The organism is Phormidesmis priestleyi ULC007, assembly GCF_003003695.1.
Classification (GTDB): domain Bacteria; phylum Cyanobacteriota; class Cyanobacteriia; order Leptolyngbyales; family Leptolyngbyaceae; genus Phormidesmis_A; species Phormidesmis_A priestleyi_A.
On record NZ_PVWG01000012.1, the window covers coordinates 1 to 57671 of the forward strand.

At 49.2% G+C, this 57671-nt stretch carries 49 protein-coding genes, 1 other RNA gene and 1 pseudogene (1 of these 51 running past the window's edge); 24 read left to right on the plus strand and 27 right to left on the minus strand.

Going from position 1 to position 57671, the window contains the following annotated elements; genetic code table 11:
- Positions 1-474: pseudogene (locus tag C7B65_RS12355) on the plus strand (transposase); the annotation flags it as partial.
- A gap of 246 nt (positions 475-720) precedes the next feature.
- Here the strand turns inward: C7B65_RS12355 and C7B65_RS12360 are convergent.
- Both C7B65_RS12360 and C7B65_RS12365 read right to left on the minus strand, forming a co-directional pair.
- Positions 721-1017 carry a hypothetical protein gene (locus tag C7B65_RS12360; RefSeq protein ID WP_073070511.1) on the minus strand — a complete coding sequence of 99 codons (297 nt, stop codon included), beginning with the start codon at positions 1015-1017 and terminating at the stop codon, positions 721-723.
- A gap of 235 nt (positions 1018-1252) precedes the next feature.
- On the minus strand, positions 1253-1423 hold the full coding sequence (locus C7B65_RS12365; protein ID WP_073070510.1) for a chlorophyll a/b-binding protein: 171 nt from the start codon (positions 1421-1423) through the stop codon (positions 1253-1255).
- Between the two features lie 217 nt (positions 1424-1640).
- On the opposite strand from C7B65_RS12365, the gene ald reads away from it, so the two are divergent.
- On the plus strand, positions 1641-2729 hold the full coding sequence (ald, locus tag C7B65_RS12370) for an alanine dehydrogenase (protein WP_073070509.1): 1089 nt from the start codon (positions 1641-1643) through the stop codon (positions 2727-2729).
- A gap of 286 nt (positions 2730-3015) precedes the next feature.
- On the opposite strand, the gene C7B65_RS12375 is transcribed toward ald, so the two are convergent.
- The 4 genes from C7B65_RS12375 to topA form a co-directional block, all read right to left on the minus strand.
- Positions 3016-3231 (minus strand): hypothetical protein, encoded by a 216-nt coding sequence (locus C7B65_RS12375; RefSeq protein WP_073070508.1) that lies wholly within the window; start codon positions 3229-3231, stop codon positions 3016-3018.
- Positions 3232-3400: 169 nt separating this feature from the next.
- Positions 3401-3607, minus strand: a complete 207-nt coding sequence (locus tag C7B65_RS12380; protein ID WP_083582779.1) for a DUF559 domain-containing protein — start codon at positions 3605-3607, stop codon at positions 3401-3403.
- 15 nt (positions 3608-3622) lie between these two features.
- A complete protein-coding gene (locus tag C7B65_RS12385) occupies positions 3623-5605 on the minus strand; it encodes a nuclease-related domain-containing protein (protein WP_146135827.1) in 1983 nt (660 codons plus the stop codon).
- Between the two features lie 451 nt (positions 5606-6056).
- On the minus strand, positions 6057-8834 hold the full coding sequence (topA, locus tag C7B65_RS12390; protein WP_073070506.1) for a type I DNA topoisomerase: 2778 nt from the start codon (positions 8832-8834) through the stop codon (positions 6057-6059).
- A 553-nt stretch (positions 8835-9387) separates the two neighbouring features.
- Here topA and C7B65_RS12395 point away from each other — a divergent pair.
- Positions 9388-10956: an NAD(P)H-quinone oxidoreductase subunit N gene (locus C7B65_RS12395; protein WP_073070505.1), complete on the plus strand. Its 1569-nt coding sequence runs from the start codon at positions 9388-9390 to the stop codon at positions 10954-10956.
- Positions 10957-11091: 135 nt separating this feature from the next.
- On the opposite strand, the gene C7B65_RS12400 is transcribed toward C7B65_RS12395, so the two are convergent.
- A complete protein-coding gene (locus C7B65_RS12400) occupies positions 11092-12111 on the minus strand; it encodes a tetratricopeptide repeat protein (RefSeq protein WP_181314386.1) in 1020 nt (339 codons plus the stop codon).
- A 319-nt stretch (positions 12112-12430) separates the two neighbouring features.
- Between C7B65_RS12400 and C7B65_RS12405 the strand changes: the two genes are divergently transcribed.
- From C7B65_RS12405 to C7B65_RS12435, 7 genes are all read left to right on the plus strand, one after another.
- A complete protein-coding gene (locus tag C7B65_RS12405; protein ID WP_073070503.1) occupies positions 12431-13204 on the plus strand; it encodes a cobalamin biosynthesis protein in 774 nt (257 codons plus the stop codon).
- The gene (locus C7B65_RS12410) at positions 13194-13733 is read left to right on the plus strand and encodes a pentapeptide repeat-containing protein (RefSeq protein ID WP_073070502.1); all 540 of its coding nucleotides are present in this window, start codon (positions 13194-13196) and stop codon (positions 13731-13733) included. The genes C7B65_RS12405 and C7B65_RS12410 overlap by 11 nt, the downstream gene beginning before the upstream one ends.
- A gap of 65 nt (positions 13734-13798) precedes the next feature.
- Complete coding sequence (locus tag C7B65_RS12415; protein WP_073070501.1) at positions 13799-14371, plus strand: pentapeptide repeat-containing protein; 573 nt, start codon at positions 13799-13801, stop codon at positions 14369-14371.
- Entirely contained in the window at positions 14368-15498 is a 1131-nt protein-coding gene (locus C7B65_RS12420; RefSeq protein WP_073070500.1) for a 5-(carboxyamino)imidazole ribonucleotide synthase, read from the plus strand. The genes C7B65_RS12415 and C7B65_RS12420 overlap by 4 nt, the downstream gene beginning before the upstream one ends.
- 48 nt (positions 15499-15546) lie before the next feature.
- A non-coding RNA gene (ssrS, locus tag C7B65_RS12425) (6S RNA) lies at positions 15547-15730 on the plus strand.
- 288 nt (positions 15731-16018) lie between these two features.
- On the plus strand, positions 16019-17302 hold the full coding sequence (locus tag C7B65_RS12430) for a M16 family metallopeptidase (protein ID WP_073070499.1): 1284 nt from the start codon (positions 16019-16021) through the stop codon (positions 17300-17302).
- A 33-nt stretch (positions 17303-17335) separates the two neighbouring features.
- Positions 17336-18634, plus strand: a complete 1299-nt coding sequence (locus C7B65_RS12435) for a M16 family metallopeptidase (protein WP_073070498.1) — start codon at positions 17336-17338, stop codon at positions 18632-18634.
- 128 nt (positions 18635-18762) lie between these two features.
- Here C7B65_RS12435 and C7B65_RS12440 read toward each other — a convergent pair whose 3' ends face one another.
- The 4 genes from C7B65_RS12440 to C7B65_RS12460 form a co-directional block, all read right to left on the minus strand.
- On the minus strand, positions 18763-19452 hold the full coding sequence (locus C7B65_RS12440) for a pentapeptide repeat-containing protein (RefSeq protein ID WP_073070497.1): 690 nt from the start codon (positions 19450-19452) through the stop codon (positions 18763-18765).
- Positions 19453-20215: 763 nt separating this feature from the next.
- Positions 20216-22927 (minus strand): adenylate/guanylate cyclase domain-containing protein, encoded by a 2712-nt coding sequence (locus C7B65_RS12450; protein ID WP_073070496.1) that lies wholly within the window; start codon positions 22925-22927, stop codon positions 20216-20218.
- Positions 22928-23424: 497 nt separating this feature from the next.
- Positions 23425-25314, minus strand: coding sequence for a DNA repair protein RecN (recN, locus tag C7B65_RS12455; protein ID WP_073070495.1), 1890 nt, complete (start codon positions 25312-25314; stop codon positions 23425-23427).
- A 22-nt stretch (positions 25315-25336) separates the two neighbouring features.
- Positions 25337-25525 carry a hypothetical protein gene (locus C7B65_RS12460; protein WP_073070494.1) on the minus strand — a complete coding sequence of 63 codons (189 nt, stop codon included), beginning with the start codon at positions 25523-25525 and terminating at the stop codon, positions 25337-25339.
- A 409-nt stretch (positions 25526-25934) separates the two neighbouring features.
- Here C7B65_RS12460 and C7B65_RS12465 point away from each other — a divergent pair, with 409 nt between their 5' ends.
- Positions 25935-27992, plus strand: coding sequence for an ABC1 kinase family protein (locus C7B65_RS12465; protein ID WP_317615806.1), 2058 nt, complete (start codon positions 25935-25937; stop codon positions 27990-27992).
- Between the two features lie 36 nt (positions 27993-28028).
- On the opposite strand, the gene C7B65_RS12470 is transcribed toward C7B65_RS12465, so the two are convergent.
- From C7B65_RS12470 to C7B65_RS12480, 3 genes are all read right to left on the minus strand, one after another.
- Positions 28029-28547: a hypothetical protein gene (locus C7B65_RS12470; protein WP_073070493.1), complete on the minus strand. Its 519-nt coding sequence runs from the start codon at positions 28545-28547 to the stop codon at positions 28029-28031.
- Between the two features lie 111 nt (positions 28548-28658).
- On the minus strand, positions 28659-31748 hold the full coding sequence (locus C7B65_RS12475) for a valine--tRNA ligase (RefSeq protein WP_073070492.1): 3090 nt from the start codon (positions 31746-31748) through the stop codon (positions 28659-28661).
- A 158-nt stretch (positions 31749-31906) separates the two neighbouring features.
- Positions 31907-32323 carry a hypothetical protein gene (locus C7B65_RS12480; protein ID WP_143162029.1) on the minus strand — a complete coding sequence of 139 codons (417 nt, stop codon included), beginning with the start codon at positions 32321-32323 and terminating at the stop codon, positions 31907-31909.
- On the opposite strand from C7B65_RS12480, the gene C7B65_RS27795 reads away from it, so the two are divergent.
- Positions 32322-32489: a hypothetical protein gene (locus C7B65_RS27795; RefSeq protein WP_181314387.1), complete on the plus strand. Its 168-nt coding sequence runs from the start codon at positions 32322-32324 to the stop codon at positions 32487-32489. The genes C7B65_RS12480 and C7B65_RS27795 overlap by 2 nt on opposite strands.
- 213 nt (positions 32490-32702) lie before the next feature.
- On the opposite strand, the gene C7B65_RS12485 is transcribed toward C7B65_RS27795, so the two are convergent.
- Entirely contained in the window at positions 32703-33704 is a 1002-nt protein-coding gene (locus C7B65_RS12485; protein ID WP_073070490.1) for a phosphoribulokinase, read from the minus strand.
- A 245-nt stretch (positions 33705-33949) separates the two neighbouring features.
- Positions 33950-34135 (minus strand): hypothetical protein, encoded by a 186-nt coding sequence (locus C7B65_RS12490; RefSeq protein ID WP_143162028.1) that lies wholly within the window; start codon positions 34133-34135, stop codon positions 33950-33952.
- 4 nt (positions 34136-34139) lie between these two features.
- On the opposite strand from C7B65_RS12490, the gene petH reads away from it, so the two are divergent.
- The gene (gene petH, locus C7B65_RS12495; RefSeq protein WP_073070488.1) at positions 34140-35387 is read left to right on the plus strand and encodes a bifunctional rod-capping linker CpcD/ferredoxin--NADP reductase PetH; all 1248 of its coding nucleotides are present in this window, start codon (positions 34140-34142) and stop codon (positions 35385-35387) included.
- 209 nt (positions 35388-35596) lie between these two features.
- On the opposite strand, the gene era is transcribed toward petH, so the two are convergent.
- The gene (era, locus tag C7B65_RS12500; RefSeq protein ID WP_073070487.1) at positions 35597-36553 is read right to left on the minus strand and encodes a GTPase Era; all 957 of its coding nucleotides are present in this window, start codon (positions 36551-36553) and stop codon (positions 35597-35599) included.
- 138 nt (positions 36554-36691) lie between these two features.
- On the opposite strand from era, the gene C7B65_RS12505 reads away from it, so the two are divergent.
- Both C7B65_RS12505 and surE read left to right on the plus strand, forming a co-directional pair.
- Entirely contained in the window at positions 36692-37774 is a 1083-nt protein-coding gene (locus C7B65_RS12505) for an ATP-dependent 6-phosphofructokinase (RefSeq protein ID WP_073070486.1), read from the plus strand.
- A gap of 58 nt (positions 37775-37832) precedes the next feature.
- Complete coding sequence (gene surE, locus C7B65_RS12510; protein ID WP_073070485.1) at positions 37833-38507, plus strand: 5'/3'-nucleotidase SurE; 675 nt, start codon at positions 37833-37835, stop codon at positions 38505-38507.
- 97 nt (positions 38508-38604) lie between these two features.
- On the opposite strand, the gene C7B65_RS12515 is transcribed toward surE, so the two are convergent.
- From C7B65_RS12515 to C7B65_RS12530, 4 genes are all read right to left on the minus strand, one after another.
- Entirely contained in the window at positions 38605-39585 is a 981-nt protein-coding gene (locus tag C7B65_RS12515; RefSeq protein ID WP_073070484.1) for a PRC-barrel domain-containing protein, read from the minus strand.
- 42 nt (positions 39586-39627) lie between these two features.
- Positions 39628-43278: a chromosome segregation protein SMC gene (smc, locus tag C7B65_RS12520; RefSeq protein WP_106254002.1), complete on the minus strand. Its 3651-nt coding sequence runs from the start codon at positions 43276-43278 to the stop codon at positions 39628-39630.
- Positions 43279-43517: 239 nt separating this feature from the next.
- Positions 43518-43742, minus strand: coding sequence for a hypothetical protein (locus C7B65_RS12525; RefSeq protein WP_073070482.1), 225 nt, complete (start codon positions 43740-43742; stop codon positions 43518-43520).
- Positions 43743-43822: 80 nt separating this feature from the next.
- Positions 43823-44095 (minus strand): Calvin cycle protein CP12, encoded by a 273-nt coding sequence (locus C7B65_RS12530; RefSeq protein ID WP_244913201.1) that lies wholly within the window; start codon positions 44093-44095, stop codon positions 43823-43825.
- A gap of 242 nt (positions 44096-44337) precedes the next feature.
- Here C7B65_RS12530 and glpX point away from each other — a divergent pair, with 242 nt between their 5' ends.
- The 5 genes from glpX to C7B65_RS12555 all read left to right on the plus strand — a co-directional run bounded on the left by glpX (position 44338) and on the right by C7B65_RS12555 (position 50399).
- Positions 44338-45375 carry a class II fructose-bisphosphatase gene (glpX, locus tag C7B65_RS12535; protein ID WP_073070481.1) on the plus strand — a complete coding sequence of 346 codons (1038 nt, stop codon included), beginning with the start codon at positions 44338-44340 and terminating at the stop codon, positions 45373-45375.
- 129 nt (positions 45376-45504) lie between these two features.
- The gene (locus C7B65_RS12540; RefSeq protein WP_073070480.1) at positions 45505-46800 is read left to right on the plus strand and encodes a glutamyl-tRNA reductase; all 1296 of its coding nucleotides are present in this window, start codon (positions 45505-45507) and stop codon (positions 46798-46800) included.
- 208 nt (positions 46801-47008) lie between these two features.
- The gene (locus C7B65_RS12545) at positions 47009-47218 is read left to right on the plus strand and encodes a 2-oxoisovalerate dehydrogenase (protein WP_073070479.1); all 210 of its coding nucleotides are present in this window, start codon (positions 47009-47011) and stop codon (positions 47216-47218) included.
- The gene (locus C7B65_RS12550) at positions 47215-47460 is read left to right on the plus strand and encodes a type II toxin-antitoxin system HicA family toxin (protein WP_073070478.1); all 246 of its coding nucleotides are present in this window, start codon (positions 47215-47217) and stop codon (positions 47458-47460) included. The genes C7B65_RS12545 and C7B65_RS12550 overlap by 4 nt, the downstream gene beginning before the upstream one ends.
- Positions 47461-47519: 59 nt before the next feature.
- Positions 47520-50399, plus strand: coding sequence for a UPF0182 family protein (locus tag C7B65_RS12555; protein WP_073070477.1), 2880 nt, complete (start codon positions 47520-47522; stop codon positions 50397-50399).
- Positions 50400-50470: 71 nt separating this feature from the next.
- Here the strand turns inward: C7B65_RS12555 and mazE are convergent, their stop codons facing one another.
- From mazE to C7B65_RS12575, 4 genes are all read right to left on the minus strand, one after another.
- Positions 50471-50695: a type II toxin-antitoxin system MazE family antitoxin gene (gene mazE, locus C7B65_RS12560; protein ID WP_073070476.1), complete on the minus strand. Its 225-nt coding sequence runs from the start codon at positions 50693-50695 to the stop codon at positions 50471-50473.
- Positions 50696-50718: 23 nt separating this feature from the next.
- Positions 50719-50961, minus strand: a complete 243-nt coding sequence (locus C7B65_RS12565) for a hypothetical protein (protein WP_073070475.1) — start codon at positions 50959-50961, stop codon at positions 50719-50721.
- A gap of 129 nt (positions 50962-51090) precedes the next feature.
- Positions 51091-52368, minus strand: coding sequence for an O-antigen ligase family protein (locus C7B65_RS12570; RefSeq protein WP_223257329.1), 1278 nt, complete (start codon positions 52366-52368; stop codon positions 51091-51093).
- 14 nt (positions 52369-52382) lie between these two features.
- Positions 52383-53225 carry a YaaW family protein gene (locus tag C7B65_RS12575; RefSeq protein ID WP_073070473.1) on the minus strand — a complete coding sequence of 281 codons (843 nt, stop codon included), beginning with the start codon at positions 53223-53225 and terminating at the stop codon, positions 52383-52385.
- A 66-nt stretch (positions 53226-53291) separates the two neighbouring features.
- On the opposite strand from C7B65_RS12575, the gene C7B65_RS12580 reads away from it, so the two are divergent.
- The gene (locus C7B65_RS12580; RefSeq protein WP_219898515.1) at positions 53292-54422 is read left to right on the plus strand and encodes an NAD(P)/FAD-dependent oxidoreductase; all 1131 of its coding nucleotides are present in this window, start codon (positions 53292-53294) and stop codon (positions 54420-54422) included.
- Positions 54423-54532: 110 nt separating this feature from the next.
- On the opposite strand, the gene C7B65_RS12585 is transcribed toward C7B65_RS12580, so the two are convergent.
- Positions 54533-54724 (minus strand): hypothetical protein, encoded by a 192-nt coding sequence (locus tag C7B65_RS12585; RefSeq protein WP_068818557.1) that lies wholly within the window; start codon positions 54722-54724, stop codon positions 54533-54535.
- Between the two features lie 174 nt (positions 54725-54898).
- Complete coding sequence (locus C7B65_RS12590) at positions 54899-56233, minus strand: tRNA nucleotidyltransferase/poly(A) polymerase-related protein (RefSeq protein ID WP_073070472.1); 1335 nt, start codon at positions 56231-56233, stop codon at positions 54899-54901.
- Positions 56234-56276: 43 nt separating this feature from the next.
- Between C7B65_RS12590 and C7B65_RS29255 the strand changes: the two genes are divergently transcribed.
- The 3 genes from C7B65_RS29255 to C7B65_RS12600 all read left to right on the plus strand — a co-directional run.
- Positions 56277-56402, plus strand: coding sequence for a hypothetical protein (locus C7B65_RS29255; RefSeq protein ID WP_262983529.1), 126 nt, complete (start codon positions 56277-56279; stop codon positions 56400-56402).
- A gap of 166 nt (positions 56403-56568) precedes the next feature.
- Positions 56569-56817, plus strand: a complete 249-nt coding sequence (locus C7B65_RS12595) for a Ycf34 family protein (protein ID WP_073070471.1) — start codon at positions 56569-56571, stop codon at positions 56815-56817.
- Between the two features lie 113 nt (positions 56818-56930).
- Positions 56931-57671, plus strand: the 5' portion of a protein-coding gene (locus C7B65_RS12600; protein ID WP_073070470.1) for a tetratricopeptide repeat protein. Its footprint extends 723 nt past the window's final position; the window shows 741 of its 1464 coding nt (coding positions 1-741); the start codon lies at positions 56931-56933; its stop codon lies beyond the right edge, outside the window.

The window sequence follows — 57671 nt, forward strand, 5'->3', positions numbered from 1 at the left end:
TTTGGCTTCAAACTGCATCTGATCATCAACGATCAAGGAGAACGCTTGGCGTTCAAACTCACTCACGCCCATACCGAACACCGCCAACCTGTGCCTGAGATGACCCAAGACTTAATTGCACAACTCTTGGGAGATCGCGGCTACATTAGCCAAAAATTGTTTGAAGAACTCTACGCAAGCTTCGCTACCCGCAGGGTTCGCGGTTTCCAACTAGTCACCCAATCCAAAAAGACTATGAAGCAGCGCTTGGTCAAATTGATGGATAAGATCTTGCTTCGCCAGCGGGCGCTGATGGAATCGGTCAACGCTCCACTGAAGAACGTTGGTCAGATCGAGCATTCCCGGCATCGCAGTTGCTGAAATTTTCTAGTCAACTTAGCAGCAGGACTGATCGCTTCCACTTATCAGCCCAAGTTGCCATCCTTAGATCTCAAACCCAAAGGGTTGCCTCCTCTGCCGCCTGCCATCTTTTAGGCCATCGAACTCACGTTGATTTATCTGAATTTTCGTCAGCGCAGCTAGCAGAAATCAAAGCAGACTTTGAAGCAGAACTGGAAGCACTTCAAACCCAAGAAGAAATCGGGGATGATCTTACCACTTTGTATGTGCTAGGTCGCAAATCTGAAAGTGAGATAGTGTAGACCCGTTGATTGCCGCACAATGATGCCCACCCGCGACCGTCAGAGTCAAAACGTTCATAGCATCAAGACACTAAAGCGGCTAATTCTGAGGCGGATTTTTTTTGGCCATTGAGAGCATCGGCAGGGAAGGGCGAGAAGACGAGGGCGGAAGCGCATAAATTGCCCTCCGTTCTTGCACGTCGGGTGAGCGTTTTTGAGATTGCCATAGTCTGAGCGCGATCGCCACTCCGACTGCGCTCAGACCAAAAATCACCAGTGAGGTGCTGCCATCGATGCCTCCGATCGCGACATCTACGGCACCTGCAATCAGCACAAATCCGGTGATTGGTTCCTTCCGATAGACGGTTCTGAACATTCGTGACCAGACAATACTCATAAAATTTGGCTCTATTGCAGTTACTTTTTATTTTAAAGCTACTTACTTGTCAACGGTATGGCTTCTCAACTTCTGTAGCTTTTTAACTTAGGAGCGTGGATTAAATAACTTAAGTTGCGACGATTATAAGCAAAATTACAGACATCAGTACACTGACTCAGGCAGATCGTTCAACTATAACAAAGGACAGACTTTCATCTGCCCTGTTAACTAAATCTTATACTCAGAACTGAAGCTACATCAAACCCAACCAAGACAGCACGCCTTGACCCGTTACATATTCAACAATCAACGCTGCGACAAAGCCAATCATAGCTGCTCGACCGTTGAGGCGCTCTGCATAATCATTAAAGCCGAACTTAGGTTCGCTTAATTTAGGAGCCGTTGTCGGTTGACTAGAAGTCATTGCTTGTTAACCTCGCGCCTTTAATAAATCAACAACTGAATCTTTTTGAAGAGTAGAGAACGCTAGAACCCCGATCGGCTACTTCACATTTCTTTACCTTCGCATCCTATTGTAGACAGATTTAAGACATTTTGCACAGAGATTCCGCCTCACGGATAACAACTACAAACGCTCAGCAGGTTTAAGCTAGAGCAGAGGTGAGCATAACGAGGTGAAGATGGAAATCGGAGTTCCCAAAGAAACAAAAGATCAGGAATTTCGGGTGGGGTTAAGTCCTAGCAGTGTACGGGTTTTGTCAGAGAGCAGTCACGCGGTATTTGTAGAAACCCAGGCTGGCGCGGGATCAGGCTTTACGGATGCTGATTATATCCAAGCGGGTGCTGATATTGTCAGTAGTCCTTCACAAGTCTGGAACCGGGAGTTAGTGCTTAAGGTCAAAGAGCCGCTAGTTAGTGAATATCAATATTTACAGAAGGGACAGATTCTCTTCACCTATTTTCACTTGGCGGCAAATCGTCTGCTGACTGAGCATCTGATCGATTCTGGTGTGAGCGCGATCGCCTACGAAACCGTAGAACTTCTCGATCGTCGCCTGCCTTTACTTACGCCGATGAGCATCATCGCCGGACGGTTATCGGTGCAGTTTGGGTCACGATTTCTAGAACGGCCGCAGGGAGGACGTGGCGTTCTTTTGGGCGGAGTGCCCGGAGTCAAACCTGGGAAAGTCGTGATTCTCGGCGGCGGTGTGGTCGGAACTGAAGCGGCGCGAATGGCGATCGGCATGGGTGCCCAAGTGACGATGTTGGATGTCAACGTCGATCGTCTGTCTTATCTAGAAACCTTATTCGGCTCTAGAGTTGAGCTGCTCTACAGCAGTTTTAGCCAAGTCGAGGCAGCGGTTCCTGACGCTGACCTTTTGATTGGAGCGGTGCTAGTGCCCGGAAGGAAAGCACCTACGATCGTCTCTCGTCAACTAGTCGGTCAAATGCGACCCGGCTCAGTGATTGTCGATGTGGCAGTCGATCAGGGCGGCTGCATCGAAACGGTTAGACCGACTTCTCACACTCAACCGACTTACGTTGAAGCGGGGGTTGTGCATTACGGCGTGCCCAATATGCCCGGAGCGGTTCCTTGGACGGCAACTCAGGCACTTAACAACAGCACCCTTCCCTATGTGTTGAAATTAGCAAATCATGGTTTAGAAGCGTTGGATAAAGATGCTGCGTTAGCAAACGGCTTAAATGTGCAGAATCATCAGTTGGTTCACCCAGCCGTACAAGAGGTGTTTGCTGATCTCGTTAGTTAGTAAAGATGGCGACGATCGAAGCTTCTCGATCTGCCTACTGGTCAGGGACGTTACAGGTAACGTCCCTACAGATGGGTGCGACCTCTATCTGATGTCCCAAGGAAACTCTCGGTTCTTTGTTCCATGAGGTTTTTGATAATTTATTGTGGAAGTCAATGAGTAAATTTAATATCTGCTTTGAAGAAACTCAAAAACCTTCTCAAATATAGATTATAGGCATTTTGTATCAAGTAGAGGTCGCACCCTTTTCAACCCTTTCTTGCACTAAATTTAGGCGTATATCGGCTCAACTCTGGCGCTGTTCAAAATCGGCGATGTCTCTCCCCGCTTTGATATGAGCATCTAGAGCATCCATCACTTTAAGTTCGTTAGCGTCAATGAAGGCTTTCCCGTTCAGATCTTCAGGAACCATGCCTAGAAATTTTATCCTGGCATGGACATCAGAGAGATCGATTTGGTAGCGATCGCCAAGGTCAGAGACGGGTCGAAAAAAATCAGTCATACGTCTTGTCCTGTACCCGGTCTTCCGGTCGAGATTAAGCTTGTCTGAGTTGTTGCGTTATTGGTTGCCATCATAGCCCTGAGTTCACAGATCGAGATCGCGCTTCTAACGTCCTTGATGATGTACTTTGTTGTGCTAAAGAGGTGGTCGCCGCGTTGCAGGACACTACTCACGATCGCCCCTGCAAAATCGACAAACACTCTGCCACGACTGCACTAGGACGCTCCAAGCAATCTCGCCCCGTAAACCTCACCGTTGGCAACCCTGCCCGTAGCAACATCCGATCGCGCACATAGTCCCTCGTCGCCTGTCCTCCCTCAAGGTGATGCTGTCCATTCACTTCGAGAATGAGGCACTTCCCCTGATGGAAGATCATGAAGTCGGCTTCCGTTTAAGACTTGATAGGTTTGACAGGTTTTTTGCAGACCAAATCGTTAAGCTGCTCTACAGATAAAAGACTGAATTGGTGTTGCGTCTGGTTAAACAAATTAATTTCAATATCTTGAATGACCTGCACCAGCCTGTCTAACGTGGTTACTCTGTAATAGCCACCAATCTCGGATTGAAGGCGACTAACATCTGCATCCTCTGGGAAAACAACAACTCCATAGACCCCGATCCTGCCACCTGCTCTATCTGATCCAACTCGACTTCTCATATTATCGGTGTAGCCAAGAACCTGCTTATAGGGATTCTCACCCCCTGAGCTTTTTATCGGCTTGCGTCTGCTTGTTTCCTGGCAAATCCAAGGCATATTCCTCACATCTCCCTCAGCCCAGATTTCGCCCACGTAATATTTAGCTTCAATGATAAAAACACAGGATTGACTAACGACGATGAAATCGGTGACTTGACGGATTTCTCTACGCTGACTGACATCGAATTGAGTATGAACTCGCCAACGCTCCGTTTGAAACTTCAGGCTACCCTGCAAGCAGTTTAGAACAGAACGCTCGAAGTCATTGAGCAAACCATCTAATGCCTCTTTCTGACGCAGTTCGTCTTTCTGACGCAGTTCGTCTTTCTGACGCAGTTCTTCAATCCGCTTCTCCAAGACTTGGAGATCTTGCTTGCCACCTTCCTTTTCCTGGTTTAAAACGTCAATAGTCTTCTCCATCTCTTCCCGTTTGCGATCAGCGTCCTGTTCTCGTCGTTCCACTATCTCAAGTTGAGTGCGTAGGAATCCTACCAGTTGTTCTGTTTCTCGCTGCTTGCGTTCACTTTCAGCGATTTCTCCGTGTAGCCTCCCAATCATAATTTTGTATTCGCGACCTTGAGCGTGAACTGCCTGGTTTCGCTGCTGGACGGCTTTTAACTGTTGTTGCAGCGCTTCCACGTTTTTCGTATTCCCGTCTTGCACCTGCGTTCGTGCCTGAGCAATCTGTTCCTGGAGGTTTGAGATCGTTCCCTTATTTTGCTCGTTCTCCTCTCGAAGTGTAGAGAAGGCTTTCTCTAACATTTCACTTTGCCGCTGTTGAGCAAGCTGTTTCTGTTGAGCAAGCTGATCCTCAAGTTGGGTAGTCATCTGTCCCAGTTGTTGAGTGGTCTGCTTTTCCTGTTGTTGGTAGGCTGTCAACTCACTCAGAAACTCTTCTCTCTGCGCGATCAGGGCTGACACTTGGCGTAACCGCTCCCGTAATTGCTGGCGCACCTGTTCCAACTGTTTGAGAAGCTGTTTCCTTTCTTTCTGTGCCTGCCGTTTCTCAGTTCGTTTTCGATAAAGCAGCCACTCAATGAAGCCAAACGCTGCCAGTCCACTAGCCCCAAACAGCGATACCGTCAATGCGTAGTACTTTTGCGCTCCACTCCCTAAAAATAGGCTATTCGGAAGCTTTGAGAACCATTGTTGATATTCCGCCCAGAACGATGGAGGAATGCCCCGCATGTAATAAACTCGTCCGATGATTTGACCTGAATTGGTTTTACCTGTTGCCTCCCAAGTCCGATCACGAGCGTCGGAAAACTCTGACTCTGTAGCGATAGGAGGTGGATTTCTTAAAATGCTGTACGGCGAACCTGCTAACTTTTCCAGGCTCAGTTGTTTCTTCCACTCCCGTTGAGAGTCGGAGGAGTAGAGGATTTTTTGATTGGGGCAATCTGGCTCCGGGGTCTTACAGTCTGTCACCACCATGCCAAATAAGCCATAGTTACTATCCAAGGTGCGTTGTAGCTCCTCCAAGTCACGATTAATGAGAGTCAAGGATAACTTTGTCGGCAACGTATGAGACAGCATATTGAAGTCTGCCGTCTGAACATTAGTAATTGTGCGATACCAATACTCTTTGTGGTTTGCCTGATTTGCAAATGTTGCAGCTCCAAGGCTGGCGAGGCTGATGATCAAGAAACGCCCTAGTAGGGGTAAAACTTGTTTCAAAATATACCTGCATAAGCTAGTTAAGCTAACTCTACCGAATCAATCGAGATCGAGCCATTCTGAATAGCAGAGCGGAAAGTGAATTTAAGACTAAAACCCTGACTGGTTAAAGATTACATCGTCTTACTCTAAGTTTTCGGGGTCGAATTCAAATTCTGAACTTGTGGCGTTTGTAACTGGCATAGATGACTGATGGCAACTGATAAAAATAGAGTCTGGATGTTTCAGGAGCCAGATCGTCTACAGGCTTCCAACCGCTTCAAAATTCGTGTCCGTGCTTTCGGACCACTCCCAACAGCACGAATAGCGGCTGAAGGGAGATGCCCTTTAGGAGCCTGTAAGTCATGAAGACGATCACCCTTTGGCTACCAAACTTGATTCACTCGCCAGCCAACCCGATCGCCAAAGCTGTCCTAACCCTACAGATCATCAATTTAGCTTTGAAAGCTTACTAATCTTCAGCCGTTTGCACTTTCTTACGGGTACTCGTGGTTTTCTTAGCGGCGGCTGTTTTAGCTGTCGTTTTCTTGGTCGTCGATTTAGAAGTTGTCGCCTTTTTAGTCGTACTGGCTTTCTGAGTCGTTTTCTGGGCGGTGGTTTCGGTCTCGCTGTCGGCTACTGCCTTCTTCGATCGTCCTGTCGTCTTGCCAGTCGTTTTACGACCTTTGGTTCCGGCTTTGGTTCCGGCTTTGGCAGCGATCGCGCCGAGCGCCGTTTCCATCGTGATAGATTCGACCGTCTCACCTTCGGGCAGCGAAGCGTTCACCTTGCCATACTTGATGTATGCCCCATAAGGGCCATCGTAGATGTTGACAGGATCTCCCTCTTCAGGGTGGGCACCTAATTCACGCAAGGGCTTGGCAGTGCCTCGTTTGCCTCTTACGGCTTTAGGTTCTGCTAACAGTTGCAGGGCGCGATCGAAGTCCACGGTGAGAACGTTGTCAGCAGCTTTGAGCGATCGATAGTCTTTGTGAACTTTGCCGTCTTCGCCTTTCCCTAAATCGTGGACAATATAAGGACCATAAGGACCTAAACTCGCCTGCACTTTTCTGCCAGTGTCAGGGTGCATTCCTAAAGTCCGAGGGAGCGCCAGCAAGCCAACGGCTTGTTCGATCGTCACGCTTTCAGGAGTCACCCCTTTAGGAAGGGACACGTTTTTGGGCTTCGGATTAGCATCAGACTTATCGCCCAGTTGCACATAGTGCCCATAGGGACCCAGCTTGACGTAAATCGGCTCACCATTCTCAGGATGAACCCCCAATTTCTTAGGACCTTGAAGCAGAATTTCGACTTGTTCTGCATTCAGATCAGCAGGCGGCATATCTTTGGGTAGGTTGATATTGCCGCTTTCTGACTCAATATAAGCCCCAGTCTTGCTAATGCGAATTTTTGCATCCAAATCGCCAAAGTGAATTGTCCGGGCTTCTTTGGGATCAATTTGGCTCTCGCGATCTTTGACCTGTTTTTCTAAGCCTTCTTCACCAGAGTAGAACTCACGAAGATAAGGAAGCCACTGCACTTCGCCCGTAGCGATGTCATCCAGAGTTTGCTCCATTTTTGAGGTGAAGCTAGGGTCAACAATCTCAGGGAAATGCTTCTCTAAAAGATCGGTGACCGCAAATGCAGTGAAGGTTGGGATCAGTGCATTGCCGACTAACTGAGCGTAGCCCTTCGCAAGGATGGTGCTGATGATGCTGGCGTAGGTGCTGGGGCGACCAATGCCTTCACTCTCTAGGGTTTTGACCAGAGAGGCTTCGGTGTAACGGGCAGGCGGTTGGGTTTCATGCCCGATCGCTTCCAAATTCCGGCAGTTGGGGTGATCGCCGACGCGCATGGTAGGAAGAATGACTTCTTGGCTCTCGATCGCTGCACTAGGATCATCAGAACCCTCGACATAAGCGCGGAAGAAACCTGCAAAGTCAATCCGTTTGCCACTAGCCCGAAACCCCGCGTCTTCAACTTGAATTTGGACGGTGATTTGAGTTTGCCGGGCATCTGCCATCTGAGTGGCAACGGTGCGCTTCCAGATCAAATCGTAGAGCTTCAAATCACGTCCGCTCAGATTGGTTTGCTGCGGCGTGCGAAAACTGCTTCCCGCAGGGCGAATCGCTTCGTGGGCTTCTTGAGCACCTTTGCTTTTGGTGGTGTATTGGCGAGGCTGAGGGCTGAGATACTCGGTTCCATACATTTGCTGGACGCATTCGCGAGAAGCGGCGATCGCTTGCCCAGACAGATGCACAGAATCTGTTCTCATGTAGGTGATGTAGCCTTGCTCATAAAGGCTCTGAGCCGTCCGCATTGTGTCACGGGCAGATAGTCCTAATTTACGATTCGATTCTTGTTGCAGGGTAGATGTGGTGAAAGGAGGCGATGGCTTCCGCGTCACCGGGCGCTCTTCTTGATCCGAAACTGTCCAAGTTTTGTCAGCGAGGCGCTCTTGCAAAACTCTAGTTTCTGCTTCGTTGAGCAAGAGAACGTTGCGACCTGCCACAATTTGACCCGTCGATTCGTCGAAGTCGGCACCTGTCGCTAGTTTGCGACCCCCCAGGGTCATGAGTCGGGCTTCAAACTCGTTTGTTTTCTTACTATTTTCGCCAACTGCCAGTAGCGCTTTCAGATCCCAGTAAGATCCTTTACGAAAAGCTCGGCGCTCTCGTTCTCGCTTGACTAGCACTCGAACCGCGACCGATTGAACGCGCCCTGCTGAAAGACCCATTGCGATCTTTTTCCAAAGCAGTGGGGAAAGCGTGTAGCCGACTAAGCGATCAAGAATGCGTCGCGTCTCTTGGGCACGAACTAGCTTTTCGTCTACATCTCGGCAGTTGCGAATCGCGTCTTGAATCGCCTCTTCGGTGATCTCATGGAACACCATGCGTTTGATCGGCACTTTGGGTTGCAGCAGTTGCAATAAGTGCCAGCTAATGCTTTCCCCCTCGCGGTCTTCGTCAGTTGCTAACAGCAGTTCATCGACACCTTTAAGGGCTTCTTTAAGTTCCTTGACAATCTTCTTTTTGTCTTGCGGAACAATGTATAGAGGTTCAAAATTAGAATCGACGTTGACTCCTAACTGTGCCCACTTTTCACCCTTGACGGATGCCGGGATGTCAGCGGCAGATTGAGGCAAATCGCGCACGTGCCCCATCGATGCCTCTACCCGATAAGTCGAGGGCAGATAGTTGCGAATGGTGCGGGCTTTAGTAGGGGATTCAACGATGACAAGAGTTGACATGAGTCTCGTTAACTTTTAGAAGAGAGCAGGGGGAGCGGATGAGTGAGGCAGCGTGTGTATTTAATCAATAACACCAAATCTGAACGATCGCCTGATTTCAATAAAGTAACTTTTCAAATCCTGATGTGCCAACGAGCAGTTTTCTAAAGTCACCTTCAATATATAGTGACAATTTCAAATTGTTTTCAGTCAAGGGCGTTCCCCATAACTTATAACCATACTCATGGGCAAGATCGATTTAACACAAAGTTTTGGGAAGATTTCCTGACTAATTCCGGTCGGATATCTCTACCGCAGCAAAATTACAAACCACCCATTTTTCAACTTTCGTCTTCAGAAAATCATCGGTTCAGGCAAATTAACATAGACTCAACTCAATGGCTATGAAGGGGTGAAACAATCCAATTCCAGCCTGAATCGGTAGAATTTAACGGGAAGGTGACAGTCTAGCGCGATAGAATCCCTAAAAGAATCACACTTTCTAACTTCACCCGGTCGATCGGGTTGCCCAGTTTAAATTTTTTGTTAACCCTGCTCAATCGGACTAATCTCTATGGATTTTGCTACGCTTGTAGCCCAGTTAAACACTGGAGCAATCTTGCCAGAAATCATTGTGATCACAACGCTCTTGATTGTGATGATCGGTGATCTCATTGTTGGACGTGCTGCTTCGTCAAAGTGGACTCCTTATTTTGCGATCGGCGGTTTGCTCACAGCGTTCGGTGCCCTCTACTTTTTGTGGAATACGACGGCTCCGATCGCGTTTCTGGGTGAATATAACAGTGATAATCTCAGCATTGTGTTTCGGGGAATCGTCGCGCTCTCAGCCGCCGTGACGATTTTGATGTCGATCCGCTATGTCGAGCAGTCAGGCACGGCTCTGGCAGAGTTTTTGATTATTCTACTCACCGCAACGGTAGGAGGCATGTTCCTCTCTGGTGCAGATGAGCTAGTCACCGTCTATGTCGCGCTAGAAACGCTGAGTATCTCTTCATATTTGCTGACGGGCTATACCAAGCGTGATCCCCGCTCTAACGAAGCGGCATTGAAATATCTGCTGATTGGGGCTTCGAGTTCTGCCATTTTCTTGTATGGAACTTCGCTGCTCTATGGGTTATCAGGCGGCGAGACGAATTTGAGCAAAATTTCCACTCAGATTGGGGCAGCGGGATTGGCGGACTCGATCGGTCTGGTCATCGCCCTCGTCTTTGTGATTGCGGGGATCGCCTTTAAGATTGCGGCGGTTCCATTCCACCAATGGACACCCGATGTTTATGAAGGCTCTCCCACTCCGGTAGTGGCTTTTCTGTCGGTTGGCTCTAAAGCGGCGGGATTTGCGCTGGCAATTCGGCTTTTGGTGACGGCATTCCCACTCGTCACCGAACAGTGGCACTTTGTCATGACTACACTAGCAATTCTCAGTATGGTGCTGGGAAACGTGGTGGCGCTGGCACAGACGAGTATGAAGCGGCTGTTGGCGTATTCGTCGATCGGGCAAGCAGGCTTCGTGATGATTGGGTTAGTCATCGGCAGTGACGCGGGTTACGCCAGCATGGTGTTTTACCTGATGATCTATCTATTCATGAACCTGGGCGCGTTTACCTGTGTGATTCTTTTCACGCTGAGAACGGGCACCGACCAGATTAGCGAATATGGTGGCTTGTATCAAAAAGACCCGCTTTTGACCCTGGCGTTGAGTATCTGCCTCTTGTCACTAGGCGGAATTCCTCCACTCGCTGGCTTCTTTGGCAAACTATATATCTTTTGGGCAGGTTGGCAGGCGGGAGCTTATCCGCTTGTGCTGTTGGGTCTGTTGACGAGCGTAATTTCCATCTATTACTACATTCGTGTGGTGAAGATGATGGTGGTCAAAGAGCCGCAAGAAATGTCTGAGGCGGTGAAAAACTATCCTGAAATTAGCTGGAATCTACCGGGAATGCGCCCGTTGCAGGTGGGTTTGGTGCTGACATTGGTCGCAACCACGATCGCGGGTATTCTTTCTAATCCTCTGTTTACGCTGGCAAATGACTCGGTAACCCAAACGCCGATGCTGCAACAAGCCATGCAGAAGCCTGCGATTCAGGTGAGTCACAAGGTCGATCGGACTCCTGTGAATCTGTAATCGCTGGTTTCAGAAACTCAAATCGCTCTCAGATGACTGGGGGCGATTCTTTATTTAGAAGAGTGGATTAAATAATATTGGTTACTTGCAAAGATAATGGGCACGGTTGTGCCCTGCCCTGACGCAGATTTCGTTCTAATCCACGGTAGTTCTGGCGGTGCCGACCGTTTTGAGCGATCGTAGCAACAACACCCACGAGACATTGCTAACATCCTCTAACGTTTGTTTCGATTTTTGCTTCGGTTGAGGCTTGAGTTTTGGAGGCTGTTTCGCCAACAATCGTTTCGCCCGTCTGAGGTTTTCGCCTGCCACTTCACAGCTAAGGTCTAATTTCAGCGCTTGCTGATATTCGCCGATCGCGAGGTGGGTTTTGCCTTGACGCTGAAGCACTAACCCTAAACCATTGTGTGCTAAAGCATGACTGCTGATCAGCTTCGGTTTTTTGAGGTTGGGTAAATTTAATGCTTTTCGGTAAGTGCGTGACGCTTCTTCTAAACGCTTCTGATTGAAGAGCGTGTCGCCCAGATAGAGATAGGTCACGGCATAGCGCGAGTCGAGGCTGATTGCTTTGCGGTAGAGCGCGATCGCCTCCTCAGATTTTCCTTGCTTGTGTAGCGATCGACCCAATCCTACATAGGCGATCGTATGGGCGCTAGCCGTCGTTCCTTTGACTTCTGGCAGCGAGAGAGCCTTCTGATAAGCGTTAATTGCCGCCGAAAATTTCTTGAGTTCACGCAACGCATTCCCTAGCCCACTATAAGCATGGGTCAGGGTTGGGTTAATCTGAATTGCTCTGTGATAAGCCGCGATCGCTTCTTCGGGGCGTTTTTGCTCAAGCAGGGCGTTGCCTAAACCACAATAGGCTTCAGCGTTATCTACACTGATTTGAACGGCTCTTCCATAAGTGGCGATCGCTTCTTCGAGTCTTCCTTGGTCATAAAGCGTGCTACCTAGCCCCTGATAAGCTTGGACATTTCTGAAATCGATTTGAATGGCTTTTCGGTAGGCGGCGATCGCGGCTTCTAGTTTCTGGCTGGCTCTCAGTTCGGTGCCTAAATTAACATAGTAAGTGGGGTCATTGAGTTCTAAATCAAGGCTTTTTGTAGACGACGAAGCAACAATTTCGGAGGCATCATCGCAGCCAGTTATCAGCACTGTGCTAGCTAAAGCGAGTGCAACTGGGATTGTGAGTCGTGAAAAAGCTCGAACCATCGTCTTTTAGCTATAGGGAGTAATGATCTGATGATACCTAAATTGAAGAATCGCTCGGCACTTGAAGACACGCTAACCCTTTATTCCAGGATTCTTAATTGTTTCAGGAACTTCGGTAGGTGGTTGCAATAATTACCCAGGTTACGGTTATTAAACCGCTTTAAAGAAGTCTGCATTCTCACACTTTTGGACTAGATCGTAGACTTTATCAGAATCACCCACCGTCAAAACTATTTTGCACTGTGAAAGTAGGATCAGGCAAATGGAATTACTTGAAGTCGATGCCCTGGATACTTTATATGGGTGGCAGCGTGGAACGGGAGATTGGGCAGGAGTGCGGGCGGCGATCGCTCGTCAAGATCCCATACAAATCATTCAGGAAGCTGGATCAACGAGATGGCAGTTTCTTCTGCCGCCTGATCATTGCTTCTATTTTGGCTTTCCTGACTACACGGCAACCACGCGAGAAAAGCCTCCCGAACCCAAGGCGCGGATTTGGATTAGCCCTCTCCAAAGACGGTTTGCGCCCGAATCGGTTTTGCCAAAAGTGCAGTGGCATCCTAGAGTGCTTTGGGTGGGAATCGGTTGTCAACGCGGAACGCCAGAGCCACTAATCGAATACGCCATTCAGAAAACTTTGCGATCGCATCACCTCGCAGAAGCCGCGATCGCCGGAATTGCCACGATCGACCGCAAAGCCAACGAAGCGGGACTCGTGAAATTTTGTAGCGATCGTAATTTTCCTTTACGACTCTTTTCTGCTGAAGCCTTGAGCGCTGTCACCGTCCCAAATCCGTCAGATGCCTTTGAGATTGGGACGTTTAGCGTTGCCGAAGCTGCCGCGATTTTGGCGACTCTGCCTTATAAGACGGCTGATTCTGCAATTCAAAGTTCTCTGCGGGTTGAAAAAAAAATCATCCGAGTCGAAGAACAGCCTGGATCTGTGACGGTGGCGATCGCGCAAGCTGATCGAGAATATACCGACGACCCTACACTAATAGAGGACGTTCTCTCAATCCTCAACCATGACCCATAAACCTTTGGTATTTTCTAAAACGTTGCTCTCCAGAGTCATCTCTCTGCTGCTAGTGGTTTTGGTCTGGTGTGTTAGTGCCCTTCCTGCACAGGCAGCGGCATCTGCGGCAGCCAGTGGCAAATCGCTCGACTACTCAAATGAAGGATTAGCAAACAAAGACTTTTCGGGTGCAGACCTACGCTCAGAAGAATTTCCGGGTGCTGATCTCGATCAAGCCAATTTCATCAACGCCAATTTAGAAGGAGCAGTTTTTAGCACTTCTACCCTAAAAGAAACCAATTTTCAGGGCGCAAACATGAACCAGGTGATGATGGATCAAGTCCGGTTGTCTAAGGTGAACTTAAATGATGCAGTGCTCACCGATGCTATGTTGCTGAGAACTATATTTAAGGATGTGACCGTCACAGGTGCCGATTTTAGTGGTGCAATTTTGAGCGGTCTTCAGGTGAAAGAACTCTGCAAAGCGGCAAGCGGTGTCAACCCAAAAACGGGTGCAGATACGCGAGAATCGTTGGGATGCAAATCATAGCTTAAAAGCCTCATCTCTAAATGCGATAAGCTGACAACGACTGATCACTGGGAGAATTCTGTCTTATGTTTTTTTGGCGATTGGCTGCATTTTTACTGGCTTTAATTCTGTGCAGTCATCCCCTACCCGCTCAGGCGTTAGACTATCCGCCCCCGCTTTCGTTTAGCAACGCTGAGTTGTCTCGAAAAGATTTTTCGGGGCAAAACTTACGATCGGCAGAATTCTCAAACACCAATCTCGAAAGCACAAATTTTGCTAATGCCGAAATGCAGGGCATTGTTTTGAGCGCTTCGGTGCTGACTAAGACAAACCTGCACGGGGCAAACCTGACGAATGCGTTGATGGATCAGATTAAATTCACTGAGGCAAATTTGAGCGATGCGATTTTGACAGAAGTGATTTTGTTGCGATCGACCTTCGATCGGGTAAACATCACGGGCGCAGATTTTAGTGATGCGATTCTAGACGGTGCCCAAGTTAAGGAACTTTGTCAAACCGCCCAAGGCGTGAACTCTAAAACGGGTGTTGATACTAAAGAGTCTTTAGGCTGTGATCAACAATCCCAATCTGCGGATAATATTTTCTCAATGATTCCAAGACTATTTGCTCCGTTTGCCTCACGCGAGGCGTTGCAATGAAGCGAGTTGGTGTAATCGGCGGCGGGCAACTTGCTTGGATGATGGCAGACGCGGTTAAAAAGTTGGATGTTGAACTAATTATTCAAACGCCGTCTCCAACCGATCCAGCGGTCTCGATCGCCACTCAAACCATTTTTGCAGCGATCGACGATGCTGACTCGACAGCTCACCTCGCGGCGCGTTGTGATGTCATTACCTTTGAAAACGAGTTTGTCGATTTAGATGCCCTCTTCAAACTAGAAAAGCAAGGCGTTTGCTTTCGTCCCAGTTTAGATGCGCTTAAACCATTGTTGGATAAATATGACCAGCGTTGCTATTTGCGCGATCGTCAGCTTCCTACCCCAAACTTTTTTGCTTTAGAAACAGGTTCTTTGCTGCAAACGACTGAATTTCCGATCGTGCTTAAAACCCGTCGTCACGGCTATGACGGACAAGGAACCTTTATTCTCAAAACGGCTGAAGAACTTGAAGCCATTCTCAAAACTCTCAACGATCAGCCTTTGTTGGTTGAAGAATTCGTTCCGTTTGACCGAGAACTCGCGGTGATGGCAGCCCGATCGCTCACGGGCGAAATCGTCGTCTATCCCGTCGTCGAAACCCAGCAAGAAGATCAGGTGTGTCGTCGCGTCGTTGCCCCTGCCGATCTGCCGCTCTCCATCGTGAGGGAAGTGGAGACGATCGCGCATACCCTTTTAGATAATCTGCAATTCGTCGGCATTTTTGGCATTGAGCTATTTCTCACCCCTGAAGGAAAGATTTTGGTAAATGAGATTGCGCCTCGAACTCACAACTCAGGACACTATACGATCGATGCCTGCGTGACTTCCCAATTCGAGCAGCAACTTCGGGCAGTGTGTGGTCTATCTCTGGGCAGTCCGGCTCTGACCTGTGAGGGGGCAGTGATGATCAATCTGCTTGGATACGAACAATCTGAGAGCGATTATTTAGACAAGCGGCAACAACTCGCCGAGATTCCAGGAGCGGTGGTGCATTGGTATGGCAAGACCGAATCGCGTCTGGGGCGTAAGCTGGGGCACGTCACGGTTTTGCTAGAAAGCGCCTCTGATTTACGTCAACGAGCGATCGAGATTGGTCACACGATCGAGTCCATTTGGTACAGAACTTAAAGTGGCTGTTTGATACCCATTCATTCCCTCAACCATTAGAATGAGAGAAGTTCACTGCGGCGTTGGTGACTGCCAATAATGTTTTATGATCTTGCTTTTCAATAAGGGAATCTAATTACGTCTGGCAGCAGTAGACCGGGCTTGTACCCGGAAACTTTAAGTCTGACGATCGACTCCCACCTGGTTTCGCACCAGGTCAAAAACTGAGGTAAAACGGCGTTGCGGTGAACTTCTATCGAATGGCTTCCCTTACTAGACTAGTGGGGGAATTTTTATTAGAAACTTTAAGCAAAGTCATAAAAATATTAATGTGAGAATTTTATGACATTTGGTAATTTATCTTCATTTAGCTTGAGACTTTAGTCGTCTATCTCTTGAGCAAAGTAGTCTAGAATACAGAGGATTGAAGGGTTAGCGAATCGATATTTTGTGTCCTTTTTTCTACTAAGAATTAGCACAATAAAGTCAACACTTCTTTAATTTTGTTTACTCAAACAATTAATCGGGTCGAAACTGAATTTTGAATTTAAATCAGTTATCACGGTCTACCGTTGTTCCATTTCCAGCCAAGATCCTCAAGCTAGAGAGTGGGCTGACGTTGATTCATCAACAGGTTCCCGCAACCGGAGTCGCAGCAGTCGATGTGTGGGTCAAAGCAGGCGCGATCGTCGAGCCTGATCAGTGGTCAGGTATGGCGCACTTCTTAGAACACATGATTTTTAAGGGCACCGATCGACTTCCTCCTGGCAGTTTTGACGAAGTGATCGAAAACCGGGGTGGCATGACCAATGCTGCAACGAGTCATGACTATGCCCACTTTTTTATGACGACAGCCTCTCAATATCTCGGCGACACCCTACCCTATTTGGGCGAATTGCTCTTAAATGCAGCGATTCCCGATGATGAGTTCGATCGAGAGCGCGATGTCGTCCTCGAAGAGATTCGGCAAACCTATGACAGTCCAGATTGCATCGCATTTGAGGCGCTGGCTGAGAGCGTTTATCAACGTCACCCTTACGGGCGGCCGATTTTAGGCACCGAAGAGATTTTGATGCAGCGATCGCCCGACGAGATGCGGCGCTTCCACCGCGCTCACTATCAGCCCCACAATATGGCAGTGGTGATTGTTGGAGATGTCGCTCAAGATGATGCCATTAAGTGGGTAGAGCGATCGTTCCCCGCGTTCCCGTCTCCGCTCACCTGTCCGCATTCAGAGCCAGAAGCCGAACCTCCGATCGTGGGCATTCGTCGGCAAGAGTTGCGGTTGCCTCGCCTCGAACAGGCGCGATTAATGATGGCGTGGATGGCTCCGGGTGTGGATGACGATCCGCTTCAAAATGCTTATGGGCTAGACCTGATCTCGGTGCTACTGGCAGAAAGTCAATCGGCTCGACTTGTGCAAGAACTGCGAGAAGATCGGCAACTCGTGCAAGCAGTCGGCAGCAGCTTTTCAATGCAGCGAGAATCGAGTCTGTTTACGATCACCGCATGGCTAGAGCCAGAAAATCTAGAGCGAGTAGAAGCACTGATCTGCGATCGCCTCTCAGCTTTGATGACGACTCCCGTGAGTGCAATCGAACTGGCGCGCAGCAAACGCCTTTTGAGAAACGATTATGCCTTCTCGACCGAAACGCCGGGTCAACTGGCAGGGCTTTATGGCTACTATCACACAGTCGCCGGGGCAGAACTATCTGTCACCTATCCCCAGCGCATTCAAGCCTTTAGCCCTGAAGACCTGCAAAACTTAGCGAGTCAATATCTTTCGCCCTATCACTACGCGGCGATCGTGATCAAGCCTCTCTGAACGCCAATTTTTACTCACCAAGGAAACCGTCTCGTGACCTCTAGCGTAATTCCTCAAAGTCGCCAGACCCACCGCACCGTTTTAAAGAATGGCATCGTGGTTCTGGTCGTCGAAAATCCCTCGGCTGATATCATTGCGGCGCGTCTCTTCATTCGGGCAGGAAGTCGATGGGAACTCTCTCATCAAGCGGGTTTATCCCATCTAGTTTCTGCCGTCATGCCCAAAGGAACTGAACGCCTCTCATCTTTAGACATTGCTGAACGGGTTGAGTCAGTCGGCGCAAGTCTCGGTACAGATTCGGCTTCTGACTACTTCTTGTTGAGTTTAAAAACCGTTTCGGCTGACTTCCCAGAAATTTTGGCGCTGGCGGTCGAAGTGCTGCGATCGCCCACATTTCCCGAAGAAGAAGTTGAGTTAGAGCGTCGTTTGACGTTGCAAGCAATTCGTTCTCAGCAAGAACAGCCGTTTACGATCGCGCTCGATCAGCTTCGCTCTGCCATGTATGGGCAGCATCCTTACGCTTTTTCGGGGCTAGGCACGGCCGAAACCGTCGCCCAACTGTCGCGGCAAGATTTACAGCATTATCATCAGACCTACTTCCGTCCAGATAATCTGGTGATTAGCGTGGCAGGTCGAGTTGCTCCAGAGGAAGCGGTGGCTCAGATTGAAGCAGTCTTAGGTGATTGGCAAGTGCCGTCAGATCCTCTGCCGATTTTAGATTTGTCCCCGATTCAGTCAGACCCGCACACGGTGATCAAAACGCAGGACACGCAGCAGTCGATCGTGATGTTGGGCTATCTGGCTCCATCCGTAAACGCCAACGCGCTTGATCTATCCGACTACACGGCGCTTAAGCTGCTCAATACCTATTTAGGCAACGGACTCTCTAGTCGCCTCTTCGTCGAATTGCGAGAAAAACGAGGACTCGCTTATGAAGTGTCTGCCTTTTATCCGACTCGATTAGATGCTTCGCAGTTTGTGGTTTATATGGGCACAGCTCCAGAAAATACCGCGATCGCCTTAGACGGTTTGCAAACTGAAGTCGATCGCCTCCGGTCTACCCGTCTTACACCCGAAGAGTTGCAATCGTCTCAAAACAAAATGCTAGGGCAATATGCGCTAGGGAAGCAAACAAACTCTCAGCTTGCCCAAATCTTTGGCTGGTATGAAACGATCGGGCTAGGAGTTGAGTTTGATACGCGCTTTCAGCAAGAAGTTGCTGCTGTAACCTCAGAAGCGGCTCAAGAAGCAGCAAATCGCTGCTTTGTTGAGCCTTATATTTCTGTCTTGGGGCCGGCTGCCGCCATTGATCTACTGGGTAAGCAAGAGTAGTTGCTCCGATCTGCAACTTTCCTGAAGCAGCCCTCACCCTAGAAGAGGGAACCAGAAATTGCTTGAAAGCCCCTCTCCTGCGGGAGAGGGGTTGGGGGTGAGGGTTCTTCTTAGTCGTACATCAGCGCTTAATCGTCTAGAAGTGCGCCTCGCTGTCTCAGATCGCGCCGAAGATCTCTAGAAAGCTCTGGGTTTTGTCCAAAGCAAGTTCTCTCAACTTTTGCCCCAATCAGGTCGGTGTCGATCAGAATGGCTCCTCGCAAATCAGCGCTGCTGAGGTCTACCCCATAGAGACTAGCTCCACTTAAATCTGTATTGACCAGATTGCTACGGCGCAGATCAGCGTGACCAAAGTTTGCCTCGCTCAAGTTTGCGCCGACGAGTTTGGCTCCGGTTAAGGTGCTGCGACGGACATCGGCATAGCTGAGATTTGCATTAGTCAGGTTTGCGCCTGTCAGGTTTGCACTGACGATCGTCGCTTTCATCAAGTTTGCGGAGGCTAAATCTGCACCAATCAACGATGCTTCGGTGAGAATGGCATTGATCAAATTTGTGTTGGCGAGGTTGGCACTAATCAAGTTTGCCTGGGTGAAATTAGTATTAATCAAATGAGCACCGACCAAGTGAGCGCTCACCAAATCAGCACCCGACATATTTTTAGAACGCAAATCGATCGCGCTTAAATTTGCCTCTGAAAAATCTTGAAGCGGATTTAGCCCTGCGATCAGCGCTAGATCAAAAAAGTCGTCTGTGTCGGCTGTCTCAACGCGCTCGATCAGTTCTCGAATAAGCTGGAGGGATTGATCTTTGGTCATCATCTTTTTCCCCTAACTGAGACAATGTGGGAACGAGGGACTGCACTCAGTTAGGTAGGACTACAGAGCACTGCGGATGAATTTCGCAATGCGCTCAAAAGATTAATGACTCAAAACGGGTTAACTCTCAGGTTGTCTGTGAGAGATGCAGCACAATCAGTCTTTCGATGACTGCTCTTTTGTTATGACTAAGATTTTTAGGAATCAGTCTCTCCAAATTAGGAGCGTTATTCAAACTGTGTTCAGGCGGGTTAGAGAGGAAGTTGTCTTCCGGGGAGGCTTGCCCATTGTTGATTAGTTGATCTGAGTTAGGCATAACTATAACGAATGATGAATCGTTTCAATTTAGCTGGGCGAACTGCACGTTGGAATCCGCGATCGCTACCCATATCTAGGAGCCTCTCGAATGTAGTCTAGTCGATTATTAGAACCGACACATGACCCGATCGGGCGACTGCCTTTCGTCAAAGATAACACTCCCATTTTAGGATACTGACCAATACATCAAACCTTTACTTAGGATCGTGGATTAAATAACCTGTAAAAGTCCTCTGATTTGTCATCGCCGAGACTTTTGCCCCCTAAATCCCCCACGAGTGAGGGACTTTGAAACCAGAGTCTTAGCTCAAAGTCCCCCAGAATGCGGGATTTAGGGGGCTGAAGCCGACCCAAACGCAGCGACAAAGAGTGCTGTACACCGTAGCTCCTGAGGGAGAGGGCGAGAAGTTACACCTTAATAAATCCACGTTCCTTAGTTCCCCAAACCCTATTTTTCGGTCAACGCCCAAGCGCCGTCCCATTCATCAGTTGGCGGATTTTTGAGCCAGTGTTGACAGCGCTCCATATGTAGAGCCGCTGCTTTGTCGTGGCTGTCAATTTCCAAGACCGTCGCAAATCCGGCAACTGCGTGAGCAAATTTGCGATTTAAGTAGTGCCGTCGTGCTTTTTCATAGTGCTCAATCACCTGCTGCTTTTGCTCAGAGACCGTTTCCGATCGCAGCCCTACTAGTTCATAAATGGCAACTGGGTTACTTTTGCCTTTGACTTTAATGAAGTCGAGTTCCCGCGTCCAAATGCGATCGGCGCAGGGGCGATAGGTGCTCTCGCTAATCACAATATCGGTGCCATAGATTTTGGTGGCTCCTTCTAATCGAGAACCGAGGTTAACCCCATCTCCGATCGCAGTGAATTCCATGCGTTTGCTACAGCCAATGTTGCCACTAATCACGGTATCGGAGTTGATACCGATGCCAATTTTGATCGTTTTTTTATTTTCTGATTGACGTTTTGCATTAAAGTCGATGAGCCGATGACGCATCTCAACTGCTGTTTGCACCGACATCCACTCGTGATCGTCTAACGGCAACGGAGAGCCAAAAACCGCCATAATTGCGTCACCGATATATTTGTCGAGAATGCCTTTGTGAGCAAACACGGCATCGACCATCGACTCAAAATATTGGTTGAGCAGTTCGACGACTTCTTCGGCCCCTAACGTCTCAGTCAGCGAGGTGTAGCTGCGAATGTCGGAGAACAAAACGGAGACTTCTTTGCGATCGCCCCCCATCTTGGCAGCATCAGGATTTTCTAACAACTGCTCTGCCAGTTCTTGAGTCATGTAGCGATACATCGTGCTCTTGAGGCGCTTTTCATCGCTGATGTCATCCATGACAACCAGCGCACCAGAGATTTTTTTGCTGTCGTTGGCATCGGCGATCGTATTAATCGACAGGTTAATGCTATGCTGTTCTGCTCCTTGAGCGGGCTGCAAGGTTTGGTCAGGATAATATTGCTGGCGGTTTTTGTCGGCTAGCGCCATGCCAAACCACTTCGAGAAATCTGCTTTCTCAATTTGAACAAGATTTGCGATCGATTTTCCCTCTAACGACTCATTGCTGTCTAAACCCAATAGCTTCTTGGCGCTTTCGTTGGCAGCAATGATATGACCTTCTTTGTCCGTCGAGATTACGCCATTGGAGAGCGATCGTAGAATGTCTCGCTGCATCTGCTCTTGCTGTTTGACCGTCTCAAACAGTTTGGCGTTTTGCAGCGCGACCCCCGCCTGAATGTTGAAGGTCGCCATAAACTCCTGATCGCTGCGATTAAAGCTGGCTTTCCAGAATTCGGGTGCTGCGGGCCAATTTTGGGGATTGTAATTGATAGAGTATCCCTGTTTGTTTTTATTGACGAGTTGAGTCACCCCAATCAGATCGCCATCTGCGTTGCGAATGGGCATGCACAAAAGGCTACAAGTTCGATAACCAGTGGCTTGATCGGTCTTTTTGGCAGTTTCGGCTCCCTCGTGTTCATAAAGATCAAAGGGAATATTGATCACTTCACCAGAGGCAGCGACTTGACCCGCGAAGCCAACCCCGATCGGAAATCGCAGCTCTTTTAAGTTGCCGTCTGCCATCACCACCCGAGTCCAGATTTCGTTTCGCTCTCGGTCAATCAGCCAAAGGGTGCTGCGATCAGCATTCATCAGCTTTTTGGCTTCATCCATGACTCGCATTAGGGTGTCATCTAAGTCCAAACTGCTCTGACTCAGTGATTGAGTGGCTTTAATCAGCGCATTGGCTGCCCGTTGTTTTTGGGTCGCGATGTAGAACGATCGAGACGACTCTAAAATCAGCCGAATTGAGGGCGCAAATTCGACAAAAAGCTGCTCATCGCCGTGAGTGAAGCCCTGCAAGTCAATTCGTTCATCGAGAGGCGTTGAACGATCGCACCCTGGCTTAATCTTATTGATCAGTTGAATGACGGCTACAAGATCGCCCTCGTCGTTGAGCAGTGGCAATGTCAGCATCGTGTAGGCTCGATAGCCTGTCTTTTGATACTGAATCTTTGCTTGCCCCGATCGATCGTCATCAAAAAAGTCGTAGTGAATGTTGATCCCACGTTTAGAGGTGGCGGCTTCTCCGGCAATGCCTTGATCGACCGGAAACCGAATTTCGAGGCTGCGTCCCTGATTGCCCTCAGCGACTGTGGTGTAGAGTTCGTTTTTCTCTTCGTCGAGCAGATAGATAGTGGCGCGATCGGCGTTGAGCAACTCCCCAGTTTTGGTCGTGATCGAGTTGAGCATCTCTTCTAAGATGGTGTCAAACCCTTGTGCATCTAGCATTGAGAGGGTTTGATTGACGATTCTCAGTTTTTGCTCGACCTCGTGGACGACTTCTTTAAATCTGTCCTGCGTCAGTGGCGCCAGGAAGGAAGCAAACTTGCCTTTGGGAGGCGAAAGCGAACTTTTAGTGACAAGGCTAGAGTCAGCAGGCAGGTGAGGGGCAATGCCAAACGAGGATGGCTCGATGATCTCATGACTCCAGAGCGCATCTCGATTGCCATATCGACTGACCTCCACCGCAGTAGATTTGATAGGCGTACGATCGTCAATCAGGGGCGGGTGATTATTTGTAATTGCAGCGTCTTTAGAGACATCACGAGAATTGCGATTAGGTAGGTGAGGAGATGCAGAAGTCATAACGATTTTCAGTGAAAAGCTAGAGGAATGCTTTTTGTCTGAACAAGTGAAAAGTTACAGAAAATTGATCAGTCGTTTGAGTTATGAGCAGCATTGAGTCTCGCTTCTGACTCAAACGACATGTTCAATCTAGGACGATTCTGACACGATCACCAGAGACTAGGTGTACCGATTTCTACCAAGTGAGGAAACTAGCCTCGTTTTTTGAGCACTTTAGGGCAAGTGATGGGTCGAGAATCCTTTGCTACAAAGGAATTTAGCAGATCACTGCTTTAATAAGAAATGTTATCGTTCAAACTCATTCATATACCAATCTGAGGCTGATCTCAGCATTCCCTAATTAGCATCTTTATGATGAGTTCCCTCGACTTTCTTAACGATAAAGCACGACCGTAAGCCACTTTTTTGCCGCTCAGAAGTCATGACGGAGTATTTTCTTAGACAACAGCCTCACGCTGTTTGTATCCAAAAGTAACCTATAAACAGAAAATTTTAATTTAATTCTTCTTGGCTGCTTTTGCCTTGGTCGATCGAGGTTTTCGCACTGGCTCCGAAGCAGGATGATCGACCTGAACTAATCCATTTTCTCGAAGGCTGGCGGCTTGAGCGAGGAGAGATTCTGCAAAGGCAGAAGCCGCATCTTCACTGGAGCCATTAGTAGAGTCGTTGGATTGTCCGCCCGCGAGTTGTGCCAATTCTTCTCGGCGCTGTTGACGATCGAGGGCACTGACTCGCACTACCGTTCGCACGTCGGGAGTGTCCGCGACAACACCGTCTTCTTCAGCATCAGCTTTTGTCTTCCGCTTTTTGCCTTTGGCATGTCCGTTGTGATTAAAATCGATCACCTGCTTATCGACATGAAAGTGGTGGTCTGCCATTGCTGCGACGATCGGTTGGTGAGTGACGCAGAGAACCTGATGATGACGGCTGAGATGATGCAATTTTTCGGCGATCGCTTGGGCAACCCGCCCCGAAACGCCGACATCGATTTCGTCAAAAACGAGCGTTCCGACTGAATCGACCTGCGAGAAGCAAGCCTGTAATGCCAACAGAAAACGGCTCATCTCTCCGCCAGATGCCGTCTCGGTCAACGATTGCAGCGGTTCTCCAGGGTTGGGGCTGAATAAATAAGTGATGCGATCGGCTCCGGCAGAGGTGGGTGAGATGGACGTGATGCCTACTTGAAACTGAACTTTTTCCATCGCTAGGGGCTTCAGTTCTGCGATGAGGCGATTTTCTAAATCCTTGGCGGCAGTTTGACGAAGGTGAGTTAATTTTGCACACACGTCTGTCAATTCAGTTTTGCGATCGTAGGCAGCTTGTTCAAGTTCTTCGAGCGATTGTCCGGCTCCGGTGAGTCCTTCAAGTTCGGCTTGGAGCGATTGTTGAAGCGCGATCGCATCTGCCAAACTCGGCCCGTACTTGCGGCAAATCTGCTTGAGTTCAATAATCCGCTCTTCTACTTCTTGCAATCGCCGGGGATCGGTTTCTAAACTATCTCCATAAGCGTTGATTTCCTGGCCAGCTTCTTCAACCTGCGTCAAGGCTGAGGTGACAAGATCCAACACGGGCTGAATCTGCTCGTCATAGCGCAGCATATCAGTCAGCAATGTCTGAGCTTTGCCCAGCAGATCAGAGCAAGCGTCATCGCCATTTTCGTTTTGGTAAAGGGCTTGATAGGCCTGATAGCTCTGCTGCTGCAATTCGACGCTGTGACCGAGACGCTTTCGCTCTTGCTCTAACTGATCGAGTTCGTCGGGTTGGCTGAGGTTGGCGACATTGAGTTCTCGGAGTTGATATTCAAATAAGTCAAGCTGCTGAAGCCGTTGTTGCTCGGAGTGACGACGCTTTTCGAGGGCTTGAGCGGCTTGCTGATAGCTCGACAACGCCTGACTGACGGCTTCTCGCTGCTTGACGATCGCCGTTCCACCAAAGCTATCCAGCCAATCTCGTTGCAGGCTGGGCTGACCTAGTTGAACGGTTTGCCCCTGAGCCGTGATTTCTACGAGGCGATCGCGCAGCGATTCCATTTGCTGTTTGTTGACCAGCACACCGTTGACGCGCGATCGATTGCGCTGCCCGCTTCCACTGGCGACGATTTCACGAGTGCAGACCAATAGAGAACCGTCTAAGGGATCGATCTGCTCTGTTTCGAGCCAGTTTTTCATGGCGGAATCAAGCTGAAACGTAGCTTCGACCGAGGCGCGTTCTGCCCCAGTGCGGACGGCTCGATTGGTAACTTTGCCCCCCAAAGCGGCATCGATCGCATCTAAAATAATTGACTTACCCGCGCCCGTTTCACCCGTCAAGACGTGTAGCCCTGAGCCAAAGTCCAGTTCTAGACGGTCGATTAAAGCAAAATTTTCGATTTGCAGAGACAGCAACATGGGCAAATTTCAGGCTGGGGAGTTAGACGCTGGCTGATTGAAATAGAATTGCGATCGCTAGGTCAGACACAAAGATTGTGGTCTGTAGAAATGATTTGGACTTAACGATGGCATTCGTGAAGGTGCCCAATTTAATGTTAACGGTCAGCGAACTGATGGGGTGTTCTTTTTCGCGCTTGTGATAGTAAATTTGTCCTATTTTAATCGGCAAACGCTGAAAAGTAACTCTTTTAACGTCAGTTCGATGAGTTCTTTCGCTTCGTTCTTCAGTGCTTCAGCCCCCTAAATCCCCCCAATTGGGGGACTTTGAACCTAAATTCTGGGCTTGAAGTCCCCCAGTTTTGGGGGATTTAGGGGGCAACCCGGATTTGCAACCGCAGCGAAAAGTTTCATCGAATTCAGGTTTTTTTAATGCTTTGTGTTGACGACACTTGCGCCTTCATCAACCTATTTTGAGAGAAGTGAGAACTGTCTGAGAGGAATTCTCTACAAAATAGTTCGGAAATCCTTCCCTATTCAATGGTCTGTAATTTCTAAAGAAATGATTAACTGAAAGAGAAGAACTTTGTGAGCTTATTGTTACAATACTTTATATACCGTTTCAATCCGGTTTTAACTCCATGAGCGTCATGAACGTTAAGTCTGCTTCTTCTACGACAACCGCCACAGGGCACCCGATCGCGGATGCCGATCGAGAAATGGCGGACTTATCCACCGTCATGACTGAGCATGAATCTGAAATTTTGATCGAGGATGCATACGAGCAGATGGCTCCTAGCATTCACTACGATCCTGATGAGATTGCGGCTCGCTATCGCAAACAGCCCTTCAAGATCTTTGCAAGAACCTTAAATATCTTCCTGCCGTTTGTCTGGTTTGCATTTCGCCTCTGGTGGGATCGAGTCACTGGCGGCGGCGATCGTGCCGAGCAAGGACAAGCGATTCATCTCCGCGAAATGCTCACCAAATTGGGGCCAGCGTTCATCAAAATTGGTCAGGCGCTATCGACCCGCCCCGATCTGGTGCCCCCCAATTATTTAGACGAACTCACCAAGCTTCAAGATCAGTTGCCTCCGTTTCCGAACGAGATTGCGTTTCAATTCATTCGAGAAGAACTAGGGGCCGAACCCCACGAGATCTATGCAGAAATCAGCCCCATGCCGATCGCGGCGGCATCGCTGGGTCAAGTCTATAAAGGCAAGCTCAAAACGGGTGAAGACGTTGCGATCAAAGTGCAGCGTCCTGGTTTGGCTGAAAGCATCGCTGTCGATATGTATATTCTGCGAAGAATTTCTGCCTGGGCGATGAAGCATATCAAGCGAGTGCGGAGCAATTTGGTGGCGATCGCTGATGAACTAGCGACTCGTATCTTCGAGGAAACTGACTACAATCACGAAGGTTGCAACGCCGAACGCTTTGCCGCTCTTTATGGATATCTCCCAGAAATCTACGTCCCAAAAATCTATTGGAATTACACGGCGCGGCGCGTCTTGACGATGGAGTGGATCACAGGCACCAAGCTGACCCAACTTGATGAGATTCGAGAACAAGGCATCGACGCGACCCACTTGATTGACGTAGGCGTACAGTGTTCGCTGCGGCAACTTTTAGAGCACGGCTTCTTTCATGCTGACCCTCACCCTGGCAATCTGCTGGCAATGGCAGACGGCAAACTCGCTTATTTAGACTTTGGCATGATGAGCGAAGTCAAGCCTTATCAGCGCTATGGGTTGATCGAAGCGATCGTTCACCTGGTCAATCGAGACTTTGATGGGTTAGCCCATGACTATGTGAAGTTAGAGTTTTTGACTCCAGATACTGACTTGACTCCGATCATTCCTGCCTTTGCCAGTGTTTTTAACGATGCGCTAGGGGCGAGCGTTGCCGAGATCAACATCAAGAGCATTACCGACCAGCTCTCAGCGTTGATGTATGAATATCCATTTACGGTTCCGGCTTATTATGCGCTGATTATCCGATCGCTCGTGACCCTAGAAGGCATTGCTATCCACGTCGATCCCGAATTCAAAGTGTTGAGCAAGGCTTATCCTTATGTTGCAAAACGATTGCTGACCGATCAATCGCCTCAACTCCGAGAATCACTGCGCGATCTGCTGTTTAAAGATGGCAGTTTTCGATGGAATCGCTTAGAAAACCTGCTGCGAAACGCCCAGAGTAATCAAGACTATGACCTCGATCAAGCGCTTGACCAAGCCGTTGATTTCTTATTCTCAGAGCGGGGTGACTTCATTCGTGCCAATCTGGTGAATGAAATCATCAAAGGTCTAGACTCACTGGGTCAGAGTGTTTGGGACAATGCGAATTATCGATTCCGCAAACAGGTGGGCTGGAAGACTGATCCCGTAACTGTTCCTGAAAATCAGAAGACTCTTGATCACGTCAAAAATATCTGGAATATTTTGCGAGAAACTCGCGGCTTTGATCAGGGCAAACTGCTGGCGTTGCTGCCTCGACTGCTGGTCAAACCCGAAACTCAGCAGATGGGTCAAAAAATTGTGGGCGGTTTAGCGCAAAAACTCGCCGTTCGGCTCTTGCGAGAATTTTTGTTGAGCAATCCGCGATCGCCTCAAGGTGAGATCGTCTACCCGATTTCGCGCCCCGCCTTACCTCCCGCCAAGGCTTTGTCTGAAGTGCAGGTTAAAGCGGTTCAGTTGTAGAAAAAATCCCTATAGAGACTTTCTGACAGACTGTTTCTATAGGGATCTGCGGCGTTCCAGGTCGTCTTCGCGGGCTTCTAGTTCCAGAGCGCGACGATCGAGATCCTGGTTTTTCAACTCAAGCTCAGAGGACTGTACCTCAAACTGCTTTTTTTGACGTTTCAGGTCTTCTTCGAGGGCTTGAATTTGCTCTCGACGGGCTTCTAGCTCAAGTGTGCGGCGATCGAGTTCTTGACTTTGCAGGGTGAGCGATTGTCGCCACTGCTCGGCTCGTTCAGTTTCTTGGTGAAGATAAGCGGGTGTAATGCCGTTGACCAAATAAGTTTCAACGAGTTCTAAAACCCAATCTTTGGCATCTCGAATGCTGAGAATCTGTTGAGTGCTTGATAACTCAACCAGCACTAACGCATTCTCACTGTAATCATTCGCTCTAGTAGAGACGACAAACTCTTCCTCGTGGGCGACTGTCCAGACGTTCTCGGCTTTTTGGGTTGCCAGCAGGCGTAACCCTGCCTTTGAGTAGTTTTTCTGATGAACTTGAGCCAAGTGCAACATTATCGTTTTCTCTACTTGTCTCTGTTGAAAACCGCGATAGGATCAATTGTCTTAGACTGACAACCAGATGGCAACCAGTTTATGGATGAGGGTCAATCACCGCATCTGATTTCAGCCTAAGCGATCGAGCCGGGTTTGCAGAATCTCGGCTTGCTTCTCAGCTTCTGCCAAAGCGTCTCGCGCCGTTTGCACCACGTCAGCAGGGGCTTTATCGACAAACTTGGCGTTGCTCAACCGTCCTGAAAGCGATTGAATTTCAGCTTCTACTTTTTTCAGATCTTTCTCGGTTTTTGCCTTGAGCGCCACCAAATCGATTAATCCTGCAAGCGGAATTGCAACTCGCACTGTTCCGACTACGCCGACGATCGTTTGGGCTGAGTCTTCGATCACGCTGGGCGGCACGTCGAAAACTGGCTCCAAATCATCAGGACGTGACCCGACTACTTCGGTTTTGAATTGCTCAATTTGGTCAAATAGCTGCTGGCGATCGTCAACCTTCCAGAGTTTTTGCTGAGTAAACCGAGTGGTGTAGCCAATGCCAACAAGTTCTAAAAACGTAGGCAGTAGAGGAATTTCGTGAACGGCTCCTAAAACACCCGCACAAGCTTTGAGAACAATCAGCGTCAAGAGAATGAAGCCGATCGTCAGCAAAACGCGCTGATGCTTGGATAGGAAGGTGGCGATCGAGCTGAGAAGATCAGCTTCAGAAAGATTTTCTGCACTTTCTAGGATTGACTGGGTTTGAGGGTGATTAATCCTCAGCGTTTTCACCTTCGCTAAATCTTGAATGTAAGGCTGACCTGACTTGAGAATGTGTTCTTCCTGCTCACTTTCGGTTTGCAAGATTGCCTGAATTTTGACTCCAGGCTTGATGTCTGCTTCGGCTCGAAGATTCCGAATCGTGCGAATCGTACCGATCAGAAGTTCAAACTGCTGCTCTAGGTCAGGGTTGATCAGCGTCGAGTCAGGCACCGGGTAAGTTTGAAGCGCCAAGGTTTTGCCTGAGTTTTCGTCATTTTGCGTGACGGTATGCCAAATCTCTTCGGTGATATGAGGCATAAAGGGGTGAAGTAGCTTCAGAGTCTCTTCTAGAACATAAGCCAGGGTTTGTTGAGCCACCTGACGAGAAGCTGTGTCGTTGCCCTGCAAGCGGGGTTTGACCAGTTCGATATACCAGTCGCAAAAATCGCCCCAGATGAACTCATATAACAATTTGGCAGATTCGCCCAAACCGTAATGATCGACCTGATCGCGAATTTGCTGAGTGACTTGATGGAATCGGGAAAGAATCCAGCGATCGCTCAGTTCCAACTTGCTTTTATCTGGAAATCCCAACTGTTCGGGTGTTTTGCCATCCAGATTCATCAACACAAATCGAGAAGCATTCCACAGCTTGTTGGTGAAGTTGCGAGAGGCTTCGACCGAAACAGATTCATCCGTCTTGCGGTTATATTCCAATCGAATATCTTGCCCTGCCCCAGTCACCTCCCGCACCAGGGTATAGCGCAGTGCATCGGTGCCATATTTGTCAATCAGAATTAGCGGATCGATGCCGTTATTAGAAGACTTGGACATCTTCTTATTATTTTCGTCACGTACCAAACCGTGAATATAGACGGTTTTGAAGGGCATTTCCCCGGTGAAGTGTTTTGCCATCATCGTCATGCGGGCAACCCAGAAGAAGATGATGTCAAAGCCCGTCACCAGCGTCGCAGTCGGGTAGTAGCGCTTAAAGTCAGGAGTTTTGTCAGGCCAGCCCAGCGTTGAGAAGGGCCATAAACCAGCAGAAAACCAAGTGTCGAGCACGTCAGGATCTTGCTCTAGCTGAACATTTTCGCCAAACAGCGCGATCGCTTTTTCTCTCGCCTCTGCTTCACTTCGCGCCACCATAAACGGAGTTGTATCGGTGAGCACGCCCCCGGTTTCGCTCACCGCATACCAGGCAGGAATTTGATGCCCCCACCATAGCTGACGCGAGATGCACCAGTCTTTTAAATTCACTAGCCAATCTCGGTAGACTTTTCCCCACCGATCGGGCACAAAGTCTGGCGAGTGTTTTTGATCGAGGTCAGCGAGAGCGGGTTCAGACAAGGGTTTGATTTTGACGAACCATTGTGTGGAGAGCAGAGGCTCGATCGGAACTCTGCCGCGATCGCTGTAAGGAACCGTGTGCTTATAGTCTTCGATTTCGCCCAGCAATCCTTCTTCTTCAAGCCGCTTGATTACGTTCTTACGCGCCACAAAGCGGTCTTGCCCCTGAAATTCGCCGCCGTTTTCGTTGATAGTGCCGTCTTTATTGAGAATGTTGATGAATTTTAGATTATTCCGCTTGCCCATCTCAAAATCGTTGAGGTCGTGAGCGGGAGTTACCTTGACGCAGCCCGTACCAAAAGCCGGATCGACAAATTCGTCACCGATGATCGGAATTTCTCGCTCCATCAGAGGCAGCAGAACTGTTTGACCGATCAGATGTTTGTAGCGATCGTCCTTCGGATTCACCGCAACAGCCGTGTCTCCCAGCATTGTCTCCGGTCGAGTAGTTGCGACTTCGACATAGCCATCACTCTGCACCAGTGGATATCGAAAATGCCACAAATGCCCGTTGACTTCCTGATTCTCAACTTCTAAGTCAGAAACCGCAGATTGACTGGCAGGGCACCAGTTCACCAGGTAGTTGCCCCGATAGATCAGGTTCTCATCGTAGAGCTTGATGAAGGCTTCTAGCACGGCTTTTGACAGCCCTTCATCCATCGTGAAGCGCTCTCTTGACCAGTCTACCGAAACGCCTAATCGTCGGAGTTGATTGACGATCGTCCCGCCTGATTCGGCTTTCCATTTCCAGGCGCGATCGAGGAATGCTTCACGCCCCAACTCCTGCCGAGTTTTGCCTTCTGCCTTCAACTGCTTTTCTAAAATCGTCTGCACCGCAATGCTGGCGTGATCGGTTCCAGGCAGCCAAAGCGTATTGTAACCACACATTCGGTGGTAGCGCACAAGTGCGTCAATCAACGCCGTTTCAAAGGCGTGTCCCATGTGTAGACTGCCCGTGACGTTAGGCGGCGGAATCACGACACAGTAAGGTTCACCGGGCGCGTTTGGGTCGGCTTTAAAGACCTGATTTTCTTCCCAAAACTTCTGCCACTTGGCTTCTGAGGCAGCGGAGTCATATTGGCTGGGCAGATTAGGGATCGTTGCAGTCATTGGAAGAACTTTGGGACTAGAGGGGGCGCTTATTTGTCAATGATAAACGTTCATATGCCCAGGGCATAAAGTGAATTGCTCAACGATAAAAATAGGTGCCTCCCGAAAGAAGCACCTTGTCAATGAGTCGTTGAATTTGAGACTCAAAAAGAACCAATTTAGTCAATAAAGCCCATCAAAGCAGGGGCATCATCAACATTGTTGGATGCGATCGGGCGTTGCCCAAACCCCATGTTGTCATTCATCAAGTCTGGGTCGCTTGCCATCACAGGTCTGCCATAAAGACCTTCGCCTTCGATCATTTTAATCTCGTCACAAAAGACCGGGCGGTTGTCTACCATTTCAAAGATGCGGAGGTGACTGGCCATGATCGGGCGATTAGTCAGCAAGGTGCCCACAATGTCTAGATGACTCGCTCCGATCGGGCGAATCCCTCCATCTTGAATCGTTCCGGCGATCTCGATGTCGCTGGACATGATGGGGCGGTTCCAAACCGAGAGACTAGGCTGATTGTGGAGTTGAATCGCTCCATTTTGCTCGGCTTCAGGGGTCACGTCAATAACGTCGGCGCTCATGGTTTCTTCCTTTGTGGAGTCAGTGATGTCTGGAGTAACTTCGTCGTTCGTTGTGCCGTTTGTAGCGACGGCGGGTTTGGAATTGGGTTTTGCACTCCGATCGCTGGCACCCCTTTGGCTATTTGTTTTATTTGTTCGGTTGACGACCATTGTTCTTTTTCAGTGACGTTAAAAGGGGAATTCCGAGGCGATCGAAGGGCAAATATCAAATTCAAATCTTAAGCAAACATTATAAGGTCAAAGCACCCCGCTAAATTCGATTGAATGTGCCAGAAGAACTTATGACTTTGATTTAGAGTTTTAATCACACAAAAAAGGGGACACGTATGGCATCCCCGATCGTCAAAACTACTTTCCAAATCTAGTACTGGATCAGCATTTAGGCGCTAACCGCAACTTTCTCCGGGGCGATCAATCTCTCATAGGTAGCTCGCATCTTCAGCCCAACCAGCACTTGAAATAAGCCAGTTCCATTGTTAGAGCCAGGATATTCACGGTGCTTGAGCAGTAGCTCAGTCAGTTCGCCAGTATATTTTGAGGAAGTTTTGCTCAAATGTTGCTCAATGTAGATGACTTCTTCGAGCTTGTCAAACTGACCATCGACTTCTAGAACCGAAACGCTATGACCATAGTAAGAATCAGGACCGTAATACATCTTGATTCCAGGATAGGAGCAGGTGAGCTTCCGTCCGCAAGGAGTCCAATGAATCTCGGAGCCTTCGTCAAACAGATAAGCAGCCTCAAAGCCCTCCACTTCATCTCGCTGAATCATCTGCACTCGCAGCACTTTCCGCTCCTGGTCATTCTTGATTAACTGCGTGGGCAGCACCTGAATGACCACATCTGCAAATCCTTTCTGAGGGTCAATATAGGCCTCAAAGTCAGGTTTACGAGCGTTAATCTGAGCCAACACATCTTCATAGGTGTGACCCCGTTCTGCCATGTCGCGCTGAATCTTCCAGGCGATTTTGACTTCATCGCTGATATCGAGATAGACGCTAAAGTCTAGCAAATTGCGAACCCGCTCATCATAGAGAGGATGCAACCCTTCGATCACGATGATATGGTTTGGCTCAATGACCTCGGCAGGGTCAAGTAGACCTGTCTCGTGATTGTAGATGGGCTTGTCAATCTTTTCCCCGTTTTTGAGCGCTTTAATTTGCTCATACATCAGGTCAAAATTATTGGCTCTAGGGTCTAGTGCCGTGATTCCGGTCTCTTTGCGCTGCTTGCGATCCAGACTGTGGTAGTCGTCTAGGCAGATAACGGTAACGAAATCTTCCCCAAACAGATCTGTCAATCGGCGCAGAAACGTGGATTTACCGCACCCGGAGTCTCCGGCAACACCGATTAAAACCACGCGGTCTGGCTTACTGATCATACGGTTTCCTCTAAAACAAAAAGTTTTCTACTAATTGGGTTCTTGAGTCAGCCAGAGCTGGGACGACTTTAACTTAAGCAAAAATCCAGCAATTTGATGACTGAATGCTGCCTATCTTAAGAGCCTGGTTTGGCTCAAAGCGTTGCAGTTAAGTATTTAGTACTACTTGCTAGGGCAGATCTTACCAAATCGTGATCCCCCTCACAAGCCTTAAGTAAATCTAAAATTTGCAAACTCTTCTAACTTTACGGGTAAGACGTGTATTTATGTCTATAGAGGGGCGAACTTAACTGGAATTTTATGATTTTAGCGATCGCCAAGTCTCCCTGAATCTGTAGAGTGAATAAGAGGAGCAACTTGCCGCCCACCAGTTTGGTAGAAAGGGCACCTTGCAGCACAATATTAAGTTGAGTTAGGTCGGAGATATTCAAAGCGATGTTCAATTCAAGCGCAACAGGTGCTGGCAACACACCCTCAGGTAGCCGCGTGTTTCGGTATGAAGTAGTCGGTCTGCGCCAGAGCCAAGAAAATGACCAGATGAGCTACCCCATTCGGCAAAGCGGCAGCACGTTTATCACGGTGCCCTACACTCAGATGAATGAGTTTATGCAGCGCATTACGCGTATGGGCGGCAAAATTGTCGGCATTCAGCCTTTAGAGGTTAATGGTGATTTTGCCGGAAAAGTTACCCTAGAACAGTCTGCAACCCAGGTTAAGCAGGAAACTGAAGCGCAAGGCACTCAAGCAGGAGAAAAGACTAAGCCTATGATTCAAGCAAAGGCTGCTGTCGCGACAGACATTCCCGTGAATATTTACCGACCCGCTAGTCCGTATGTTGGTAAATGTATTTCTAACGAGGAACTCGTCGCCGAAGGTGGAATCGGTACAGTTCGCCACCTGATGTTCGACATCTCTGGTGGAGACTTGCGTTATCTAGAAGGACAAAGCATCGGCATCATTCCTCCTGGCACTGACAAAAACGGCAAACCTGAAAAACTCAGGCTTTATTCGATCGCGTCAACTCGTCACGGCGATCGGGTTGATGACAAGACCGTTTCTCTCTGCGTTCGGCAGTTAGAGTATAAGCATCCTGAGACGGGCGAGATGGTCTATGGCGTTTGCTCAACCTATCTCTGCGGTCTAGAGCCGGGGGCAGACGTTAAGATCACAGGCCCGACGGGCAAAGAAATGCTGCTTCCGACTGACCCCGAAGCCAAAGTGATTATGATGGCAACTGGGACGGGGATTGCGCCAATGCGGGCATACCTGTGGCGGATGTTCAAAGATAACGAGAAAGCCGCCAACCCGGACTACCAGTTCAACGGCTTTGCTTGGCTGATCTTCGGCATCCCGATGACAGCAAACATTCTCTATAAAGAAGAGTTGGAGGAAATTCAACAGCAGTATCCTGATCACTTCCGTCTCACCAATGCGATTAGCCGTGAGCAGAAGAACAAGGATGGCGGCAGAATGTATATTCAAGACCGAGTGGCTGAACACGCGGCTGAACTGTGGCAAATGATGCAAGATGAGAAGACTCACACCTACATTTGTGGTCTTAAAGGCATGGAGGACGGCATTGATGCGGCTCTCTCGGCTGAGGCTTCAAAGGCGGGCGTTGAGTGGAAAGAGTTTCAACGCGCCATGAAGAAAGCGGGTCGCTGGCACGTGGAAACCTACTAATTGACTTGTATGGGTGGATTTCGATAGGTCTTAACGATCGAACAAGCCGGAGGAACTGATGAGGTTCTTCCGGCGTTTTGTCTGAGGGCGCTCAATCTTTTCTTGTGAATGCTGGCGCGATCGTAAGAAGCGGGAACAAGAGAGTTCTGGCTCCTTCTCCTAGGGAAGAAGGGTTGGGAATGAGGGCTGTCCGGATTCCTGCAAGAGGTCTACTCTTCGACTCGATAGCCCAACTCGGCAAGACGAGTGCGAGATTGTCGCCACTTGGGTTGCACTTTCACAAACAATTCTAGATAAACCTTGCCATCAATCAGTTTTTGCATCTGCTGACGAGCCGCCGTGCCGATCTCTTTGAGCATCGTTCCACCTTTGCCGATGATGATGCCTTTTTGAGACGGGCGCTCGACAAACACCGTCGCCCAAACGCGAGTAATCGTGTCTTCTTCTTGGACTCGCTCGATGCCGATCGCGACCGAATGCGGCACTTCTTCACGAGTCAGCAGCAAAATTTGCTCTCGAATCAACTCGCTCATAATGAAGCGTTCTGGCTGGTCGGTCACTAGATCAGGCGGATAGTAGTAAGGGCCCGGTTCTAGATTTTGAATCAAACTTTGCTGCAAAGATTCTAGCCCGTCTTCTGTGAGGGCAGAAAATTTAGCCACTGTCCAGTTGTGGTCTGTAGCGAGAGCGCGGTAGCTGTTGTCTAGAAATAGATCGTCTTCAGCCTGCTGATCGGCTTTGTTAAGTCCTAAAATGATCGGGATTTTAATCTCCTTGAGCAAATCGGCAATGTAGCGATCGCCCCCGCCTAAATCGACTGAACAATCCACCATAAACAGCAGCACATCGACCGAGTGAATGGCGATTTGAGCATTTTTGACCAAGACATTGCCCAATTCGTGATGCGGTTTGTGAATTCCGGGCGTATCGACAAAAATGATTTGTGCTTCTGGCGTAGTCAAAATTCCTCGCAGTCGATTGCGGGTGGTCTGCGCCACAGGAGACGTGATGGCAATCTTCTGCCCCACTAAATCATTCATTAAAGTGGACTTGCCTACATTGGGACGACCGATGATGCCCACAAAACCAGATTTGAACCCTGGTGGTGAAGCCGGAATCGTGTTAAAGCTTTCTTGCTCAAACGTTATGTCATTGTTTTTAGACATAGTTGAACCAATTGTGTTGTTTTGGATAGTGCTCAAAAAAACTGCCCCAGAAGTCGATAAAGTCAGACTGAAAATGAGTTGGTGGCGAGTAGCGACAAGTCTGCTGTACCACTGACAGCTTATTCAGTGTAGGAGATTATGGGCGAGACGAAGCGCATTGGTATTTTGACAAGCGGCGGAGATTGTGCGGGGCTGAACGCGGTGATTCGGGCAGTCGTGTTTCGGGCGATCGGCACCTATGGCTGGAAGGTTTTGGGCATCTCTAAAGCCACTCAAGGCTTAATGTCTCGCCCTCCAGAATTTGTGCCGCTTGATATTGAGAAAGTCGATCGGCTGCTCACTGCTGGGGGAACGGTCTTGGGAACCACCAATAAGGGCAATCCTTTTGCGTTTCCGATGGCAGATGGTCAACTCGTCGATCGCGCTCAAGAAATTATTGATGGCTATCACCTGCTGGGTTTAGACGCAATCATCGGCATCGGTGGCGATGGCAGTATGGCAATTTTGCGGCGATTGGCGCAGCAGGGCGGGCTAAATTTGGTGACGATTCCGAAAACGATCGACAACGATGTCGATATTACCGAATGTTCGATCGGCTTCGATACGGCGGTCAACACGGCGACTGAGGCGCTCGATCGCTTGCACTTCACGGCAGCCAGTCATTCTCGCGTCATGATCCTCGAAGTGATGGGACGAGATGCCGGACACATTGCGATCAGCGCCGGAATTGCAGGCGGAGCCGACGTGATTTTGATTCCTGAAATTCCTTATACGATCGCCAATATCTGCGGGAAACTGCGAGAACGCCAGGAACAAGGCAAAGACTACTCGCTGGTGATTGTGTCAGAAGCCGTGCGAACTGAAACCGGAGAATCGATCAGTTCGACCGATCCATCGGGGCAATTTCGCTATGGCGGCATTGGACAATATTTAGCCAACCAAATTGCAGTGTGCAGTGGCGCAGAAACTCGTGTAACCGTCCTGGGACACGTCCAGCGCGGGGGAACACCATCACCGCTCGATCGCTTGCTTGCCTCTGCCTTTGGAGTCGCAGCAGTGGATTTGATTGCCGAAGGACACTACGATCGCATGGTTGGGTGGCGAGATCGTCAGGTGATTAGCGTGCCGATCGCACAAGCGATCGCTCATTATTGCGTGGTAGATCCCAACAGCACACTGGCCAAAACGGCGCGTGGGTTGGGGATCTATTTGGGCGATTAATACTGCTTTTGGATAAAGATAGGGAGACGTGATGTATCGCGTCTCTACAGGAATTTCTATGACTTTGATTTTGACTAATGACGATGGAATTGATGCCCCCGGTATCCGAGCTTTGCTCAAGGCAGTGGATGGGGAAGGAATCATTGTGGCACCTCGCGATCATCATTCTGGTTGCGGTCATCAGGTGACGACGACAAAACCGATTCGGCTAGAGACGCGATCGCACCGTGAATTCTCGATCGCCGGAACTCCCGCTGACTGTGTGCGAATTGCCCTCAACCATCTCTGTTCCGATGTCAGTTTTGTGCTTTCTGGCATTAACGCAGGCGGCAATATGGGGGCAGATGTCTACATTTCTGGAACCGTCGCTGCCGTTAGAGAAGCTGCATTTCATCGAATTCCGGGTGTGGCAATTTCTCAATACAAGAAAGGAAAGCTGTCGATCGATTGGGATTTATCCGCCTTTTGGACGGCAAAAGTTTTGGCAGAGTTGCGCGATCGAACCCCCAAACCAGGGACTTTCTGGAATGTTAATCTACCTTATTTAGAAGTGGGAATTGAGCCAGCGATCATTTTTTGCAAACCTTGCACTCAGCCGCTTCCGTCTGATTTCCGGCTTGAAGACAATGACTTCTACTACTGTGGCGACTATGCTAAACGCAAGCGTGACGAAGGCTCGGATGTTGACGTTTGTTTGTCGGGCAGCATCGCGATCACAGAATTAGCGGTCTAGCGATCGTGAATTAAATATTGTCGGTTACTGGCAAGTTAATGGGCACGGCAGTGCCATGGCCGTACGTGGATTTTCGTTCTGATTTGATTTACAGTTTTTAGTAGCCTTCTTCTTCGTATTCGGGCTGTTTAACTTTCTCAGGGATTTTGAGTTCTTGAGGCGTATACGGTTCTTTGTCTTCGTCTTTCCAAGGATCTTCTTCCGGGTCGTCGAATTTGACTTCGGGTTCTCTCACCTCTTCAAACTCAGCCTCGGTGACATAATCCTCTTCGTCGTCATAGTCTTCGTCGTATTCTTCTTCGTAGTTATCTCGCTCGGTTGCCGCACTCCAGTTGTCTTCTTCTTCATTTTCGTAATAGAGTTCGGCACGACGCGGAGGCTCTTGACGCAGTGGCAATGGTTCTGGCTCCCAGTTGTCTTCGTTCCACGTTTCTTCGACAGGTTGCCGAACTTGGGTTTGAATCGGAGTCCGAACGCCGGAGGGAAGCTGATTTTCGGTGCGAATGGGAGCGAGATATTGCTCAGATTCGTCGCGCTCCCAAGGCGGTTTGCCGATGCCAAGCCGTTCTAAAATGCCGACACTAACCTGACTCATTCGCTCTTCGGCACCTTCGTAAACGATCAGCCGATCGGGTCCACTGCTGACAATTTCGTCAATGGGAAGTTCGTAAGTGCTGACAATTTGATCGGGGATCAGCGGTAGCCCGATCGAGGCAATGGTCAGCGTATCGACTTTGCCACTGTCAATATTCAGCCGGAAACCCCGGACTTTGCCGAGCAGTTCACCCGTCTCGGTAATCACTTCAGAGTTAATCAGGCTGCTATAGCCGTCGAGATCAACGTCTTCAATCGCGTTTTCGTCATCGACTAAAATCACATCGCCAATTTGCCGAATCTTGGACAGCATCATCGGTTGAGGGGTGCCATAGAAGAGATTTGGGCGGATGCTCAGGGCGACGACTTGTTGACGATCGACCTCGACCCACAGTTGGCTAACCACTCCCAGTCGTTTACCTGTGGTGCGAGTGATGACCTGTGTTCCCAGGAGATCGGAGCGTTGGCGAAATTCTTCTGTCATTGGGTCCCGAATCCTATTCGTGCAAATGCTGTCAACATCAAATCATATAGAGGCACTTTGGGGCAGCTTTATCCCCAGAACTTGGGTATATGCGCCTCGTGCCTGAGTCACGCCGATCGTTCGTTCAGCAGATTCAATCATCGGACGACGCAGGCTCACCACAATAAATTGCGCTTGTTGTGCCTGCTGTTTGATCATTCTAGCTAATCGCTCTACGTTTGCCCCGTCAAGAAACATGTCTACTTCATCAAATGCGTAAAACGGCGAGGGGCGATATCGCTGAAGGGCAAAGATGAAACTGAGCGCTGTTAAGGATTTTTCGCCTCCAGACATTGAGGCAAGTCGCTGGATGGGTTTACCTTTGGGGTGAGCCACCAGATTTAAGCCACCGTTAAAGGGATCTTGAGGATCTTCGAGTTGCAGATGCCCATCGCCGTCAGAAAGCGTGGCAAAGATCGCCTGAAAGTTAATGTCTACAGCATCGTATGCTTCTTTGAAGGCTCGTTGCCGTAGGGTAGTGAAGTTCTCGATTCGCAATAATAATTCGGTGCGCTCTTCTTGGAGGGTTTCTAGCTTCTCGGTGAGTTCTTCAAGTCGGGATTGGGTGCGATCGTATTCTTCTAACGCCAGCATATTCACAGGCTCCATTGCCTGAAGGCGTTTTTGCAGCGATCGTAGCTCGTGCTGAAGCTGAGACAAATCGGGCGCAGGGTCAGGAATCTCTGGCAACGGGTCGGGAAGCTCGGCTTGTTGGTCGGTGAGTTGCTCGTGCAGGGCGGCAACTTCAGTCCGACGAGTTCCCTGAGTTTCTTGAACTTTACCGCGCTGCCAGTCAAGCTGCTGCTGACGGGTTTGCAAGTCTCGCAGTTGACGATCGACGCGATCGCGCTGCTGACGTTCTGATCCCAGAGTTTTTTCTAATGCGGCTAAGGCGGCTTGCAACTCAGCGATATGTTGGCTGACTTCTAGTTGCTGGTTGCTGAGAGTAGACTGCTGCTGTAGCTGTCCGGTTTGCTGAGTGCGGTGTTCCTGAATTCGCGATTGCCCTTGCTGGATTTTTTCTTGGAGGCGTTGACGCTGATTGTCTAACTGGAGAAGTCGTTGTTCGACGGTGCGGAGGGCTAATTCTTTTTGATTGAGATCAGATTCGAGCGATCGGATTCTTAGTTGAATTTGCTGCCACTCACTGTGCGTTTGCGATTGCTCCAAATCCGCTAAGGTTTGCCGCAGTTGTTCTAGCTGAGTTTCTTGAGTGGGAATCTCGGTGTCTAGAACTTGTAAGCGAGTTTGAGCGATCGTCAGTTCTTGAGTGCTTTTCTGAAGCTGCTGACTGAGTTGGGATTGCTGAGTTTCTAAGCGCTGAATTTCGGTTTGAACCTGATCGGATTTGAGTTGAAGTTCTCGATGCTGCTGACGAGCTTCTGTAAGGTGCTGCATCGCTTTTTGGTGGGCGATCGTCGCCTTTTCTAGCGCATCCTCACATCGAAACAGAATCGCATCGATCACTTTAAGGCGTTCTTTCAATGTCGTAATTTCGGCTGACTCACCCGCGTCCACCGTGCCAAACCGAATCGGCGATCGACCCCCAGAACTACCGCCCGTCATGGCTCCGCTTTGCTCAAGCAATTCTCCATCAAGCGTCACGATTCGATATTGCCCGATATATCGTCGAGCGTCGCCCATTGCCTGAAAGACCACCGTGCTGCCAAACACATAAGAAAACACTTCCCAATAGCGATCGTCACACTCAATTAAATTAATCGCAAAGTCAACACAGCCCCCCATAGATCGCAACGTGCTGGCAGAGGGAGCTTTTCCGGCTCTGATTTTGTTGAGCGGCAGAAATGTGGCTCGTCCGGCGCGTTTTTGTTTGAGAATCTCAATCGCGGCAGCGGCGATCGCATCATCATCCACGACCAATTGACCTAATCGCCCGCCTGCCGCCGTTTCTAGTGCGACTTGATAGCGCGGTTCCACCCGTCCAAGTTGGGCGACGAGTCCGTGTACGCCTGACATTCCCATTTTGAGAATCACTTGCGTGGCGTGGGTGCCCTGAGCTTCTTGAATCGCCTGGGATTGGGCTTCTAGCTTGTCTAACGTGCGCTGTTTGTCTCGCTGCTCGTTTAATAGTCGCGTTTGCGTCTCTTTCTGAACTTGTGCCTCCTGCTCGGCAGCAGACACCGCCTGCGCGATCGACTGAATTTGAGGGGTAGCTTGCTCTAGAGACGTGGCGAGTTGAGTTTGTTCGGCTTGTTTTTCGGTGAGTTGGTGTGTGAGGGTTTGCTGCGATCGCGTCTGTTCTTGAATTTGTCGCGCAAGCTGGCTGGCACGTTCTTGCAGTTGCGCTTGCTCGGTGCGTTTGGGTTCTAGACGGGTCAGTAGCGTGTCAATTTGGTGCCGCAGTTCAGTCTGCTCTTGCACCCAAGCCTCAGCGCTGGCGGCGGAAGCATTTGCGGCCTCGCGGCTCACCTCTAGCGTTTGTTTTGCGTCGTCTCGTTGCTGCCGCATGGTGGCGAGATCTCGCGTCTCTGCGGTCTGCTGCTCTTGGGTGAGTGATTCTAAAGTTTGGGTTTGCTCGTGAATCTCTTGCTGCGATCGTGCCAAATTCTCGGCTAAAGTCCGGCTGGCGGTTTGCAGATCTTGCTCTTGCCGCTGGAGTTGACGCAGCTCTGCCTCGCGAGTTGCCAGCGTCGATTGCAGGGCAATTTGCTCTTCTTCGCCTAAAGAACGGACATGGGCGTTGAGTTTTTCTAATTCTGCTGAGGTTTTCTCGACATCAATGGCGATCGCCGCAATCTGAGTCGTTAAATCAACGATTTCTGTCTCGCCAGTCTGAATTTGCGCTTGCAGTTGCTCGACACTTCGGGCAGCTTGCCGATAGCGAATCACGACTTCCCACTGCTCTTTGGCTTGCAGTTCGCCGCGAAGTTTTTGATATTTTTCAGCTTTGATGCGATCTTGTGCCAGACGATCGCGCTGATCGATCAATTCTTTTTCGACGATGTGATATTTGTCTTCTCGCTCTTTTACCGCGTCGAGCTTGTCTTTGGCTTGATTGATCTTGCGATCGAACGATGCCACACCAGCCATTTCATCAATGATTTCTCGCCGCTCTTTTGCGTTCATGGAGATGATCCGCGTTACGTCTCCCTGAAGCACAACGTTGTAACCTTCAGGATAAATTCGCAGACGATTGAGTTGCTCGTGTAAATCAGTCAGGGTGCAGGGTTCGCCGTTAATAAAATAGTTAGAGGTATAAGTGCCTTGCTGAGTGACTCTTAGTTTTCGGGTAACGCTCCATTCGGTGTTAGGAGTTTCACTTGCACCGTTACCGTTACCATTGCCGTTGGTGTGTCCATTTTGGTTGGATGCCAGTTCGACTTCCTCACCTTCGGGCTTGCCCAATGTATTAAGCAAATCAAGCTCGTCAGACAGGTCAAACGTGGTGGTAACGGCGGCTTCAACGGTCGATCGTCCGCGTGTGCTTTGGGTGTGATTTACCAAGTCAGGGAGCCGCTCTGCCCGCATTCCTTTAGAGCCTGCCAAACCCAAGCAAAACAGCAATGCGTCGAGCAGATTTGATTTGCCTGACCCGTTTGGGCCCGAAATCACAGTAAACCCCGGCAGCAACGGAATCGGAGTGGTGCCACCAAAAGATTTGAAGTTAGTCAGTTCGACGCGCTTGACGTACACAGGCTGTTCTGACCGAAAAATGAGTGTTTAGTGTAGCCCGAATAGGGCTTTGTGGCTGGAAATGAGCGAGTTTCCTATATTGATAGCACAGTTAGAACAAGCGTTCTATATATTTTTCGGTTTTTTGACGATTTTGAGCAATTGTACAGGCAAAAATCGATTTGGAAAGAAATGAGGGCGAGGCAATGCCATACGAGAGGAGGGCACAGCAATGCCGTGCCCATACGAAATCTAATGGGTCAGAATTTTATATTCGCGGGGCTGCCAGAAAATATGAAGAGGAGGGCAAAACCCACGATCGTCAACCCCACCGAAAATCCCAATAATTTCAATTGATTTTGCCACGCCCCAGACTGATTGGGGACACACCAGAGAATTAGCGTCCCGATCGCCATCAAGCTACCCAATATTGCCGCCGTTCCCCCGACCCAAGCTGCTGCAAACCAGACAAACAAACTAACCATCAAAAAGCCTGCTGGTAATGAGTCAGCGATCGCTCTGTTAAAAGTTTTGAAGATCTTGCGATCGCTGACACAACTGTCATTTAAACATCATAAATACGACATTCTGCGGCATCCGGGCTGTCGGCACAATAGCGATCGAGGCTAGACCGTTTGTCTGGACTTTGATCAGACATCTCGGCTTGCACTTCTTCCACCGCATCCCAAGCCGCTACACATTCACTCGACGCATCTCCCGTCGTCGCACAGGCAGTCCGAGCTTGCTCTGTTAACTCTTGAAGCTGGTTTTCAACATTTGTAGAAGGAACTTTTGTCTCTGGAGTCATCGGCTTATTTTCCTGACTAGGAGTGATCATTGGACTTTTGACTAAGTAGCTTTTGAATTAAGACTCTCAAAAGTCCTGAATTCAACTTAGCGCCCGTTAGCCTGATCGAACTTCCTCCCCAGACAGATCTCTGCCTATCGCTGATCCCGGCTTTTTCCATCGCAAAACTTAACACACAGGTAAATAAGAAGGCATCACCCCCTTTTGGTAGACTTGTAAACTGAGAGCGCTTTTCAAAGTGGCTCAATATCAGCAGTTGGAGGACTTACTTCGTGGAAAACACGCTGGGCTTAGAGATTATTGAAGTGGTTGAGCAGGCTGCGATCGCCTCCGCTCGCTGGATGGGAAAAGGGGATAAAAACATGGCTGACCACGTGGCAGTCGAAGCCATGCGGGAGCGGATGAATAAAATCTACATGCGGGGTCGCATCGTGATTGGAGAAGGAGAGCGAGATGACGCTCCGATGCTCTATATCGGCGAGGAAGTGGGGGTGTGTACTCAACCCGATGCCAAAACCTTCTGCAACCCCGATGAGTTAGTCGAGATTGATATCGCCGTTGACCCCTGCGAAGGCACCAACCTTTGCGCTTATGGTCAACCCGGCTCAATGGCAGTGCTGGCAATCTCCGAAAAAGGTGGATTGTTTGCCGCCCCCGATTTTTACATGAAGAAAATTGCGGCTCCTCCGGCTGCCAAAGGCAGAGTAGACATCAACAAGTCTGCCACTGAGAACTTGAAGATTTTGTCTGAGTGTTTAGATCGCTCGATCGAAGAACTCGTCATCGTCGTGATGAAGCGCGAACGCCACAACGGTCTGATCGCTGAAATCCGTGAAGCAGGTGCCAGAGTGCAGCTAATCAGCGATGGTGACGTGGGCGCTGCCATCTCTTGCGGCTTTGCAGGCACCAACATTCACGCGCTGATGGGCATCGGTGCGGCTCCTGAAGGAGTCATTTCTGCCGCCGCAATGCGCGCAATGGGTGGGCACTTCCAAGGACAACTGATCTATGATCCAGAAGTGGTGAAAACAGGTCTAATTGGTGAAAGCAGAGAAGCTAACATCGATCGTCTGAAAAGCATGGGCATCAACGACCCCGATAAAGTCTATGACGCAAGCGAATTGGCATCGGGTGACACCGTGCTATTTGCAGGATGCGGCATCACTCCTGGCAACCTGATGCAAGGGGTGCGCTTCTTTAAGGGCGGCGCAAGAACCCAGTCGCTGGTGATCTCCAACAAATCTCAGACGGCTCGATTTGTTGACACCGTTCACATGTCTGGACAGCCCAAAGTGGTGCAACTGCACTAATCGCTCGGTCGATCGGCGATAGGGAATAGTCCGCGAGGTGTTGGACTATTCCCTGTTTGCTCACCATTCTTGACCCGTTAATTTTCAAATTCATCGCGTTCAGCATCGTAATTTTAGAGTGAATTTAAAATGAACATTGCCGTTGTGGGGCTGAGTCATAAAACAGCTCCGGTTGAAGTTCGCGAAAAACTGAGTATTCCTGAACCCGTTTATGACAAGGCGATCGCAGAGTTGTGCAGCTATCCTCACTTAGAAGAGGTCGCAGTTCTCAGCACCTGCAACCGTCTAGAAATCTATATTGTCACTACCGAAACTGAGCAGGGCATTCGCGAAGTCATTCAGTTTCTTTCAGAACACAGCAAGCTGCCTGCGATCTATTTGCGTCAATATCTCTTCACGCTGCTGCACCAGGATGCAGTTATGCACTTGATGCGAGTCTCGTCAGGGTTAGACAGTCTGGTTTTGGGCGAAGGACAAATTTTAGCCCAGGTGAAACAGTGTCACAAACTAGGGCAGCAACACAACGGCGTAGGTCGGATTCTCAATCAACTCTTCAAGCAGGGAATCACCGCCGGGAAGCGCGTTCGCACCGAAACTAGCATCGGCACGGGAGCGGTTTCAATTAGCTCGGCAGCCGTCGAACTGGCGCAGATTAAAGCCCAAAATTTAGCGGCTTGTCGCGTGCTGATCCTCGGTGCGGGTAAGATGTCTCGGTTGCTGGTTCAGCATTTGTTGTCTAAAGGTGCCACTCACATTACGATTTTGAACCGCACGATCGAGCGCGCTAATGAGTTAGCCAAACTGTTTCCCGATGCGCCGCTGCATCTGGGTCTGATGGCGGAAATGCTGCCGACGATCGCTGACTCCGATATTATTTTCACTAGCACCTCGGCAACCGAACCGATTCTCGATCGCGCCAAGCTAGAGTCTGTGTTGCAGCCCAATCAACATTCAATGCTGTTTGACATCGCCGTTCCTCGCAACGTCGATGCGAACGTCAACGAGTTGCCCCACGTCCAAGCCTTTAACGTGGATGATTTGAAAGCCGTGGTCGCGCAAAACCAAGAAAGCCGCCGCCAGATGGCAATGGAAGCCGAATTGCTGCTCGACGAAGAGATCGACGGATTTGATCTGTGGCTACGATCGCTCGAAACTGTTTCCACGATCAGCAGCCTGCGAGACAAAGTAGAAACGATTCGTGTTCAAGAATTAGAAAAAGCGCTATCGAGATTGGGGAATGAGTTTGGCGATCGTCATAAAGAAGTGATCGAGGCGCTGACTCGCGGCATTGTCAACAAAATTTTGCACGATCCGATGGTGCAGTTGAGGGCACAGCAGGATATTGAAGCTCGTCGTCAAGCGATGCAGACATTAACGGTGTTGTTTAATCTAGAAACCCCCTCAAATCAGCAAGCGAGAGTGTAGAAAGAAAATAGACGTTTCTGAATGAATGTATGAATTGCCCTCATCCCCAACCCTTCTCCCCAGGGAGAAGGGAGCCAGAAGTCTTGTTCCCTCTCCTTCTGGGAGAGGGCTAGGGTGAGGGCGAATTTAGCATTTCATACCGTAATTCAGCAATGCCAGAAAATAGACGTAAAGCAAACAGCAAGCTGAAACCGATCGTTCGTATCTTATGACTGAAATTGTGTTTTTGATTGAAGATGATCCAGATGGTGGCTACACTGCTCGCGCCTTGGGAGCAGCGATTTTCACCGAAGCAGATGACGTTGCCACTTTACGAGAAGAAATTCGGGATGCTGTGCGGTGCCATTTTGCAGATGAGCAGAACCGCCCCAAACTGATCCGATTGCATTTTGTAAGAGATGAAGTTATCGCCTCATGAAACTGCCGCGTGATCTGTCTGGACAGGAACTCGCGAAGCTTCTTGCTAAATTTGGATATGTCGTCCAGCGTCAGAACGGGAGCCATATTCGGCTAACAACTCAGTCAGGTGGAGAGCATCAGATCACAGTTCCAGATCACGATGCCATCAAAGTTGGAACGCTCTCTGCCATTCTGAGAGAAGTAGCTGAACATACAAAATTGAGTCGAGATAATCTAGTACAAGAGTTGTTTGGCAAGTAATTACTCTCTTAACTCTGTGCGGTTGGTTTGCTACCTGACTTTTGATCCTTGCGTTTTGTATGTGGAATCAAGTCTCTAAATCATTCGTTCCCTTAGTAGGGCTGTGGTTCGGGTTTGATCTGCTGTCTCATTTGATTGCAGAAAGCTTTTGGTTTCAAGAAGTGGGTTATTTGCGGGTGTTTTGGCTGCGGCTGGGCACTCAAGCGGCAATCTGGACGATCGTCACCCTTGGTTCAGCCTGGTTTCTTCTCGGCAATCTTGTTCACGCCGATCGACTCAAGCCCCAACCTTCAAAAACTCAACATTCAAATTCTCCTAATGCTCTCTTCTGGCTGATTCCCCTCACGTTTGCCCTCAGTCTGCTGATTGGGGTTTTGCTGCTGCACTATGGGCAGACCGCCGCGAGTTTTTGGCAGCTTAACTGGGTGCTTCCTAATATTTCTCCAGTCTCACCGACTCAATTTGGCTTAGACACGATCGCGCAAATCCTCGCTCAACTCTTTGCGCCATTAGGACAAGGGTGGGTTGCCTCGCTGGAACTGATCGCCTTAGCTGGATTTGCGATCGCGCTGCTGATCTATCCACGATTTTTATTAACCGTGATCGCGATCGGTTTCAGCTTGGGATTAGGATTTATTCTGTCGCACCATTGGGGCAAGGTGCTGCAAGCCCTCCACGCCATCTCGTTTGATGGGATTGAGCCACTCTTTAATCGAAATGTGGGTGATTATGTATTCTTTTTGCCGATCGCAGAACTGCTGCAATATTGGCTGATCGGATTATTTATTTATGGATTTGTCGCCGTTTGTTTAATCTATCTACTGTCAGGCAACAGCTTGAGTGAAGGAACAGTTTCAGGCTTTTCGCCGCAACAACAGCGCCATTTATCAGGGCTAGGCGGATGTTTGATGCTGGCGATCGCCCTCAGCTATTGGGTCAGTCGCTATGAGTTGCTCTATTCAACTCGCGGCGTTGCTTATGGAGCTAGTTACACAGATGTTGCGGTGCAATTACCTGCCTATACTGCGTTGAGTTTTGCAGCAGTGGCGATCGCGCTCTACTTTTTCTACCGCGCTTGCTTCAACTCAAAGTTCAGAATCCAGAATTCAAAATTGTTCTACGGACTCGCGATTTATGGATTAGTGGCAACGATCGCGACTCCGCTGTTATCGATTTCAGTCCAACGCTTTGCCGTCCAGCCCAACGAGTTAGCGAAAGAACGACCCTATATTGAGCGCAGCATCGCCAAAACCAGAGAAGCCTTTAACCTCACCGAAATCGACGCTCAAACCTTCAATCCGCAAAACGATCTCACCTTAGAAGCGCTTCAGAAAAACGCTTTGACCATTCGCAATATTCGCCTGTGGGATACTCGCCCGTTGCTGCAAACTAACCGACAGCTTCAGCAGATTCGTCCCTATTACACTTTTTTTGATGCCGACATCGATCGCTATACGCTCCCCAGTGAGCAGTCAAAGCGCACAACTGAAGAACAGCAAGTCTTAATCGCCGCTCGCGAACTTGACTACAACAATGTTCCGCCAGAGGCTCAAACTTGGGTCAACGAGCATTTGACCTACACGCACGGCTATGGATTTACCCTCAGCCCAGTGAATCGAGTGGCACCCGGCGGTCTACCTGGTTATTTTGTGCGCGATATTGGCGTGGATGCTCCCAATCAAGGCAACGGCAACTTGCGGCTTTCGAGTCAGCAGATTCGAGCCAGCATTCCGATCGAGAATCCGCGCATTTACTACGGCGAAAGCGCTCACACCTATGTTATGACTGCGACCAAGGTGCAAGAGTTTGACTATCCGAGCGGCAATGAAAACGCTTACAACACTTACGATGGGCGAGGCGGCATTAAAATCGCGGCTCCTTGGCGGCGCTTGCTGTTTGCTAACTATCTCAGCGACTGGCAGATGCTTTTAACGAGCAATTTTACTGAACAAACAAAGCTGCTGTTCCGTCGCAACATTAACGAACGAATTCGCGCGATCGCCCCTTTTCTGCGCTATGACCAAGATCCTTATCTCGTCGTGGCAGACGTTAAAGAAAATCAAGGAGCCACTCCCAGCCGTCTTTACTGGATTGTCGATGCTTATACTACGAGCGATCGCTATCCCTATTCCGACCCCGGACAGTTTGGCTTTAACTATATTCGCAACTCCGTTAAAGTTGTGGTTGATGCTTACAACGGTTCAGTAGACTTCTATGTGTCGGATGCTCAAGATCCGATGATTCAAAGTTGGGCAGCAATTTTTCCAAACTTGTTGAAACCGATCGCCACATTACCGCCTGCGTTGCTCAGTCATCTTCGCTATCCGATCGATCTCTTTAACAGTCAGGCTGAACGGTTGATTACCTATCACATGACTGATCCGCAAGTTTTCTATAATCGTGAAGATCAATGGCAAGTTCCGAATGAGATTTATGGCAACAAAACGCAGCCCGTTGAACCCTATTATTTGATTACCAAACTCCCAACTGCTGCCAGTGAAGAATTTATTTTGTTGTTGCCCTACACGCCCAATCAACGCACAAATCTGATCGCCTGGTTAGCGGCTCGATCGGACGGTGAAAACTACGGCAAACTGTTGCTATACACGTTTCCTAAACAAGAACTGGTCTTTGGCACTGAGCAAATTGAGGCCCGAATCAATCAAGATCCGGTGATCTCCCAGCAAATTTCTCTTTGGAACCGAGCCGGATCACGCGTCGTTCAAGGAAATTTGTTGGTGATTCCGATCGAGCGATCGCTGCTTTATGTCGAGCCGCTCTACCTCGAAGCGGAACAAAACAGTTTACCTACACTAGTACGCGTGATTGTTGCCTACGAAAATCAGATCGCGATGGCAGCAACCCTTGATGAAGCACTGCAAGCAATCTTTCAACCTACGCCTACGAAGACACCTGCGATCGTGCGTCCGGTTGAATAATCGGGTTAGGTAGTTTTGAATGCCGAACCGAAACCAAGTTCAATGCCTACAGCTTTCTCACTAATGTCCTATTAGGCATCTAAACCATCGTCCATTGTGACATTCCAAGTAGATATCTCTTCTTGAAACTTTGGATCATTAGCCTGCTCCTTGTAGGCATCTTCCAGATCCTTCATAAAACCCCTCTGCTTCTCTTTCGGGAGAATGTCGTTTATGAAACTGCCACGATCGCTTGTTAACTGACCTACAAAGTCTAGAACTTCGTCATCCAAAGTGATACTGACTTTCTTACTCATTCTTCAACCTGCTCCTATTTTTGTTACTGACCCACTAGCAAAGATAGATATAATCCTTTCGGTGTGAGAAAAATGACGCTGGGATCATAACTTGTCTCACTGTGTTTAAAACCACCAACTTGAATTAGGGTTTTGTCGTTACCGACTATGTTGATACTGATGCCTCGATTTCCTAAAGAATAATAAGCACTAATCTCTAATTGTTCACCATTAGGTAAAACGATAGATTCAGGATTTAGGCCAAGCACATCTCTAGAAGTTGCCATCGACTGTGGATGTGATCCAACGCCAGGTTTTAGGTCTAATTCACAAACCCTTTGCCATTGGCTAGACAATTCCTCTCCGTATTGCACATACAACTTCATACTCAAACACCAAATCGAAACCAAAGACTATTAACTGCCGATCGATGAGGTTACTTTCGTTCTACCCAAATGTCGATCGGCGACTCCCCAAATTCCTGCAAGCAATACCCACCCGATCGTATTGATCCGGGCATCGAACAACGTAATATCTAAAAAGCTGAACAATGCACAGGCAGAAAACGCCATCAGAAACGTGAAATAGATTAGCCGATCGCTATCCATATTCCTCAGCGCCAACACTCCCTGAGCCATTACCCAACCGACTAAGCCAGACAACAATAACGCCGCTGGAATTCCTGCTTCAGCCGATATCATCAGCAACAGATTGTGAGGATGTCCCAGCCAGTAATGCATTTGAGCGTCATAGAGTTGCGTAAAGTTTCGCAACCCCCAACCTGTGAGCGGACGTTGTTGGGCAAGTGACCAGGCAAACTTCCACTGAGTTGATCGCAGTTGAGCCACGGGACGATCGCTATACATCTGATCGTTCAACCTCGCCCAAAAGAACGCTGGAACAACCAGCCGAAACCAGGTTTGAAAGGGCAGGGGTGCAAATGCCGCGCCTAACATCACTCCAGCAATCGCGGCAACAATGCTAACCAGCCAATGCCAGCCTTGATAGAGCGCAAAAGCAAGACAAGTTAGCAGAGCGATCGCCCAAGCGTTCCGAGAGTTGGTGAGAATGAGCGCGATCGTGTTGATTAAGACAACGCTTCCTAAAAAATACCAGTGCCGAGTTTGTTTGGCAGACTCAACCCACAGCCCCAGCCCCAACACAAAAACCACCACAAAATAGCTCGCTAACACATTCGCATAAGTAAACACCGATGCCATGCGTCCAGGCGGGTTGCCAGTGGGTGCGATCGTCCATTCAATCAAACCCCACAGCAGAGAAGGATGTCCGCCCCAATTTAAGTAGAGTTGCCCCAAGCCAATCAGCGTCACCGGGATTGAGGTGAGAACGAGAGTCCAGGCAATGCGTCGCAGTTGAGCGGGAGTCTGAATCAACACACCCAAAGCCGGGAAAACGATAAAAAAGGGCAGAAAGTTGAATAACCCTAGAAAGGCATTCTCGCGATCGAAGGCAAAGCAAGCGGTGACAAACAGCCAAACGCCTAGCCCTAAAAATCCGAGATTGAGAGGCTGACGAATTAAAGATTTATGCTGTCGTCTCCAAATATCCAGCGATGTGACTAGTAAGGCAACGCAGCCCAAAAACGCGCTAAAAGGCAGCAGAAATAATCCAACTTGAATGACGTTCCAGTGCCTTTGCAGTGCCCGATCGGGATGATCTTGAAGTCGAATCACGTTCAAAATCTTTCTCAAATCGCCTCAAAACACTCAGAACGCGTTAACCGAATTTGTGCCACCGCAAACACCGTCGGAATTACTCGACCATAATTAGTCGAAATCGATCGCCACCCCAAATCTGCTAGAAACCACGCCCACATTGCCGAACCCGCCACCGCAAACACCGTTCGAGCCGCGCCATATCTCGCCGCACTCACCGCCATGCCATGCCGCGCCATCCGCATCGACACATAGTTCTGAAACTGACCTGCCGCTGCGATTCCACCCTGAGCGAGGGTTTCTTTTGCCACTTGATAACTGGCAAAATGCAGCGCAAACTGGCGGGCAACGTGCTGCAACAGCATTGGGCGCACTAAGGAACTAATGGCGATCGCACCGCTGCCTTTTAAAATTAGCTTCAGCGGATCGTTCTGAACTGAGAGAGGCAATTGACTCGCTAAAGTGGATTGGGCGATCGATCGCTGTACCCGTCGCGTTAGAGCAGTCTTTTCTAAAGCGGGCAGTTGTTTCCAGGCGCGGTTGAGTACGCTAAGAAAGATTTCGGCTTCCAGATCAGTGGTAGACATTGAGCCAGCATAAGGCAGCTTTAAATAGCGACAGACTTGAATCAAAACCTGGCGATAGCTCACCTGACCCGTTTGACGACGCAGCACCGTGACTCCATCAGCAGCTAAATAGCGAAATCGCTGATCGATCGCATCCAGCCAATCGTCGCGATCTTGACTCTGCACCGCGATCGGGTCAGGCGTGCTGACATAATCTAACGGGTTAAACTTGGGACGGAACAATATTTCGGTTAAATCCCGTAACTCATCCTCGGTCGCTAACTCTAACGCGGCTCTCAGTTCGTCCACTCGTAAACTCCTTCAATGCAGAGTGATGGCAATCTCCCACATTCTACATAGTAGGAAGGGGGAGTCATGAGTTATGAATTATTTCGGCATCAGGAATCTCAAAACTCTTCTAAAATGGCTGATTCTCACTTTGATATTGCTGTAATTGGCGCAGGGGTAGCAGGTCTGACCTGTGCTCAACAACTTCAACAGGCTGGATATAAGGTGGTTGTCGTTGAGAAATCTCGTGGATTGGGGGGGCGGTTAGCGACTCGACGGTTGCAGGGCACTCACGCCGATCATGGCGTGTGCTATTTGAAGCCAAAGGACGATCGCTTCAAAGCGCTAGTTGAAAAACTGCTTGAGCGATCGATCCTACAAGTCTGGACTGACACGATTCACGAACTTGATGCAGAGGGTCAACTGATCGAACCGCCTGATCACGCTCCTCGCTATGCGTCTCCGACCGGAATCTCGACGATCGCCAAGTTTCTCGCCACCGGACTCAATATCTGGCTTAATCAACGAGTCGAAGCGATTCATCTAATTGATCAGGGCTGGGCATTGCAGTTTGAGCCTGATGAAAGGACACCGATCACAAACCCAGCAAGCTTAACCGCATCGGCGATCGTCAGCGCAATTCCGGCTCCGCAAGCGTTGACTCTGTTAGAACCTGTTGCAGATGTTGAAACACTTTTAACTCGTCTGCGATCAATCCAATTTTCTGCTTGCATCAGCGCGATCGCGGTCTATTCACCCCAACAAAACGAGTCAGCCTTACCCTGGAAAGCGGTAACTTGTGCCCACGACCCTGCGATCGGGTGGGTAGGTTTAGATAGCACCAAGCAAAACTCGCCTTCTCAGCGCGTTGTGATCGTTCAAAGCACGGCGGCGTTTGCAAGTCGTCATTTAGAAGCCAGTGATCTTCAATCTATCGGACAAACGCTTTTAGACAGAGCCGCTGACTTGTTGGCACCCTGGCTTAAGTCGCCCGAAATTCTGCAAGTTCATCGCTGGCGCTATGCGTTTCCCATTAATCCTCTGGCTGAGAAGTTTCTGACGGCAAATATTCGATCGCCGCTGCTTTTGACTGGGGATTGGTGTAGGGGAAACCGAGTCGAAAGCGCTTTTTTGGCAGGGTTGGCGACATCGGCTCAAATCAATTCTCAACTGCAATCACGATCGCTAGTAGAAAACTTTTGGGAGACGATCGCCTAAATTTGCCCATTAAAAGTCCCCAAACCATGACGGCTTGGGGATAACTCAGAAGAGGGGAACAACCTTGTTGAACACGCAACCCTTCTAAATATTGATTTGACTCTAAATCTCTAAACGTCAGCAGCGCCTTCGTTGCCCCTGCCGCCTGCGCCTTCTTGATCGCCCTCAGCGTCATCCATGCGGTTGCTGTCGTAGCGTCTTCCTCTCGTCATGCGCCCGGTGTTGGTGCGTTTACGAAACTTACGAGCATAAGCCTGGTTGCGGAGAGCTTTTTCTTTCTTTTGGTTGCGGCGTTTAGCCATGTTTACCCCTTGGAGACATCTATTAGCGAATGGTGTCAATAACGATCGTAATTGCTGAGAACTCGATTTAGCCCTCAGAAAAAAGAGTTAGAGAATCACTCTAACATAACCTGGAAGGTCATTCAGACTACAGGTTATCTCAGAATTATGAATTCTTCTCAGCAAACAATCTTATCATTCGGTTGCCTTCTGTTTCAACAAGTCTGCGGCTAGCACTAGTGCGTCTTTACGATTTGTAACCTTGCCTTCTGCCCGCGCCAACTGGAGAGCCGCAAGCAGTTGGCCGATCAGCGGCCCGGCAGACAAGTTTAGGGCGCTCATTAGGTCTTGCCCAGTTAGTAATGGCATCGGATGAGCAACCGGATCATCAGCGTTCAAAAATCGTGTGATTAGCGCCGTAATTGCTTCTAAAGGAGTCCCGGCGGCGATCGCTAAAATTGCCAATGCTGGAAACGTCGCGCCCACTTCTCTGAAGAAGAAATATTGCTCTGCTAACGTCCACTCCAGCAACGGCTTGGCACACAATTGGGGCAATCCCCTAAGCGCCGTGCTGACCGCCTGAATTTCGGCACGACTGTATTTTAAGCGCCATAGCTGCGCTTCTGCCAGTTGCGGGTCAGAGTCTAATAGGCTGGCTAACTTGGCGATCGTCAACCATGTTCGAGCCGATCCAGAGGCTTTGGGTTCAGGTTGGCTTGAATTGGATTGCGCTCCACCCCGAATGTTGCGAAACAATTCGGTTGCAAACTCAGTCCGGGTTTCTTGAAAGATCACAGTCGTTTGATCAATTCCGAGCAGCCGCGTCAAACTTTGGGTATCAGCACTGGGGAACCAATCTTGCAGCAGCCCATCTTGCCATGCTGCCGTGAGCCAAAACGTTCCGCGATCGCTACTCAGCAAATAATTCAATTCAGACTGCACTCGTTCTGCTGCAATCTGCCGCAGTTTGGGAGCCAACTGTCGAATGATAGTCCGAGTTTCTGGCTCTAGCGAAAACCCTAGCTGGGCAGCTTGACGATAAGCGCGCAGCAGTCTTAATGGGTCTTCTGCGAGGTTTTCGGCACACACCATCCGCAGCAGCCCGCGTTTGAGGTCAGCGTGACCTTGCAGCGGGTCGAGCAGTTGAGCGGTGTGCGGATTGTAGGCGATCGCATTCACCGTAAAGTCGCGTCGCCGCAAATCTGCATCTAAACTAGAGCCAACCTGCTGGGCAAAATCTGCCGTCCCTTGCTCAAAAACGACTCTGGCAATTTGGCGATCGGCATCCAGTAAGACAAACCCGGCTCGATAGTGACGAGCGATCGCTTGGGCGGTCTCAACAGCGCCTGTCGGCAGCACAAAATCTAAATCGAGATAGTCAGAAGGGCGATCGAGCAGCGCATCGCGAACAGTCCCTCCAACTAAACAGGCAGAGGGTGGTAGCCAGGAGAGGCTAAAGGGCCAAGTTTCGGGAGACAGGGCAGAAGAGGCAACCAAAACGTCTTGCCAACAATCTAAACGGTGATTCAATTCAAACTCATCCCAAACAATTTAATGCTCACGAAACAACTCTGTGAAGCTTACCTTTCGGACTGCAACCAGCTTTTGTCCGACAGATCTTCAGTATGACGATTCAGGATTGAAGAATGGTGAGCGTTTAGCAGAAATCGACTCATTTCGGACTCGATCGCTCAGATAACCCGATTGATCGCTGCTTTCTAAACAAGCAACATAAATCAACCTGAAAGCTCGTGATCAATTCGTTCGCCTGAGCTAGAGTAACAGAAAAGCATCTCGATTCCCGATTCGTCTCTAAGAGTCAGAACGCCACTCTAATTTTTAGTGATCTAGAGAGATTGACCATCATGTGTATTTGCGTAAATTGCCACTACGTAGACCGTTGCACCACTTACCATGCGGTAGAAGACCAGCACGAGCAGGCGCACCTCACCGAAACGCCAGATTTTGAGGCGACTGAGCCAACTATCAACGTCAACATTCGCGATCGTACCGACTATATCGAGATGGAATGGGATGTAGTTGGTTGCTTGAGCTTTAAAAAAGAACAAGGCAAGTGGGCAAAACTGCGCCCTGGAGAACTCGTTCCTACTTGACATCTGGAATAAAGACACAAATCTTTAACTTAATAAAAGTGATTAAATCTTAAGTGTTGGGAACAGTAGGGCAAAAATCGATACCTGTCCTCTACCGAACCTAACTTAGATTTATGAACCTTCTCCGTCCTACCAGGCGATCTACGCTCTGTGCGATCGCCCTGACTGTCAGTTTTGCATCGTCTCTCGTCGATATCTCATCCGCATTTGCTCAAACTGAAGCGTTTGCCCCGATCGCGCCCACTCAGCCAGACGCTTCTAAACTTCCGGAAGCGGTTAAAACTCAACAGGACGCGCAGAAGTTCTATCGTCAAGGGGAAGATAAAGCCAAATCTGCAAATTATCGGGGTGCCCTCGAAAATTACAATCAGGCGCTTCAGATCAATCCTAGTTTCAGTCAGGGTTACGTTGCGCGAGGAGTCGCGAGGTCAAACGTCGGCGATCGAGTCGGTGCCCTCGCAGATTTTGACCAGGCGATCAAACTTAATCCTTCTGACGCGATCGCCTATGCCCAAAGAGGCACCACTCACTTCAGCGCTGGCAATGCCGAAGCAGCGATGACAGATTTAAACAAAGCTCTGGAGCTAAACCCCACTCTGGCAGCAGCTTATGTAAATCGTGGCTATGTACGTTCTCAATCCAACGATGCAGAAGGCGCGATCGCTGATTTTGATCAAGCGCTGCGGCTCCAGCCTAGTTATGCGCCTGCTTTGCTGAATCGTGGGTTTGTCTCTCTTAATAAAGGCGATCGACAATCGGCGCTCAATGACTTCAACCAAGCCATTAAACTTCAGCCTAACTACGCCGAGGCTTATCTCAGTCGAGGCACGCTTCACCATCAAACTGATGACGAT

Coding starts and splice junctions, on each gene's coding strand:
- C7B65_RS12360 (WP_073070511.1), bottom strand. CDS start 1,017: ATGAGTATTGTCTGGTCACGAATGTTCAGAACCGTCTATCGGAAGGAA.
- C7B65_RS12365 (WP_073070510.1), bottom strand. CDS start 1,423: ATGACTTCTAGTCAACCGACAACGGCTCCTAAATTAAGCGAACCTAAG.
- ald (WP_073070509.1), top strand. CDS start 1,641: ATGGAAATCGGAGTTCCCAAAGAAACAAAAGATCAGGAATTTCGGGTG.
- C7B65_RS12375 (WP_073070508.1), bottom strand. CDS start 3,231: ATGACTGATTTTTTTCGACCCGTCTCTGACCTTGGCGATCGCTACCAA.
- C7B65_RS12380 (WP_083582779.1), bottom strand. CDS start 3,607: ATGATCTTCCATCAGGGGAAGTGCCTCATTCTCGAAGTGAATGGACAG.
- topA (WP_073070506.1), bottom strand. CDS start 8,834: ATGTCAACTCTTGTCATCGTTGAATCCCCTACTAAAGCCCGCACCATT.
- C7B65_RS12395 (WP_073070505.1), top strand. CDS start 9,388: ATGGATTTTGCTACGCTTGTAGCCCAGTTAAACACTGGAGCAATCTTG.
- C7B65_RS12405 (WP_073070503.1), top strand. CDS start 12,431: ATGGAATTACTTGAAGTCGATGCCCTGGATACTTTATATGGGTGGCAG.
- C7B65_RS12410 (WP_073070502.1), top strand. CDS start 13,194: ATGACCCATAAACCTTTGGTATTTTCTAAAACGTTGCTCTCCAGAGTC.
- C7B65_RS12415 (WP_073070501.1), top strand. CDS start 13,799: ATGTTTTTTTGGCGATTGGCTGCATTTTTACTGGCTTTAATTCTGTGC.
- C7B65_RS12420 (WP_073070500.1), top strand. CDS start 14,368: ATGAAGCGAGTTGGTGTAATCGGCGGCGGGCAACTTGCTTGGATGATG.
- C7B65_RS12440 (WP_073070497.1), bottom strand. CDS start 19,452: ATGATGACCAAAGATCAATCCCTCCAGCTTATTCGAGAACTGATCGAG.
- C7B65_RS12450 (WP_073070496.1), bottom strand. CDS start 22,927: ATGACTTCTGCATCTCCTCACCTACCTAATCGCAATTCTCGTGATGTC.
- recN (WP_073070495.1), bottom strand. CDS start 25,314: ATGTTGCTGTCTCTGCAAATCGAAAATTTTGCTTTAATCGACCGTCTA.
- C7B65_RS12465 (WP_317615806.1), top strand. CDS start 25,935: ATGAGCGTCATGAACGTTAAGTCTGCTTCTTCTACGACAACCGCCACA.
- C7B65_RS12470 (WP_073070493.1), bottom strand. CDS start 28,547: ATGTTGCACTTGGCTCAAGTTCATCAGAAAAACTACTCAAAGGCAGGG.
- C7B65_RS12475 (WP_073070492.1), bottom strand. CDS start 31,748: ATGACTGCAACGATCCCTAATCTGCCCAGCCAATATGACTCCGCTGCC.
- C7B65_RS27795 (WP_181314387.1), top strand. CDS start 32,322: ATGGTTTCTTCCTTTGTGGAGTCAGTGATGTCTGGAGTAACTTCGTCG.
- C7B65_RS12480 (WP_143162029.1), bottom strand. CDS start 32,323: ATGAGCGCCGACGTTATTGACGTGACCCCTGAAGCCGAGCAAAATGGA.
- C7B65_RS12485 (WP_073070490.1), bottom strand. CDS start 33,704: ATGATCAGTAAGCCAGACCGCGTGGTTTTAATCGGTGTTGCCGGAGAC.
- petH (WP_073070488.1), top strand. CDS start 34,140: ATGTTCAATTCAAGCGCAACAGGTGCTGGCAACACACCCTCAGGTAGC.
- era (WP_073070487.1), bottom strand. CDS start 36,553: ATGTCTAAAAACAATGACATAACGTTTGAGCAAGAAAGCTTTAACACG.
- C7B65_RS12505 (WP_073070486.1), top strand. CDS start 36,692: ATGGGCGAGACGAAGCGCATTGGTATTTTGACAAGCGGCGGAGATTGT.
- surE (WP_073070485.1), top strand. CDS start 37,833: ATGACTTTGATTTTGACTAATGACGATGGAATTGATGCCCCCGGTATC.
- C7B65_RS12515 (WP_073070484.1), bottom strand. CDS start 39,585: ATGACAGAAGAATTTCGCCAACGCTCCGATCTCCTGGGAACACAGGTC.
- C7B65_RS12525 (WP_073070482.1), bottom strand. CDS start 43,742: ATGGTTAGTTTGTTTGTCTGGTTTGCAGCAGCTTGGGTCGGGGGAACG.
- C7B65_RS12530 (WP_244913201.1), bottom strand. CDS start 44,095: ATGATCACTCCTAGTCAGGAAAATAAGCCGATGACTCCAGAGACAAAA.
- C7B65_RS12540 (WP_073070480.1), top strand. CDS start 45,505: ATGAACATTGCCGTTGTGGGGCTGAGTCATAAAACAGCTCCGGTTGAA.
- C7B65_RS12545 (WP_073070479.1), top strand. CDS start 47,009: ATGACTGAAATTGTGTTTTTGATTGAAGATGATCCAGATGGTGGCTAC.
- C7B65_RS12550 (WP_073070478.1), top strand. CDS start 47,215: ATGAAACTGCCGCGTGATCTGTCTGGACAGGAACTCGCGAAGCTTCTT.
- C7B65_RS12555 (WP_073070477.1), top strand. CDS start 47,520: ATGTGGAATCAAGTCTCTAAATCATTCGTTCCCTTAGTAGGGCTGTGG.
- mazE (WP_073070476.1), bottom strand. CDS start 50,695: ATGAGTAAGAAAGTCAGTATCACTTTGGATGACGAAGTTCTAGACTTT.
- C7B65_RS12565 (WP_073070475.1), bottom strand. CDS start 50,961: ATGGCAACTTCTAGAGATGTGCTTGGCCTAAATCCTGAATCTATCGTT.
- C7B65_RS12580 (WP_219898515.1), top strand. CDS start 53,292: ATGAGTTATGAATTATTTCGGCATCAGGAATCTCAAAACTCTTCTAAA.
- C7B65_RS12585 (WP_068818557.1), bottom strand. CDS start 54,724: ATGGCTAAACGCCGCAACCAAAAGAAAGAAAAAGCTCTCCGCAACCAG.
- C7B65_RS12595 (WP_073070471.1), top strand. CDS start 56,569: ATGTGTATTTGCGTAAATTGCCACTACGTAGACCGTTGCACCACTTAC.